The 52,958-nt window shown below is 56.1% G+C and carries 43 protein-coding genes, 1 tRNA gene and 1 riboswitch (1 of these 45 cut by a window edge); of the genes, 26 read left to right on the top strand and 18 right to left on the bottom strand.

Annotated features, from left to right (window positions below; translation table 11 throughout):
• Positions 1–620 precede the first annotated feature (620 nt).
• The 8 genes from Pla52o_RS13950 (at position 621) to hflC (ending at position 9,866) form a co-directional block, all read left to right on the top strand.
• The gene (locus Pla52o_RS13950) at positions 621–1,325 is read left to right on the top strand and encodes a hypothetical protein (protein WP_146595199.1); all 705 of its coding nucleotides are present in this window, start codon (positions 621–623) and stop codon (positions 1,323–1,325) included.
• Between the two features lie 65 nt (positions 1,326–1,390).
• Positions 1,391–2,788, top strand: coding sequence for a TlpA family protein disulfide reductase (locus tag Pla52o_RS13945; RefSeq protein WP_146595198.1), 1,398 nt, complete (start codon positions 1,391–1,393; stop codon positions 2,786–2,788).
• Between the two features lie 547 nt (positions 2,789–3,335).
• A complete protein-coding gene (locus Pla52o_RS13940) occupies positions 3,336–3,926 on the top strand; it encodes a hypothetical protein (protein WP_146595197.1) in 591 nt (196 codons plus the stop codon).
• Positions 3,927–4,031: 105 nt separating this feature from the next.
• Entirely contained in the window at positions 4,032–4,199 is a 168-nt protein-coding gene (locus Pla52o_RS26915; protein ID WP_197169229.1) for a hypothetical protein, read from the top strand.
• 3 nt (positions 4,200–4,202) lie between these two features.
• The gene (locus Pla52o_RS13935; protein ID WP_146595196.1) at positions 4,203–4,469 is read left to right on the top strand and encodes a hypothetical protein; all 267 of its coding nucleotides are present in this window, start codon (positions 4,203–4,205) and stop codon (positions 4,467–4,469) included.
• A gap of 6 nt (positions 4,470–4,475) precedes the next feature.
• The gene (locus tag Pla52o_RS13930) at positions 4,476–7,424 is read left to right on the top strand and encodes a serine/threonine-protein kinase (protein WP_146595195.1); all 2,949 of its coding nucleotides are present in this window, start codon (positions 4,476–4,478) and stop codon (positions 7,422–7,424) included.
• Between the two features lie 490 nt (positions 7,425–7,914).
• Complete coding sequence (gene hflK / locus Pla52o_RS13925; RefSeq protein WP_146595194.1) at positions 7,915–8,904, top strand: FtsH protease activity modulator HflK; 990 nt, start codon at positions 7,915–7,917, stop codon at positions 8,902–8,904.
• Positions 8,901–9,866 (top strand): protease modulator HflC, encoded by a 966-nt coding sequence (hflC, locus tag Pla52o_RS13920; RefSeq protein WP_146595193.1) that lies wholly within the window; start codon positions 8,901–8,903, stop codon positions 9,864–9,866. The genes hflK and hflC overlap by 4 nt, the downstream gene beginning before the upstream one ends.
• A 178-nt stretch (positions 9,867–10,044) precedes the next feature.
• On the opposite strand, the gene Pla52o_RS13915 is transcribed toward hflC, so the two are convergent.
• From Pla52o_RS13915 to Pla52o_RS13890, 6 genes are all read right to left on the bottom strand, one after another.
• Positions 10,045–12,282 carry a protein kinase domain-containing protein gene (locus tag Pla52o_RS13915; protein ID WP_146595192.1) on the bottom strand — a complete coding sequence of 746 codons (2,238 nt, stop codon included), beginning with the start codon at positions 12,280–12,282 and terminating at the stop codon, positions 10,045–10,047.
• A gap of 75 nt (positions 12,283–12,357) precedes the next feature.
• Entirely contained in the window at positions 12,358–12,924 is a 567-nt protein-coding gene (locus Pla52o_RS13910; RefSeq protein WP_146595191.1) for an ECF-type sigma factor, read from the bottom strand.
• Between the two features lie 156 nt (positions 12,925–13,080).
• Positions 13,081–13,407, bottom strand: coding sequence for a DMT family transporter (locus Pla52o_RS13905; RefSeq protein ID WP_146595190.1), 327 nt, complete (start codon positions 13,405–13,407; stop codon positions 13,081–13,083).
• Between the two features lie 30 nt (positions 13,408–13,437).
• A riboswitch (guanidine-III (ykkC-III) riboswitch) is annotated at positions 13,438–13,496 on the bottom strand.
• 207 nt (positions 13,497–13,703) lie between these two features.
• Entirely contained in the window at positions 13,704–14,750 is a 1,047-nt protein-coding gene (locus tag Pla52o_RS13900) for a nucleoside monophosphate kinase (protein WP_146595189.1), read from the bottom strand.
• Positions 14,751–15,048: 298 nt separating this feature from the next.
• A complete protein-coding gene (locus Pla52o_RS13895; protein WP_146595188.1) occupies positions 15,049–15,852 on the bottom strand; it encodes an MBL fold metallo-hydrolase in 804 nt (267 codons plus the stop codon).
• Between the two features lie 160 nt (positions 15,853–16,012).
• The gene (locus Pla52o_RS13890; RefSeq protein ID WP_146595187.1) at positions 16,013–16,882 is read right to left on the bottom strand and encodes an SDR family oxidoreductase; all 870 of its coding nucleotides are present in this window, start codon (positions 16,880–16,882) and stop codon (positions 16,013–16,015) included.
• A 188-nt stretch (positions 16,883–17,070) separates the two neighbouring features.
• Here Pla52o_RS13890 and Pla52o_RS13885 point away from each other — a divergent pair, with 188 nt between their 5' ends.
• A complete protein-coding gene (locus tag Pla52o_RS13885) occupies positions 17,071–18,198 on the top strand; it encodes a S1C family serine protease (protein WP_146595186.1) in 1,128 nt (375 codons plus the stop codon).
• 98 nt (positions 18,199–18,296) lie between these two features.
• Positions 18,297–19,352 carry a S1C family serine protease gene (locus Pla52o_RS13880; protein ID WP_146595185.1) on the top strand — a complete coding sequence of 352 codons (1,056 nt, stop codon included), beginning with the start codon at positions 18,297–18,299 and terminating at the stop codon, positions 19,350–19,352.
• A 118-nt stretch (positions 19,353–19,470) separates the two neighbouring features.
• Here the strand turns inward: Pla52o_RS13880 and Pla52o_RS13875 are convergent, their stop codons facing one another.
• On the bottom strand, positions 19,471–22,005 hold the full coding sequence (locus Pla52o_RS13875) for a ComEC/Rec2 family competence protein (RefSeq protein WP_146595184.1): 2,535 nt from the start codon (positions 22,003–22,005) through the stop codon (positions 19,471–19,473).
• Positions 22,006–22,208: 203 nt separating this feature from the next.
• Between Pla52o_RS13875 and Pla52o_RS13870 the strand changes: the two genes are divergently transcribed.
• On the top strand, positions 22,209–24,338 hold the full coding sequence (locus Pla52o_RS13870) for a prolyl oligopeptidase family serine peptidase (protein WP_390620877.1): 2,130 nt from the start codon (positions 22,209–22,211) through the stop codon (positions 24,336–24,338).
• A 399-nt stretch (positions 24,339–24,737) separates the two neighbouring features.
• On the opposite strand, the gene Pla52o_RS13865 is transcribed toward Pla52o_RS13870, so the two are convergent.
• Both Pla52o_RS13865 and prfB read right to left on the bottom strand, forming a co-directional pair.
• Positions 24,738–25,076 (bottom strand): histidine triad nucleotide-binding protein, encoded by a 339-nt coding sequence (locus Pla52o_RS13865; RefSeq protein ID WP_146595183.1) that lies wholly within the window; start codon positions 25,074–25,076, stop codon positions 24,738–24,740.
• Positions 25,077–25,080: 4 nt separating this feature from the next.
• Positions 25,081–26,191 (bottom strand): peptide chain release factor 2 gene (gene prfB / locus Pla52o_RS13860; protein ID WP_390620872.1). Its coding sequence is split into 2 segments (ribosomal slippage): positions 25,081–26,121 and positions 26,123–26,191, totalling 1,110 coding nucleotides; the frame shifts between segments, so codons are not numbered across the junction.
• An 86-nt stretch (positions 26,192–26,277) separates the two neighbouring features.
• On the opposite strand from prfB, the gene mnmA reads away from it, so the two are divergent.
• The 6 genes from mnmA to Pla52o_RS13830 all read left to right on the top strand — a co-directional run bounded on the left by mnmA (position 26,278) and on the right by Pla52o_RS13830 (position 35,119).
• The gene (gene mnmA, locus Pla52o_RS13855; RefSeq protein WP_146595182.1) at positions 26,278–27,462 is read left to right on the top strand and encodes a tRNA 2-thiouridine(34) synthase MnmA; all 1,185 of its coding nucleotides are present in this window, start codon (positions 26,278–26,280) and stop codon (positions 27,460–27,462) included.
• A gap of 256 nt (positions 27,463–27,718) precedes the next feature.
• Positions 27,719–28,597: a rhomboid family intramembrane serine protease gene (locus Pla52o_RS13850; RefSeq protein WP_146595181.1), complete on the top strand. Its 879-nt coding sequence runs from the start codon at positions 27,719–27,721 to the stop codon at positions 28,595–28,597.
• Between the two features lie 40 nt (positions 28,598–28,637).
• A complete protein-coding gene (locus Pla52o_RS13845; RefSeq protein ID WP_146595180.1) occupies positions 28,638–29,219 on the top strand; it encodes a redoxin family protein in 582 nt (193 codons plus the stop codon).
• 90 nt (positions 29,220–29,309) lie between these two features.
• Positions 29,310–30,551, top strand: coding sequence for a precorrin-6y C5,15-methyltransferase (decarboxylating) subunit CbiE (gene cbiE, locus Pla52o_RS13840; protein ID WP_146595179.1), 1,242 nt, complete (start codon positions 29,310–29,312; stop codon positions 30,549–30,551).
• 381 nt (positions 30,552–30,932) lie between these two features.
• Complete coding sequence (locus Pla52o_RS13835; protein WP_146595178.1) at positions 30,933–31,790, top strand: sugar phosphate nucleotidyltransferase; 858 nt, start codon at positions 30,933–30,935, stop codon at positions 31,788–31,790.
• Entirely contained in the window at positions 31,787–35,119 is a 3,333-nt protein-coding gene (locus tag Pla52o_RS13830) for a UTP--glucose-1-phosphate uridylyltransferase (RefSeq protein ID WP_146595177.1), read from the top strand. The genes Pla52o_RS13835 and Pla52o_RS13830 overlap by 4 nt, the downstream gene beginning before the upstream one ends.
• A 54-nt stretch (positions 35,120–35,173) precedes the next feature.
• Here the strand turns inward: Pla52o_RS13830 and Pla52o_RS13825 are convergent, their stop codons facing one another.
• Positions 35,174–35,863, bottom strand: a complete 690-nt coding sequence (locus Pla52o_RS13825; RefSeq protein ID WP_146595176.1) for a DUF480 domain-containing protein — start codon at positions 35,861–35,863, stop codon at positions 35,174–35,176.
• A gap of 539 nt (positions 35,864–36,402) precedes the next feature.
• Between Pla52o_RS13825 and Pla52o_RS13820 the strand changes: the two genes are divergently transcribed.
• Both Pla52o_RS13820 and lepA read left to right on the top strand, forming a co-directional pair.
• On the top strand, positions 36,403–37,452 hold the full coding sequence (locus Pla52o_RS13820; protein WP_146595175.1) for an ROK family protein: 1,050 nt from the start codon (positions 36,403–36,405) through the stop codon (positions 37,450–37,452).
• Between the two features lie 51 nt (positions 37,453–37,503).
• Positions 37,504–39,303 carry a translation elongation factor 4 gene (gene lepA / locus Pla52o_RS13815; protein ID WP_146595174.1) on the top strand — a complete coding sequence of 600 codons (1,800 nt, stop codon included), beginning with the start codon at positions 37,504–37,506 and terminating at the stop codon, positions 39,301–39,303.
• Positions 39,304–39,423: 120 nt separating this feature from the next.
• Here the strand turns inward: lepA and Pla52o_RS13810 are convergent, their stop codons facing one another.
• On the bottom strand, positions 39,424–41,730 hold the full coding sequence (locus Pla52o_RS13810; RefSeq protein WP_146595173.1) for a transglutaminase family protein: 2,307 nt from the start codon (positions 41,728–41,730) through the stop codon (positions 39,424–39,426).
• A 491-nt stretch (positions 41,731–42,221) separates the two neighbouring features.
• Here Pla52o_RS13810 and Pla52o_RS13805 point away from each other — a divergent pair, with 491 nt between their 5' ends.
• Complete coding sequence (locus tag Pla52o_RS13805; RefSeq protein WP_146595172.1) at positions 42,222–42,527, top strand: hypothetical protein; 306 nt, start codon at positions 42,222–42,224, stop codon at positions 42,525–42,527.
• Positions 42,528–42,542: 15 nt separating this feature from the next.
• Complete coding sequence (locus Pla52o_RS13800; RefSeq protein WP_146595171.1) at positions 42,543–43,187, top strand: thioredoxin family protein; 645 nt, start codon at positions 42,543–42,545, stop codon at positions 43,185–43,187.
• Between the two features lie 105 nt (positions 43,188–43,292).
• Here Pla52o_RS13800 and Pla52o_RS13795 read toward each other — a convergent pair whose 3' ends face one another.
• Positions 43,293–43,724, bottom strand: a complete 432-nt coding sequence (locus tag Pla52o_RS13795; RefSeq protein ID WP_146595170.1) for a hypothetical protein — start codon at positions 43,722–43,724, stop codon at positions 43,293–43,295.
• Between the two features lie 188 nt (positions 43,725–43,912).
• Between Pla52o_RS13795 and Pla52o_RS13790 the strand changes: the two genes are divergently transcribed.
• A tRNA-Arg gene (locus tag Pla52o_RS13790) sits at positions 43,913–43,986 on the top strand.
• 736 nt (positions 43,987–44,722) lie between these two features.
• Here Pla52o_RS13790 and Pla52o_RS13785 read toward each other — a convergent pair.
• The 3 genes from Pla52o_RS13785 to Pla52o_RS13775 form a co-directional block, all read right to left on the bottom strand.
• The gene (locus Pla52o_RS13785; RefSeq protein WP_146595169.1) at positions 44,723–44,980 is read right to left on the bottom strand and encodes a hypothetical protein; all 258 of its coding nucleotides are present in this window, start codon (positions 44,978–44,980) and stop codon (positions 44,723–44,725) included.
• 240 nt (positions 44,981–45,220) lie between these two features.
• The gene (locus Pla52o_RS13780) at positions 45,221–45,661 is read right to left on the bottom strand and encodes a hypothetical protein (RefSeq protein WP_146595168.1); all 441 of its coding nucleotides are present in this window, start codon (positions 45,659–45,661) and stop codon (positions 45,221–45,223) included.
• Between the two features lie 1,439 nt (positions 45,662–47,100).
• The gene (locus tag Pla52o_RS13775) at positions 47,101–47,940 is read right to left on the bottom strand and encodes a TIR domain-containing protein (protein ID WP_197169227.1); all 840 of its coding nucleotides are present in this window, start codon (positions 47,938–47,940) and stop codon (positions 47,101–47,103) included.
• Between the two features lie 232 nt (positions 47,941–48,172).
• On the opposite strand from Pla52o_RS13775, the gene Pla52o_RS13770 reads away from it, so the two are divergent.
• Positions 48,173–48,577 carry a hypothetical protein gene (locus Pla52o_RS13770; RefSeq protein ID WP_146595167.1) on the top strand — a complete coding sequence of 135 codons (405 nt, stop codon included), beginning with the start codon at positions 48,173–48,175 and terminating at the stop codon, positions 48,575–48,577.
• 125 nt (positions 48,578–48,702) lie between these two features.
• On the opposite strand, the gene Pla52o_RS13765 is transcribed toward Pla52o_RS13770, so the two are convergent.
• Positions 48,703–49,452 carry a DUF4282 domain-containing protein gene (locus Pla52o_RS13765; RefSeq protein ID WP_146595166.1) on the bottom strand — a complete coding sequence of 250 codons (750 nt, stop codon included), beginning with the start codon at positions 49,450–49,452 and terminating at the stop codon, positions 48,703–48,705.
• A 29-nt stretch (positions 49,453–49,481) separates the two neighbouring features.
• On the opposite strand from Pla52o_RS13765, the gene Pla52o_RS27700 reads away from it, so the two are divergent.
• Positions 49,482–49,613 (top strand): hypothetical protein, encoded by a 132-nt coding sequence (locus Pla52o_RS27700; RefSeq protein ID WP_261343346.1) that lies wholly within the window; start codon positions 49,482–49,484, stop codon positions 49,611–49,613.
• 522 nt (positions 49,614–50,135) lie between these two features.
• Here the strand turns inward: Pla52o_RS27700 and Pla52o_RS13760 are convergent.
• Positions 50,136–50,582: a DUF1569 domain-containing protein gene (locus tag Pla52o_RS13760; protein ID WP_231612317.1), complete on the bottom strand. Its 447-nt coding sequence runs from the start codon at positions 50,580–50,582 to the stop codon at positions 50,136–50,138.
• A gap of 228 nt (positions 50,583–50,810) precedes the next feature.
• On the opposite strand from Pla52o_RS13760, the gene Pla52o_RS13755 reads away from it, so the two are divergent.
• Both Pla52o_RS13755 and Pla52o_RS13750 read left to right on the top strand, forming a co-directional pair.
• Positions 50,811–51,059 carry a hypothetical protein gene (locus tag Pla52o_RS13755; protein WP_146595164.1) on the top strand — a complete coding sequence of 83 codons (249 nt, stop codon included), beginning with the start codon at positions 50,811–50,813 and terminating at the stop codon, positions 51,057–51,059.
• A gap of 788 nt (positions 51,060–51,847) precedes the next feature.
• Positions 51,848–52,336 (top strand): hypothetical protein, encoded by a 489-nt coding sequence (locus tag Pla52o_RS13750; protein WP_146595163.1) that lies wholly within the window; start codon positions 51,848–51,850, stop codon positions 52,334–52,336.
• 322 nt (positions 52,337–52,658) lie between these two features.
• On the opposite strand, the gene Pla52o_RS13745 is transcribed toward Pla52o_RS13750, so the two are convergent.
• Positions 52,659–52,958, bottom strand: partial view of a hypothetical protein gene (locus Pla52o_RS13745; protein ID WP_146595162.1) — the 3' end only. The gene runs 957 nt beyond the window's last position; 300 of the gene's 1,257 nt are visible here — the last part of the coding sequence; its start codon lies beyond the right edge, outside the window; it ends in the stop codon at positions 52,659–52,661.

Genomic DNA, 52,958 nt, shown 5'->3' with positions numbered 1-52,958 from the left:
TTGCCAGAGCGTGGCGTAAGCACAGACCGGCCCACCTTCTGGCGAAGGTAGCTACGCTCGCCAGAGCGTGGCGTAAACACAGACCGATCCACCTTCGAGCGAAGGTAGCTACGCTTGCCAGAGCGTGGCGTAAGCACAGACCGGCCCACCTTCTGGCGAAGGTAGCTACGCTCGCCAGAGCGTGGCGTAAACACAGACCGATCCACCTTCGAGCGAAGGTAGCTACGCTTGCCAGAGCGTGGCGTAAGCACAGACCGGCCCACCTTCTGGCGGAGGTAGCTACGCTCGTCAGAGCGTGGCGTAAGCACAGACCGGTCCACCTTCTGGCGAAGGTAGCTACGCTCGCCAGAGCGTGGCGTAAACACAGACCGATCCACCTTCTGGCGAAGGTAGCTACGCTCGCCAGAGCGTGGCGTAAACACAGACCGGTCCACCTTCTGGCGGAGGTAGCTACGCTCGCCAGAGCGTGGCGTGAGCACAGACCGGTCCACCTTCTGGCGAAGGTAGCTACGCCTAAAAACCGCTTCCCAAATTTCTTTTCAGAGTTCCTTGTAGATGTTTCTCAGGCGTGGGGTTTAAGGCTGTGAACCCTCCTCATTGAAACTTCCTTGGGACTAGTCATGAAGCGTCTGTCGTTGCTCATTGTTTTCTGTGCTTTGGCTTTGTTGCTAAACGATTCACTTGCCAACGCGCAGCCTCCGGGTGCTCGTTTTGGCCAAGGAGGTGGACCGGGCGGACGCGGACAAGGGATGGGTGGCCCCAACTCGCAAGGCCGCGGTCAGCAAACACCACCACTCCTTCGCATCTTTGATGCCGATGGTGATGGCGAACTGTCGGCGATGGAGATCGACGCGGCAACCGTTGCCTTGCGAAAGCTTGATCAAAACCGCGATGGAAAGCTGACGGCCGAAGAATTGCGTCCAAGCGGGGCGGGCCAGCAACCGAATCGGCAAGGGCAAAGTCGCGGAGGCCCCCGTGGTGCGATGCAGGGTGGCGGGCGACCTGGTGGAGGCGGACCATCTGGGGGCGGGCCATCCGGGGGCGAACGTCCCGGCGGTGGTGGTGGTCGCGGCGGCGATCCTGCGCAAGCTGATGCTGAATTTGCCGAGCAACTCATGGCCTTTGACGAGGACCAGGACGGCTCGCTCGACAAGTCCGAATTGCCCGAGCATATGCAGAAAGCCTTTGCCATCGCCGACGCCAACAAAGATGGCAAGCTTGACCGCGCCGAGCGACTTGTATTGGCGTCGCAGTTTCGACGCAACCAACTGAATCCGACTGGCGACGCTCCGCTGAACAAGCCGACTCAAGGCCGACGCCCGTAGCGACGAGGTTCCATTCCGTATTCCCAGCCAGCAAAAAATCAACCGACTAAAACGAAGAGCCATCCATGAAACGTTCCATCATTCAAGTCCTGTACAGCTTCGCGACTTGTATAGCCATCGTGCTGATTTCGGGTACGTTGCAAGCACAGCCTCCGCAGGACCCAAGGCAAGAAGGCCAAGAGTTTGGCCAAGGTCCACGTGGTAGTGGACAACGTGGTTATGGACCGGGACAACGTCGCCCCGGTCTGGGGCGTAGACAAGGTGGCCAGCGTGGCGGTCAGGCGTCGCGGGGCGGCGGGCCTCGCGATCGCGTTCGTCCGCGTGACATCGAGTTTCAAGAGAAGTTTCCTATCGGAACCGAAATCCCTGCCGACCTGAAGGTCTACAACGTTGATCGGGAGCTAGTGCCCGTTAAAAGCGTCATGCAGTCGAAGTACACCGTGATCGTCGGTGGCTGTTTGACATGTCCCGCGTACCGAAGTTCCTACCCCGAGATTGAAGCGGTCGCTCGCGACTTCAAGGATCGAGGCGTTGACTTCTACTTCCTGTACCAGTCTCTGGCTCACCCAGAGAATTGGGGATTCGTGCAGCCGTCATCGATCGAGGACCGATTCGCTCAAGTCGATCATGCCAAGGAACTCCTGCGAACGCAAATCCCCTGGTTGACTGATCCGATGGACAACCAAATGAAAACTTATTTTATGGGGACTCCGAATTCACAGTTTGTGTTCGACTCGTCGGGCAAAGTGGTTCATCGTGATTCATGGGGCCGCGGCTCAAGCCTTCGTGAGTCGTTGGAGAGTCTGGTCGGCAAGCCGGAAACACTGACCACCGCCGTAGACTTGAACCTTCCTCGCTTCGAGCGTCACCTCACACCCGAAAGCGAAATGCTCTTGGAACGAGTTAGCGTGGAAGGGAAAGCGGTCCCGTTGCGAGTCGAGTCGGGCGGGAAAAGCAATCCCGTCTCTGCCTTGCGATCCATCGAATTCAATCAGTCCAACCGCTATGTGAAACTGCGTCCCGAGGCGGACCAACAATTGATCGAGACCAGATCAGGTAAGCTGTATCTGGGCTTTCGCCAAGACCCGGTGCTGGGAGCAAGTTGGAACAACCTGGCCAGTCCACCGGAGTACAAGATTGTTGCTGAAGGGGCGACCGTTTCTCCGGCGACGGGGCATTCAAAGCGTTTGCAGGTCGAATCCGACAATGAGCCACGCGAGTTTCTGGTCGACGTGAAGGATTGGGACGCGGACAAACCGATCTCGGTAAAGATTCAGTACTTTGCGTGCAACAAAGAAAAGGGTTGGTGTAAGTCGGTACAACAAGAATTCACGGTCTGGCTGGATGAAGACAAATCGGCTGGCATGGTCAATGGACGCAGTCACTTTCCGGGCGGCGGGGGCGGTGCACGTCAGGGCGGTCAAGGCCGCCCCGGTGCAGGACAGAGGCCGGGCGGACGGTGAAAGCGTAGCGGACGTAGCTACGCTCGCCAGAGCGTGGATCACGAACAAAACCGGCCACCGTCGGGCGACGGTAGCTACGTTCGCCAGAGCGTGGATCACGAACAAGACCGGCCACCGTCGGGCGACGGTAGCTACGTTCGCCAGAGCGTGGATCGCGAACAAGACCATCCACCGTCGGGCGACGTAGCTACGCTCGCCAGAGCGTGGATCACGAACAAAACCGGCCACCGTCGGGCGACGGTAGCTACGCTCGCCAGAGCGTGGATCACGAACAAAACCGGCCACCGTCTGGCGACGGTAGCTACGTTCGCCAGAGCGTGGATCACGAACAAAACCGGCCACCGTCGGGCGACGTAGCTACGCTCGCCAGAGCGTGGATCACGAACAAAACCGGCCACCGTCGGGCGACGGTAGCTACGTTCGCCAGAGCGTGGATCGCGAACAAGACCGGCCACCGTCGGGCGACGGTAGCTACGCGACCACGAAACGTGGATAATTCGAATTTCACTCAGACAAACGACCGGACCCCGACCACTGCCATAATCCAATGCCCAGCAACGAAAAAAAGCATCTTCCGCGACTGGGGCCGGAGTACTATCACGGCCATGCCTACGTCCATTGGACGATGACAATTCAAGGCCGCAAGACAGGCTGGCTGCGACCGGTGTTCCTCTATAAGTTTCGGGAATTGCTCACCCATACAGCATTTCGCTACGCGTTCACATGTCCGATTTTCTGTTTGATGCCCGACCATCTGCACACGGTCTGGATTGGCATTGATGAGCGGTCGGATCAATTGAAGGCATCCAAGTACTTTCGCAAACATGTCAATGAAGCACTTAGCAAGATTGGATTCCGCTTCCAACATCAGCCTCATGATCGAGTGCTTCGTGACGACGAACGGAAAGACTCAGCATTCACCGATCTCGTCGATTACATCGCTCGCAATCCTGAACGGGCTGAATTAGTGACACCGAATGGTTTTCGTCAGTACAAGTACACAGGATGCCTCGTGCCGGGGTATCCCGAATTGAGTTTGTGGCAGGAAGACTTTTGGCCGCGATTTTGGAAGACGCATTCATTCCTGCAAAAGAACGGACTGTTTCGGGCAATGAATGAAAAAATGAATGATGGATAAATGGTCGTCCATCCACCGTCTGGCGACGGTAGCTACGTTCGCTAGCACGTGGATCACGAACAAGACCATCCACCGTCGGGCGACGGTAGCTACGCTCTCTAACGCGTGGATCACGAACAAAACCGGCCACCGTCTGGCGACGGTAGCTACGCTCGCCAGAGTGTGGATCACGAACAAAACCGGCCACCGTCGGGCGACGGTAGCTACGTTCGCCAGAGCGTGGATCACGAACAAGACCATCCACCGTCGGGCGACGGTAGCTACGTTTGCTAGCGCGTGGATCACGAACAAAACCGGCCACCGTCGGGCGACGGTAGCTACGCTCGCCAGAGCGTGGATCACGAACAAGACCGGCCACCGTCTGGCGACGGTAGCTACGTTCGCCAGAGCGTGGATCGCGAACAAGACCGGCCACCGTCTGGCGACGGTAGCTACGTTCGCCAGAGCGTGGATCACGAACAAGACCATCCACCGTCGGGCGACGGTAGCTACGATCGCATCAACCGCTCCAACTCAACGCCTCAATACTTCCCTTTACTTTGACACCGTATGCAACTTCCTGATTCAATCGACGACGACACTTATGCAACGGTCGATATCCTCGCCAGCGATTTCGTGGCACGCTATCGCAACGGTGATCGACCGACCGTCGAAGAATACGCGCTTCGCCATCCCGATTTGAGCGAGCCAATCCGACGCGTCTTTCCGTTGGTGCTTTCGGTCGAAAAGGTTAAAGTGGATCAGCAATCCGAAAGCGACGGAAGTGCGACCCTTGCCGGGCGAGTACTGAAAAGACTCGGTGATTTTCAGCTCGTGCGAGAAATCGGGCGCGGCGGTATGGGGATCGTTTACGAAGCGAAACAAGAGTCGCTCGGACGCCGTGTCGCGATCAAGGTTCTGCCAAAGCAGTCTTTACTGGATGACGATGCGTTACAGAGTTTTAGACGCGAAGCCAGCACTGCGGCGGCGATGCACCACTCGAACATCGTGCCGATCTTCGGAACAGGCCAGTGCGATGGAACGCATTATCTGGTGATGCAACTGATTCGAGGCAAGTCGCTTGATCGTCTCATCTTCCCCATCGATGCGCTCGCTAGAGCGGGTGGTCCACCGTCTGGCGACGGTAGCTACGCTCGCCAGAGCGTGGATTGCACACAACCGAAACCACCGTCGGGCGACGGTAGCTACGCTCGCCAGGACGTGGATTGCACACAACCAAAACCACCGTCGGGCGACGGTAGCTACGCTCGCCAGAACGTGGATTGCACACAACCAAAACCACCGTCGGGCGACGGTAGCTACGCTCGCCAGAGCGTGGATTGCGAACAAAACCGGCCACCGTCGGGCGACGGTAGCTACGCTCGCCAGAGCGTGGATTGCACACAACCAAAACCACCGTCGGGCGACGGTAGCTACGCTCGCCAGAGCGTGGATTGCGCACAACCGGATCCACCGTCTGGCGACGGTAGCTACGAAGCGGGGGACGAAACGCAAATCCAAACATTCGATTGTCGCACCGCAGCGGAAATCGCCGTCCAGATCTCTGACGGACTGGCTTACGCTCATGCCAACGGCGTACTCCATCGTGACGTGAAACCCGCCAATATCCTTATCGACGAAGAGGGCGTCGCGCAACTGACCGACTTCGGAATTGCGCGGAACACGCGAGACGATCCAACCATGACGCAAGCACTCAGCGGGAGCCCTCGCTACATGGCACCGGAACGTTTTCAAGGACAATCCGATGAGCGGTCCGACGTGTACGGTGTTGGTTTGACACTCTACGAAATGTTGGCCGGCACCCCCGCTTTCAAAGACCTAACGCCGCATCAACTGCCGGAGGCCGTGAGGCTTCATTTCATCAAGCCGTTGAGGGATGTTCGCGCCGACGTTCCCACGGACTTGCGGACGATTGTCGCCAAAGCGATCAATCCTGAGCCGGCACATCGATATCAATCCGCGGCCGATTTGCGAGATGACCTGAATCGTTTCTTGAAAGACGAGCCTATTCTTGCGCGACGCACCACGGCGCTACAAAGACTTGTTCGTTGGTGTCGTCGCAACCCAAAACTGGCTGGCGTCACCGGCATCGCCATCGTGTCGATGCTGGCCGCAACCGTCGCATCCTCGGTCGGGTTTGCGATGATATCTGCCGCCAACCAGCGGACCAGCGAGGCACTCGCACAATCCGAACAAACCGTCGATCTCGCACTGCAATCGCTCGACGGCGTTGTGGACGCTGTTTCCATTCCGGCATCCGCAATGGGGGATATCGATACGGGAGAAATGGATTCGACACAATTTCTGCTGAACCCATCACCGCATGCCGCAAGCGTGTTGGAAAACATCCAGCCACTGTACAAACGGCTTGCTAACCAAGCACCAACTCGGCCCGACATTGTTCGGCAAATGATTGAAGCGAGCCTTCGGTTGTCCCAGATTCAACAACAACTCGGCCAGACCGACGCTGCGATTTCAACACTCAACCAAAGTATTGAACTTTTGCAGACACGCAGCGACTTGGCTGGTTTACCCACCCATGAGAAACGAAGTCTCATTACGCGTTTGTACAACGAGCTTGGCAAAGTCTACGCATTGAAATTGGACTACACGAAGTCGGACGAAGCCTACGCAATGGCAATCCAGTCCGGCGAAGCTGTCGCCGATCCGGACGATCGGCTGAAACTGCAGCTAGCGCATGCGTTTGTTTCTCTAGGTGATCCGCCTCCCCAGCGTCGCCGCGACCAAACCGGATCGCCGGTGGAATCGCAAATCGCCCGTGAGCGATTGTCGACCGCCAAGTCGCTACTGAGCGATTTGGATCCCTCGGTACATGACGCGAGTGACGTTGCCGTGTTGCGAGCGCGGATTCATCTTGCCGATTCACGTCGAGCAAAGCGGCCCGCGGTTCGACAGTCCGAGCTCTTATCCGCCACCGAAATCCTGCGTGAACGACTGTCTCGAACACCAGACGATTCCCCCGTTCGATTTGCCTTGGTCGAAGTACTCGCCAGCGTAAATCTGCGACGACAGTTCGGTTCGGAACGATTGGCCAACAAAGCGGACGAGCGACTTCACGAAGCGCTCGCCGAATTACAACCGCTCCGGTCCACCAATCCCAAGACACAACTGTTCGCCGTCTCCGAAGTGCACATTCTGCACAAGCTATCGAGCCTCGCTCGTTCGCGCGGCGACTTCGCCCTCGGACTGGAACGCCTCGAAAAGGCCATTGCCATCCAGTCGTCTTTGGTCGATGCATCGCCGGGCAGCATGCCCCATCGATGCTGGCGAGCGTTGCTGTACCGAAGTCACGCCGAAGTTCACCGACGGCAAGGCGACACAGAAGCAGAACGTGTAGCAATCTCCAACGCGGTTGCCGACTTGGACGCGATCGAGCCTGAGACAAAGGAACATCCGTTTGCCGTTCAGACTCAGCAAATCATTCAAAAGCTGGTCACCGAAGGAAAAGGCAACACATCCGAAACGGACACTCGGTAGGGGAAGGAGGATTTTATCGGTTGGGACTCTGCGAACGGTTCCGTTGATAGCAACGCTCAACCGTGAGGCGTTCAAGGACAGACGCACGCGGCCCAGGCGGTGGCGGTCAGGGACCGCGCCAATCCGGCAACGTACCGCTTGGGGGGAGCGGACGATTTTTGACGTAAAGCGGGTCATCGACGATCTCGTGGGAAATCGGCGATCTAATGGAAACGTGTTCGTTGAGCGTGTTGAGCACTTCGCTTAGCTCTCGCCCGCAATCGGTGCGGCAAGTCGTTAGCCGCTGGCATTAGCGCAATGGGAACCGGCGGTTAGCGGCTTTTCACTCATTCGAGCTAGAAACGTCTTTGCCTCCCCCATTCGGTTCGCGATCGACTTTGCCGCCGATGGCTAAGTGCAAGCTATACTTGCGTCAGTATGGGAATCGATGTCGCCAAGCTGGCGTGCACCATCCTCCAAACCCTGATGACTTGAACGAACCAACGGCCCAATGAAATTTGATCCCGACGACTGGCGCGACTTTGACTGGCGTGATATTGATTTTCAGCGCATGCGGGTGCTCTGGGTGATTCCCGCGGTCCTGCTGGTCTTCGCTGCCTTTACGAGCGTTTACACCGTTCAAGCCGAATCGCAGGGAGTGGTTTTGCGGTGGGGTAAATATGTCCGCAACGCCGAACCCGGACTGCGATTTAAATTGCCCTTCAATATCGAACGCGTGGCGATGGTGCCAGTCAAACGCCAACTGAAACAAGAGTTCGGTTTCGGCACCACCGGAGCGACAAACCCGAATCAATTTTCAACGGAACAGACACTCGAACGTGGCATGGTGACGGGTGACCTCAACGCAGCAACGGTCGAGTGGATCATTCAATACCGAGTGCGTGAGCCCGAGCTTTACTTGTTCAAAGTTCGCAACCCCGACCAAACGTTGCGAGCCATCTCGGAATCGGTCATGCGTACCGTCGTGGGTGACCGAACCGTGGACGAAGTGATCACCGTGGGACGCCAAGAGATTGAAGCCGATGCACAGACGCAACTTCAAGAACTGGTGAATAAGTTTGAACTGGGACTTAGCATCGACCAGGTTCAACTGAAGAATGTGAACCCGCCATTGCCGGTCCAACGCTCATTCAACGAAGTCAACCAAGCTCAACAGGAACGTGAGCAGTTAATCAATGTGGCCAACGGCGAATACAACAAAGTCGTTCCACGTGCCAGCGGCGAAGCCGAACAGAAGATCCAAGCCGCCGAGGGATATGCACTCAAACGCGTCAACGAAGCGGAGGGGGATGTCGCTCGGTTTAATGCCGTGATGACCGAGTATTTGAAAGCTCCTGAAGTCACCAAACAACGGATCTATATCGAAACCATGCGTCAGATCATTCCTAACCTTGGCAAGAAGATCATCATTGACGAGAAGGCCAGTCAGATCTTGCCGCTATTGCAATTGTCCGCTGAATCCCCAAAGAACCCCTCATGAAAAATGTCACCCTTCCCGCACTGATCGGATTCGGGCTACTGTCGGTCTTTCTGCTGTTTAATGCATCTTATACGGTGAATGAAACCGAGCAGGTGATCATCACCCAGTTCGGAAAGCCCGTGGGCGATCCGATCAGCGATGCCGGTTTGCACTTTAAGATCCCGTTCATTCAGGAAGTCACTCGCATCGAGAAACGGTTCCTCGAATGGGACGGTCGCCCGAATGAAATGCCAACCAAAGACAAAACCTACATTGTCGTTGACACGTTTGGACGTTGGCGGATCCACGACGCCAAGCAGTTCTTTCTGCGGTTGCGGGATGAACGGGGCGCGTTGTCACGTCTGGACGATATCCTGGGCAGCGAAACGCGTAACGCGATCGCCAAGCATGAATTGATCGAAGTGATTAGGACCACCAAGGACCGTCAACCGGATCGCGACGCCGTGCTGGTCGATGCTCCCGGAAACGTTGGAGTGCTGTATCCGATTTCCAAAGGGCGGGCCAAGATTGAAGAAGAGATCTTTAACAAGGCTTCCGAAAAACTTACCGATTTTGGTATCGAGCTGCTCGACGTTCGATTCAAGCGGATCAATTACAACGAGAGTGTACAGCAGCGAATCTATGACCGCATGATCAGCGAACGTCAGCAGATCGCCGAACGATTCCGTAGCGAGGGCGAAGGCGAAGCGGCGAAGATTCTTGGCAAGAAGGAGCGTGACCTGTTGGAGATCGAATCCGAAGCGTACAAACGCGTCCAGGAGATCCAGGGCACCGCGGACGCCAAGGCCACAGAGATCTATGCCAGCGCGTACAACCGGAGCGAAGACTCCGTCGCGTTCTATGAGTTCATCAAGACGATGGAGACTTACGAAGAGATGCTCGCAGGCGACAGCACATTGATTCTGACCACCGGCAGCGACATCTTTAAATTCCTCAAGCACGTCAATCCGCCCGCCCAGTAGCTGCCCAGTAACCCAGTGAGCAAGGGACCATCACGCTTGACTCGGTCCCGCGCTGATGCGTTTCGAAGTGGCCTTATCCGAAGCCTTGCCGTTCATCTTTGAACGTCAACGCAGAACTTCTAACCCGATGCATCGGGTTGCGGAACATCGAGACTAGCAGTCCTGCGGCTACGGTCGATCACTGGATCGCAGCGACTGCCAACGCTTCCATCTCGGCAAGACGTGGATCGGTGGGCGGTGTTTCACCGGTCACCAGAATCGATGCTTGTTGATGGGAGATCAGGAATTGAACCCAGTCAAACCATGGGATCGGTGGTGCCCCCTGTTGTCTCGTCAACGACTGATCCAACCAATCACTGAGCGACCCTGACGAGCGTTCGAGCGCACGGATTGCCTCTTCATCGCGTCCGGCCTGATGATAGGCAATCGCCAGCAGCGGATCGCCGATACCACGGCCTGGCCAATACGGGTCCTCGCTATTTGACTGCTCTAGACGCTCAATCGCTTGCTCCAAATCCGCTGCTTGCAGGTGCGCCCAACCGGCGAGGTACAGCTTCGCACCCCGCGGCGCACGTGAGAGTCGATTCCGTGCAACGGGAAGGTTCAAACGTCGGTCGACCAGCATTTGCTCCGCTTCGGAAGCGAGCTGTTTCGCGAGACCTTGCTCGAGAGGTTCAACCAGCAGCCCTCCCAGCTTGGTGATCAGATAACCGCCATTGGAATCGGCCAGCGATTTGGAAAGCAGCCGGTACGTTGCCTCATTACGCAGGAAGAAAAACAGCTGCGCGACCCCCATAAACTCGGCACGATCGACGGGACACCCCAATTCGATCGCCTTGCTAAAATCGACTGCGGCTCGATTCCATAAGCCCAACTTTGCATAAAGCAGCCCTCGTTCCATCCAGACATGGAAGTACCTCGGTTGAACCTCGGTCGCTTGAGTGTACGCGTTGTGCGCTGCACCTAGGTTGCCTGCTTCGACAAACGCTCGGCCTGAAGTCAACAGTGCGTTGGCCTGCTGAAGCCGATCGGTAAATTCCTTTAGCTCTTGCCGCGAATCATTCGCTGCTGATTCGGCTTGCTGTGCCTGCTGTAGCGCGTCGTAGGCGATGGTTGCCTGCCACACGCTAATGACGGTTCCAACGATCAACGCGGCTGCGACCAGCGAAACGGTTGCCAACACCACTTTGTTTCGTCGCGCGAACTTGGTGAACCGATACAGGGTCGAGGGGGGACGGGCTTCGACCGGCTTGCCGAGCAAAAAACGTGACACGTCTTCGCCCATTGCATTGGCACTCGGATAACGTCGACCGCGATCTTTGTCGAGCGCCTTCATCACGATCCAATCCAAATCGCCCTGCATCAGCGACACGAGCTTCGCTGGCTCGAGTCGACGATTGGCTGAAATGGTCGTTGCAATTTTGTCGCCCAAGGTGCTAAATCGAGCGCTTGGGCGTGGCGGTTCCTCTTCGCGGATGATCCGGCGAAGCTCGTCGAAGCCGACACTGTTAAGGCGATCACGAGTGAACGGCGTCGAACCGGTCAACAATTCGTAAAGCATCACCCCAAGCGAATAGATGTCGCTGCGAGTGTCGACATCAACGTTGCTCATTTCCGCTTGCTCGGGGCTCATGTAAGCCGGAGTGCCGATCATCGAGGACAGACGCGTGTAGATTGTCTTATCGGTCAAAGTTTGGCCGATGGCTTTTACGATGCCGAAGTCGATCACTTTGGCGATCGGCCGACCGTCTTGTAGCGTCACCAGCACATTGGATGGTTTCAGATCGCGGTGGATGATCCCTTTTTGATGCGCGTGCTGAACCGCATTGCAGATCGACAGAAACAATTCCAGCCGTGCACGCGTGTCGAGTCGATGGTTATCGGAGAACTCGTTTAGCGGAACGCCACGAACCAGTTCCATCACAAAGTAGGGTTGGCCATCGTCGGTCACCCCAGCGTCGAAAACGCGAGCGATGTTTTCGTGGTCCATCATGGCGAGCGCTTGACGTTCGGCTTCGAACCGAGCGATCACCTCGCGAGTTTCCATCCCCGGTTTGATGATCTTGAGCGCGACCCGGCGACGAACCGGTTTCTGTTGGTCGGCGACGAAGACCAGCCCGAACCCTCCTTCGCCAATTTGCTCCATCAACCTGTAGGGGCCGACCATCGTGCCCGGTGCGAACCGGGAATCGCTCACCTCACTTGACTGATCCATCGTCAGCGACGGCAGAAAGGGGGGCGCCAGCGGCCGATCGACCGGATTCTCTGCTCGATCGTTTTCACGGAGCAGTGCACAAACGGCGTTAAAAAGATGCTCATTGCCGCGACAGGCTTGTTCCACATAGGCCGAACGATCGCGCGGGGACTCAATGTCCAGCGCGTTGAAGAAGATCGATTTCTCTGATTCGGTAGCCATGTGTCTGATTCAGTCCCTAAGCGAAGCATTACAACTCGAGATGCGAAATCGGAGCGCCGCCGGGGACATAAAATTTCAGGATTCTGCTTCCGAATTCAGCTCGCGGCCCAACCAGGCCCGGGCAAAGGCCCAATTTCGCTTGACGGTCCGAGACGAAACCCCCAGCACTTCGGCAGACTCTTCGACACTCAAGCCAGCGAAATATCGCAGTTTCACGAGCTTCGCGAGCTCCGGTTCGCTGTCACCGAGCTTTTCGAGTGCCGCATCCAAATCGAGCAACTCGTCGAGATTGATGGTATCGACAATCGCATCGTCCTCGGCGATCTCGAACCGTGCACGATCTCCCCCCCGTTTCAGACTTCGCCGGCGACGCACATTTTCGATCAGAATTCGCCGCATCGCCTCGGCGGCTGCGGCAAAGAAATGGCCGCGGCTGTCCCAGCGTTGCACGTCCTCGTAGCCGACCAACCGCATGTAGGCTTCGTGGACCAGCGCGGTCGGTTGCAGTGTCTGGCCGGCGGCCTCACTCTTTAGTTTGTGCCCCGCCAAGCGGCGTAATTCAGCGTAAACCAGCGGCAACAATTCGCTCGCCGCCGCGTCGCCCTGTTCAATCCGATGGAGTATTTGGGTGACTTCCGACACGAAACGCCTACTGATCGCATGAAGAGGAATGAAGGCAACCGGCACTCCATCATTCTATCGGCTCCCACTCAGGCTGCCACTTGGTTGGCAAAATCGAACGTGGCGATCACCGCGCGATCCTTACCGCTCCATGGTTCACTGTCGTGCGCCGCGCGATTAACTCGTGACGGAGGTCAGCTTCAAACCAACAATGGCGACGAGCAACAAGGCGAGAAAGAAAATGCGAGACGACGAGACAGGCTCGCTCAGAAAGAGCATGCCATAGGCCGCAGCTCCGACGGCCCCGATGCCGACCCAGACGGGATAGGCCGTACCAATGGGAAGTTCGCGCACGGCAATCGCAAGCAGAACCATGCTGGCGACGAGCGCCACGCCGGTCCCCACACTGGGCCAAAACCGTGTGAAGGCGTCGGTATATTTCAAGCCAACAGCCCATCCGGTTTCCAACAACCCAGCGACCAACAAGATAATCCACGGTTTCATGACGATGCTCCTACGGAAAGAAAATTCGTAAGTGCGTCGTCTTGTCTTGACCGGGTACGGCGCGTCTCGTCCGGGCGTTGCTCGATTGATTCTACCGCGTCATGGCCCCGCGTCAACGGTCACTCGCGATGGACTCCGAAACGGGGACAACCACTCAATCGTCAACGAAAACCTTGTGGTTGAGGATGCCAAATCGCAAACGGAAACCCGCTCGGATGCATTGCCCCCGGAGCCGGATAACCACACGAAGGCAGCAGAGATCCACGATTGGATTGACCGGAGTCTTCAATCCCCCGTTACGCCTCCTCTGCGGAGTAAGGCCTGAGACCGAGAAGCATCTCCGCTCTCTCGGTCAGCGGCTTAGTAGCAAGTTGAGTATCGGTGTACTCCGCCAGGTTACGGATGACGAGCGCAAAGACGGCTTGGCGATCTTGGCTGGTGTCGACTTCAACACATTTACCTTTGCTCTTGAAGAGCTCCACGGTGGGCAGCGTCTCCGCCTTGAAGGTGTCGAACCTCAGCTTCACACTCTCCACATTATCGTCACTCCGGCCGGAGTACTTAGCGCGGCTCATGATCCGTTTTTCGAGCACCGCGTAGGGGCACTCGAAGTACAACATCTTAGGCAACTCGGCTTCCCGCCCGAAGATCTCGTACCATGCTTCTAAATTGGATAGGGAGCGAGGGAACCCATCAAGCAGGAAGTTATTCTTGCCTGTCGTTCTGGTAACCGTCTCCATCGCGTTCTTGAGCAACGTTACGATGATCTCGTTGGGTACTAACTTCCCCGCCGTTGTGAATTCTTCGATGATGGCGGCGGTCGGACCTCCCAATTGGCGTTCGGCGCGGAGCAGATCGCCAGTGGACAAATGAGTCCACCCGAGTTGAGACTCGGCAAGCTCACACATGGTTCCTTTTCCAGCACCGGGTCCTCCCAGAACGAAGACGACGTTGGGACTCGGACAGGGCAGCCTGGGGTCATAGTGGTGGAGCACAACCTTCGGAGCCGGGGCAACCCCCTTTTTGTAAACATGCCACTCTCGATCGGTAGGTGGCAACTCATCTTCGCCTGAGATGTCGTAGGCGAGATGACCATCGAGACGACAAATTCGCCAGGATTTATAGGTGTTGGAGTACGACAACGAAGGGCTTCGGGCACTTTGACCGTCGGCACGGTCCCACGCCCTCTTGCCATTCCAGTAGCCGGGACTTGATACAGTTCCCGATTCCGATTTGGTGGGCGGCGCCGTGGAAGGCACGAACAGACCATCCACTTCGGGAAGCCCCGAACCAGAGACTTCAACAAAGAACGTGTTCGGTTGGGGCTCGTTTGTTTGGACCATCTGATTTCAATTAAGCATTGGCGATTGAGGGGACCACGTTCGCAACCTGATGCGAACACGCTCACCAGGATAACGTTTCGATGCCCTTTGCTGCAGCCACACGTCGCTCGCGATCCAACTCGACCGCCTCGTGCTTTGCCAAACCTTACTTTTAGGATTAGCCGTTTTGGCGTTAGCCACGGTTCTGTTGTTAAAACCGTGGCTAACGCCAAAACGGCTAATCGCTTCAACCCTAACTTCCTAGGCTAGACGCAGCACTCGAGCTTTTTGTGAATCCCACGTCATTATTCAAAATGCTCTATGGCTTCGGAGGCACGAGTCCTTCGGGCAAGATCCCTTCGGCCACCTCGTCGTCCCATTGATCCATCAAAGGCCAACTGTCCGCGAGTGTCCCAAAGTCGGCCATTTTCAAGTAGCCACGAAGACGATCAATGGTGCGATTGAGCAGATCTTTGTCGTTGCGGAAGATCGGGCCATGACTCGGCGCCAACCATTTGACGTCACTATCGCGAATCCGCTCGAGCGATTTAACAAACGCCTTGATGTCGCTGCCGTGATGAGCGTCGATTGCTCCGATGCAACCATCGCGATAAATATTATCACCGCTGAGCAAGACATCGCCATGGCGAAAGGCCAATTGGCTGTCGGTGTGCCCGGGCGTATGCCAAACCTCTAGCTCGATGTTGCCGACGTTAATGATGTCGCCATCGTTGACTTGATGTTCGACGTCGACGGGCGGCATCGCAAGCTTCAGATTCTGGGCTTCGATTTCCGCCAACGTGATCAAGGTGTCCCCGTCACGCAGTGGCTTGACCGCATTGGGATGCCCGGTGACCGAGGTTTTGAGCAGTTGCTTTGCCTTGGCGAGCCCTTGGATGTGATCGACGTCGGCATGCGTGGCCACGAGCGTCTTGCAACGCGAGATTGGAAAATCAAGCTGGCGGATGATTTCGATGTAATCATCGACCGTCTCCTCGTAACCAATGTCGATCAAGATCCATTCATCTTGATCGTAGACCAGGTAGACGTTGCAACCAAGCACTTCGCCTGCTTGAAAATTAAGCTCGATCACGCCTGGAAAAATGGGTTTACGAATCAACATAACGAATCGAATCTCAGAGAAGGGAATACGGTTGCGGCATTCTACGCAGGACGGGGGAACCACGAGAACCCGGTTGAAAGCGAAGGTGGATAAACCGCCCCTCATTCCGCCTATGTGTTGAGGCAACCTAAGTGTCGGAGTGCAAAATCGGCTTACGGGCTTAAAATCGCTGATTTTTCAAAATTTGAGCCAAACCTTCACGGTAGGTCGGAAAGGCGAGCTTGGGTAGCAATTTCTCCTTCAATCGGCGATTCCAAATCCGCTTATTGCTTTCACTCCGCATTTGTTTGGCGGATCCCTGCTCCGGAGCCTGGAAAACAGGAGGCGAAACGCCACATTGGCGTGCGATTTGGCAATAAAACTCGCGTCGTTGCATCGGCTCGTCATCGCCAACGACAAACAAGCGGTGCTCAGGATGCTGCCACGCTGCGATCACGGCACGGGCTGCATCGACCACATGGATCAGATTCAAGTAACCCTCTTCGGGTGAGGCGATCGGTTGCCCCTTGAGGAGATTGGCAATCCGTGGCACCCGGTCTGGCCCGTAAATTCCCGCCAAACGAAGGATCGTCCAGGGCGCATTGGGACGATGGCGATGCAACAGATCTTCCGCTTGCAAATGCACCTTCCCCCCTTCGCGATTCGGCTTTGTCGGCGAGCGTTCATCGACCCAACGCCCATCGGTTTGGTGATAAACGCCCGTCGTACTGATGTAACACAGAGGGGCTTGCGGATTGACCACCCCCAATAAATTCCGCAGTCCGCCGACCTGGGATTCGTAGCGAGAGACTCCACTCGACGCGTCATAGCTGACCGCGACCAGCACCCGATCCACCTCCGGCAGCCGCTGCAAACGGGAACGATCGGTCCAATCGGCAACAATGGGCTGAAATCCACGACGCTGCAGCTCAGTGGCCCGCGACGGACGGCGGGTGGTGGTGTAAACCGTATGTCCGGCATCACGGGCAAAATCGGCAACCACGGAGCCGAGATAACCGCATCCGACGATCAAGACACGAGATTTAGGCATAAATGGCGATCCTAGAGTCTTCTTTGAAGCAGCCAATGGGGGGTGATTTCTGAGGTTCCTTTTTTCCTCTGACTTGCTACGCAGGTTACAATAAAGCAACCTTAGCAAGCCCTGGCGGGTGATCCGCCCGAAAGGGAATTGCAAGCCTACACCATCCGCTCGTCCTCTTCTACGAAGCCTTCCGTCTGATGGAGTCCGTATTGAATCCAACCGAAGCGTTAATCTCCCCGGCAATCGCTCCGGCGCTCAAGATCAGGTGCTTGGTAATCTTGGCACTCGGGTTGGTCATAGCCGCGTCCGCCCCGATCGCCCCGCTGGAAGCTCAACAGTTATTCCCGTCTCCTTCGGAATCCTCGTCCGCTTCGGTGTCCCCCAACGGCACGCTCGTCTCGGTTCCCAGTCCGCTGCAGCCATTGCTCCGCAAAGGCGGGATCCCATCGTCGCTGGACCAAATGCAACTTTTGGAAAAACAGCAACAACGGGTCGCCGCGCAAGCAAAAAACTGTACCGTTAGCGTTCAGATTGGTGCCGCTCAGGGTTGCGGCGTGATCATTACCGAATCGGGATACATTTTGACCGCGGCGCACGTCGCGATGCGGCCCAAAAAGAACGCCGTGATTAAGTTGCAAGATGGTCGGACGGTGACCGCGACGACGTATGGGATGAATCGTAGCGTCGATGCCGGTTTGATCAAAATCAACGACGGTCAAAACGAAGGCCGTCCCTGGCAACACGCCACCTTAGGAACGAGCGAGCATTTAGTTCCTGGCATGTGGTGCATCGCCACCGGTCATCCCGGAGGCTACGATCGCGAGCGAGGTCCGGTCACCCGCGTGGGGCGAATCTTAACGGTTCGTCCTGATGCGATCGTCACCGATTGTGCCTTGATTGGGGGCGACAGCGGTGGCCCGCTGTTTGATATCGAAGGACGCTTGATCGCTGTCCACAGCCGGATTGGAAACGATGTTGCCGACAACTTACACATCCCGGTCGACCATTATGATTTCTCTTGGAAACGGCTCGCGGCCAGCGAAGCCTGGGGCGTGTTGCCCGGATTCCGCCCGGTGCTGGGCGTCAGGGGCAACCAAACCGAAGAGGTGGCACGAGTGCTAGAGGTCAACAAAGGATCTCCGGCTGAGGATGCCGGTATCCAAGTCAATGATATCGTCGAGCGATTCGGCGAGATGACGGTGACCGATTTTGCTTCACTGAGCAAGGCCGTCTCCGATACAATGCCAGGAGAACGGGTTGAGATTTGGGTCAACCGCCAAGATCAACGGATTCGCGTCGTCGTTGAGATCGGACGCGCGGATTAACGGTTTCGCTCGACGTAGCGGGCTTCCGACTTACCCCGATTTCCAAGCAGCCTGCTTTTCGACTCCACCTCCCGTGTCGTCTTGTTGGAGACAACGTTTTGAACTCTTTTCCATCTGCCCGGCGAACCGCTACCGGCTTGTTCGCCATCCTCCTTGCTACGCTTGTCGCTACCGATACGCTGCACGCTCAAGAATCACGTACCGCGGAGTGGCTTCGCCAAGGTTTCAGCGTCAAGGTTTCGCACCGCCGCGACAACGGCGAGATGATGCAACTGGTTCGCCCAATCCTCTCTGCGGTTGAGCAATCGGTGGTCCAAGTGATCAGCGGCGGCCGAACCGCGGCATTGGGGACCATCGTCGGTGCCGAAGGATATGTGCTGACGAAGCGTAGTGAGCTGAGCGGGGGAGACCCGATTCGAGTCCGGCTTTACGATGGTCGGTTGTTGCCCGCGCGTGTGGCCGCGGTGCGACGGGCAAATGATCTCGCCTTACTCAAAATCGATGCGGACACTCACGTCAAACCCGCCGAGTTTTATCCGCAGCTACCGCCTGTGGGAAGTTTTCTGATCACCACCGGTCGCACGGGACGTCCGATTGGCATTGGCAGCCTCGGCGTGCTCGAACGCCGCGTCGATCACAAAGGACGACTGGGCGTCGTCCTCGGCAACAGCAGCAATGGGCGGGCACGCGTGCAAGGCGTTTGGCCCGACAGTGGTGCGGACGAGGCAGGCATCGAACCCGAGGACCAAATCATCGCGATCAATGGACGCGAAGTCTTTACCAGCGACAACGTGATCACCACCCTACGTGGGATGTTCCCGGGCGAGAGTGTTCAATTAACGATCGTCCGAGCCGGCAGCACGATGGAAATGAACGCGGGCATTCGCGAGTTTGGGGTGCTGCAAGAATCCGAAAACGACTCACGCGTCAATGGACCACGCAACGCACGACTGAGCGGCTTCGAACGCGTCTTCCAACACGACACCCTGTTGGATCCCGATCAATGTGGCGGTCCCGTTCTCGATTCCTCTGGACGCGTGATCGGATTGAACATTGCCCGAGCCGGTCGCGTGGTCAGCTACGCCTTGCCCTCGTCGTTAGTGCTGCCTGAGCTGAACAGCATGCTACAAGAAGTCCGCGGCAGTGTGGAGTAAGGCAGGTGTTTTGATGTAGCTCGTGTCGCCCTTGCGTTGGTCCGCGTTCTTGCGAACGCAGCTACATTATGAATCCCATGTCATTTTTCATAATGTTCTAGCGAGTCCGAAAGGCACCTTACCACGGCGATCGTTTCCATGATCGCACTTCGACCTCGCCATCCCGGCCGATGCGAACCCGCACGGCGCCTACTTCCGCCGTCACGTAGACCCCAGCCCCGGTGGTGTTTAACATCGCGCGAACCGCTGGCTTTCTCGAGCGTTTGCCGCCGCTGACGATCACCTCGGCCGGGCGTGACCATTGCAAAATCGACTCTGCATCCATCGTCAAACTGCCGTGATGCGGCGCCATCAAAACACTGCCTAGCGGTGGCCGCCGCTTGTTAATCAACACTTCGGTTCCTGGCGGTTCAAGATCGCCGGGCAACAACAACGCCCGTCCCCCCACATCGACTTGCAACACTAAACTGTTCGCATTGTCATTGCCGGCAACCCTTCGTTTCGGCGGATGTAACAACGAAAATTCTGGCGGCAACTCGGGCACGAGCACCGCATCATGGACTTCAATCACGGGCACGTTGGCGGACTCAATTGCCTCACGCGTGGCTCTCAATCCCAGTTCTTGTTTGCCGAGCATCCCAGGGGGCGTGATGATGCGATCGACTTGGAAACGCCGCAACACCCCCGGGATGGCATTGTAGTGATCCGAATCGGCATGAGAGAGAAAGATCGCGTCTAAACGGGTCACTCCGAGCGACCAAAGCGTCGCATCGATATCACGACTACTGCCCATCTCGTTTGCCAAGCGACCGCAATCGTAGAGAAAAACGCGTCCACGATCGTCTCGTAAAACCACGCTCGTGCCATGCCCGACGTCGACGAAGGTCGCTTCAAACGATCCACTTTCGAGCGGCGAATGGGTGGTGGCCATGATCCAAGCGGCCCCCATCCAAAACGCAATCCAGCCGTAACGAAAATGAGAACTCGCTCGACTCTGCGGCCAACACAGTGAGAGCACCATCACCAAATAGAACACAAACACCCAAGCCGCGGGGGGCGAGGGGAGCCAGAAATGGCCATACGGAATCTCCGCCGCAATGCCGATAATCTCTCGCATTCGCTGCAGTCCAAACCCGCATAGAAAACCAGGGATCGCGGCCAACGATTCCAACGCCCATCCCACCACGACCGTGGCAACGCCCGACGCCAACGAGAAAAACAAAAACGGACTCAAGATCACATTGGTCGCCACACTGATCAATGAAACCATATGAAATTGGTGCCACACCAACGGAATGCTGATCGCGGTCACACAGCCGCTGAACCACACCATGCGTCCGAGCCACATCCATCCGATCCGCGCATAGCGAACCGTGGCCGATTGAGAGGATTCGATCAAGGCGTCGATTCGTTGTTCATTTTCGATCGCCAAACCCGCCGCATGCGAATGAGTGACCGCGCGGCCCTGACACAAAAACAAAGTTGCCACGGCTAAGAATGAGAGCTGAACGCCAACGTGAAACAGATTCTCGGGATTGATCGCGAGCAAGATTAGTGCGGCCAACGACAAAGTATTGATCGGTTGCGCCGGTCGCTTGAACCACAGTGAAAACATCACCATTGCCACCAATACCGCCGCACGCATCACCGGCGGGCGACCTCCGGTGATCGCGGTATACAAACAACAAATCGCCAAAACCCAGACGATTTTTGCTCCCAGCGGGAATCGCAACAGGATCGCAATGCCGCTGGCTAAAATGATCACGATCGCAAGATGCAAGCCACTGACACTCAACAAATGCGCCGTGCCGGTGACAAGCAACAAGTCGCGTGTCTCGGGATCGACGAAGTCGCGTTGCCCGATCACCAACGCCACCGCCAACGGCCCCGCCGATGCACCGGTGTGCCGCAAAAGCAGTTCGCGACTACGCGTGGCCATGCCTGCGACCACACGACCGAGAACGAATGATTGCTCACGCAATTGAATCTGGTTCTCTCGATCGACATCCATTCGGGCGTGAATCCCACGACGCCGATACACCGGACGCAAATCGTTTTCACCTGGGTTATTCGGTGCCATGATCGGAGCTAATTCGCCATGAACCCGAACCGTGTCCCCCGGACGAAAGTGATCCAACCGCCCGCCACCGACGACCATCACGCGTCCATCACAGGCGTGAAAACGTTGCCCCATGCGAACACGATGAAGCTGTAATTCAAGCACCGATTGCCACGGCGATTGATCTCGCCCCCGCACGGAATCGGCCAACGGATTGCGGCGAAGCACCACCGGCCGATCCACGGTCCCCTCGACGATCGCGGGCTCCGGATACGCTGCTAACTCGTTCAGAATCGATGCTGTTTGATAGCGAGAGTCGTTGTAGCCATGCCACAGCCCCGCCAACGACATGACAGCCAAAACGACTGCGAATCGCTTTCGTGCGGCAGCCCCCAACACGAACAAAACGCAGGAAACCAGTGCGACCGCCCCCCAAAACGCGACTCGACTTTGAAAGGGCTGTGTGATCCAAGCGTCGATCACGATGCCAACCGCAGCGGCGATCGCCAGCAGTAACAGAGGGTGGCGAGGCCAAAAGGTGGCGAAGTGCCAACCCGCCTCGCGATCAGGTGCCGCAACGGATACCGCAGCCAATGGACGCCCCCCTTTTCATTCCCACTGAAAAATCGAGTACGATACTCCAGCACCCCCTGATCAACCCTCGCCCCCTCGGGCTGAACTCAGTTGCCAGCGGGGGTCACTCATTGCACATTCCCTTCCTTAGCCACAAGCCCTTCACTGCAATGTTACACCTTTTCACACAACCGATGTTTCCGGCGTCAACGCGGGCAGCATCAATGTTCACTTTCACGATCCTAAGTTCCATCTTCCTCTCAGGCGTCACCTTGGCTCAAGAATCAAACACGCTCACTTCATCTCCGCGTCCCCTGCAATACCCTGATAGCAAAACGGTCGACGTTACCGACGACTACCATGGTCACCGCGTCGCCGATCCCTATCGTTGGCTCGAGGACACCGAAAGCGAGGAAACCGCTGAATGGGTTGCCGCGGAAAACAAAGTCACCCAGGCCTATCTGCAATCGTTACCCGAACGAGAGGCGATGCGTGCGCGACTGGAAAAATTGTGGAACTACGAACGGTTCGGCCTGCCCAGCCGCAAGGGCGATCGTTACATCTACACTCACAACAACGGGCTACAGAACCAAAGCATCCTCTACAAAGCCGACTCGCTCGACGCCGAGCGGCAAGTGCTAATCGATCCCAACACGCTCAGCGAAGATGGCACCGTCGCGCTCGCTTCGACCGCGACCACCAAGGATGGAAAGCTGATCGCCTATTCATTGGCCGATGGTGGCAGCGATTGGCGAACTTGGAAAGTGCGTGACGTCGCCACCGGCCAAGATCGAGAGGATGTCATTCGTTGGAGCAAATTTAGTGGCATCGCATGGATGCCCGACGCCAGCGGTTTCTTCTACGCTCGCTATACCGCTCCGGTCGAAGGCCAAGAATTAACCGGCACCAACGAAAACCAACGTTTGTTCTTCCATCGCTTAGGCGACGATCAATCCAAAGATCAACTCGTCCTCGAGCGACCCGACGAACCGAAGTGGGGATTCTCACCGTCGGTCACCGATGACGGACGTTACCTCATCATCCACAACTGGAAGGGCAGCGAGCCCAAGTCACAAATTTTCATCAAAGATTTGACGGATCCTGAAGCCCAAGTTGAACCGTTGATCAGCGGTTTTGATGCCGAATACGAGTGGATCGCGTCGGTCGGTACGACCCATTATTTTGTGACCGACAATGACGCACCGAAACGTCGTTTAATTGCAATCGAGGCCGGCAACGCCGATCGCGATCGATGGAAAGAGGTGATCCCCGAGTCCGACAACGTCCTTGAATCGGCCAGTTTGTTTGGCGAAACGTTTTACCTGAGCTACTTGCAGGACGCTCGTAGTCGAGTGACGCGGCACACGATCCAAGGCACCTTCATCAATGACCTTCCCTTGCCCGGCGTCGGCAGCGCCAATGGTTTCGGGGGCCGACAAGATGCCACCGAAACGTTCTTTGACTTCACCAATTACGTCACGCCGACGGAGATTTATCGGGTCGATCTAAGCAGTGGGGAAATCTCGTTGTGGCAACGTCCTCAAACGCCGATCAACGTCGAGGACTATGTCACCGAACAACTCTTTGCGACCAGCAAGGATGGAACCCAGGTCCCCGTGATCGTCACACGTCACCGCGACACTCAATTGGATGGCTCCAACCGCACCCTGTTGTACGCGTATGGGGGCTTTAACATTTCGTTGACTCCGTCGTTCTCACCCGCCAATGCAGCTTGGATCGAAAATGGCGGCATCTACGCGGTTGCAAACCTGCGCGGCGGAGGTGAGTACGGTCGTCAATGGCATGAAGATGGCATGCGATTGAAAAAACAAAACGTGTTCGATGACTTCATTGCCGCCGCCGAACATTTAATCGACAAGGGCTACACGCAATCGAGCCGATTGGCGATCCGCGGCGGCAGCAACGGAGGCTTGCTTGTCGGTGCCGTGATGACGCAGCGACCGGAGTTGTTCGGAGCCTGTTTGCCCGCCGTCGGCGTGATGGACATGCTGCGATACCACAAGTTTACGATTGGATGGGCCTGGGCCACCGAATATGGCAGCAGCGACGAAGCGGATCAGATTGAAAACCTGCTCGCCTATTCACCGCTGCACAACCTCGCACCCGGGACGTGTTATCCCGCGACGTTGATCTCGACCGCCGACCGCGACGACCGCGTCGTGCCGGGACACAGCTTCAAATTCGCGGCCGCATTGCAAGCCGCCCAAGGATGTGACAACCCGACGCTGATCCGGATTGAGACGCGCGCCGGACACGGTGCGGGCACCCCGGTCAGCAAGCGGATCGACGAGTATGCCGATCTGTGGGCGTTTTTGCTCGAGAATTTGAAGTAAGCGGCGGCCTGTTTGGAGCCTGCGACTTTCAACTTGCGAAAGGGTTTGCCTTGGCATTGTTTCAACAGCATCGGTGGTTACCGATGCTGTTGCGTGCAAAGCAGCAACCATCCAAGGATGGCAGAAAGAATTGAAAAAGGAAAAGCGGGAAGAACAAACGAAGCAGGGAGGCAGGAATGATTGGGTGAAATCCCATAAGCCGCTTGGGCGTTAGCTCCGCTTGAACCGTGGCTAACGCCAAAACGGCTAATCTAGCGAAAGACTCCTGCCTACCTGCTAAGAGACGCGGCGATGCATCGCCGCGTCATTCAGTTTTAAACGTTTCAGTTTACAACTTTACCTTTTCAATCGTTCCCGCTGCGGTCGGGATCGGGCGGCTGAATTAATCGGGCGTCCGTATTAGCCTGGCGGCCAATCCAACTTGCGTCCTCCGAGCAGGTGAAAATGGAGATGAGGAACCTCTTGGCCACCCTCCTCGCCGCAATTGACCACCATGCGGTAGCCGTTGGACAACCCTTCGGCCGCCGCCACTTTGGCCACCACCGCCACACAGCGTCCGACGATATCCTCGTCCTCTTCGGAAAGGTCGTCGAGGGACTCGATCTCCTTTTTGGGGATGATCAGAATGTGGGTCGGCGCCTTCGGTGCGATATCGCGGAACGCCAAACAGGTGTCGTCTTCAAAAACGATGTCCGCTGGGACTTCGCGATCAATGATCCTGGTAAAAATCGATGGCATTGCATTAACCTTTCTCTTGCTTGCCGGCTTTCAGACGCAAAAACGCGTCGAGAAACCCTTGCAATTCACTGCCGTTCATCATGGAATTAAAACTACCAACGTAATGTCCCGTTCTAGCATCCTTGACGCGTTGATCGGGATGCAGGAAGTAGTTGCGAATTTGGCTACCAAAACCGGTACGAGCTTGCGTGGCGTACTTGGTCGCATCGTCGGCTTCCCGTCGTTCTTCTTCGATCCGGGCCATCTTCGCTCGCAGCATTTTCCAAGCGGTGGCCTTGTTTTGATGCTGGCTCCGCTCGTTTTGGCACTGCACGACCGTATTGGTGGGAACGTGGGTCAAGCGAATCGCACTGTCAGTTTTATTGACGTGCTGCCCTCCTGCTCCCCCCGCCCGGTAGGTATCGATGCGAACGTCCTTTTCCTCGATGTCGATGTCGATCGAGTCATCGATTTCGGGCGTCACACTGACGGCGGCGAAACTCGTTTGACGCTTGCCTTCGCTATTGAACGGGCTGATCCGCACGAGTCGGTGAACCCCTTCTTCGCCTTTGAGATAGCCGTACGCCATCGGGCCTCGCACCGCGATCGATGCATGGTTGATGCCTGCTTCCTCGTTCTCTTGGCGATCGAGCAGTTGGATCGAGTAATCTTCGCCGACCGCCCAAGCCGAATACATTCGCAACAGCATGTCAGCCCAATCATTGGCATCGGTTCCTCCGTCGCGTGCATTGATCGTGATGATCGCACCGGCCGAGTCGTTGGGGCCATTGAGAAGGGCCTTGAGCTCGAGATTGTCCAGCACTTCTTCGAGCCGAGCGACCTCCACGGCCACCTCCTCGGCGATCGATTCGTCCTCGTCGGCCATCTCGAATAATGCGTCAAGGTCCTCGACGGCGGTAGACAATTTCCCCATAGGACCGACAATAGCTTTCAGTCCCTTCAGTTGCAAAACAACCTCTTGGGCCGCATCGTTGTCGTCCCAAAATCCGGGCTGGCCCATCCGCGCTTCGATTGACTCGATTTCGCTACGTTTGGCAGCGTAGTCAAAGAGAGTCTCCGAGTTGGAGCAGGCGTTCGCGGATCCTTTTGCTGCGTTGAACGAATTCGGCGTCCATTCGTGGGGTGAGCTCCGGAAAGAATAAAAGGGCTGAAATTGATGACAGTACAGATAAAATAATATCGAGTTCAAGGAAAAAGAGATATGGCACGCGTGGTTCTCGCGATGAGTGGCGGCGTCGATTCGAGCGTCGCTGCACATTTATTGCTCGAGGCGGGGCACGAGTGTATCGGTGTCTTTATGAGGCACGGGGAAGAATCGAGTCGTGTTTGCAGCAGCGAGCCGGGCGATGCGTCCCCGACGGGCGACATGCCCCAGAACGGCACAGCCCAGGGCGGCACAGGCGGCACGTTACCGGTCCTCGGCGGTCTCCACCAAACCCGCGCCGACCACAAACAAGGCTGCTGTACCGCGTCGGATGCCGCCGACGCCCGCCGCGTCGCGTCTAAAATGGGCATTCCCTTCTATGCGCTCGATCTGCAAGAAGATTTTCGCCGCATCGTCGACTACTTCGTGGACGACTATCTCAACGGACGAACCCCCAATCCGTGTGTGAAATGCAATAATTGGATCAAATTTGGTCGCCTGTTCGACTATGCCGACGGTGTCGACGCTGATTTTGTGGCGACCGGCCATTACGCCCGCATGATCCAAAACGGCTCCCAATCCGAACTGCACCGGGGGCTCGATTCCAACAAAGATCAATCCTACGCGCTGTTTGGCATCGGCGCCGAACGTCTCAACCGCATGCTACTTCCGGTGGGTGGGTTTGAAAAACCTCGGATTCGGGAAATGGCAACGGAGCTTGGTCTGGGGGTCGCAGGCAAGCGTGACAGCCAAGAAATTTGCTTCGTGACCCAAGGTCATCACAGCGATTTTGTTAAAGCTCGACGCCCTGAAATGGTCGGTGCCACGGCGGGAGAGATCGTCACGACCGAGGGGAAAGTGGTCGGAAAGCATGCGGGCTACGAGGCCTTCACGATCGGTCAACGCAAAGGATTGGGCGTGGCCATGGGCACCCCTCACTTTGTCGTCCGCATTGAAACGGAGACCAATCGCGTCGTGATTGGACATCAAGATGCACTGGCGCGAGACGGTTTGGTCGCCAACGAGGCGAATTGGTTGGTCGATCCGAGCACGCTTCCGGAGCAAGTGGGAGTGCAAATCCGCTACAACGGATCCCCGCTGCCGGCTCGCGTGCACGTCAATCCAGACCAACCGGATCAATTCGAAGTCAAATTTGACGAGCCTCAGCTAGCAATTGCTCCAGGCCAAGCGGCCGTCGTTTTTGACAAAACCCGAGTCCTTGGAGGCGGCTGGATCCGGTAATTTTACGAAAATTCAATCCCGAGCGGGCTCCCGAGCGATATCGACGGGGCCACCCTCGCATTGCTACGATGCCATCAGCTTAGGATATCAACGGTTTGTTTCGCCCATCGCTACCCTTGGATCGCTATTTTAATTTCGATATAGCGACCGTCGCGTTCACGATGGACCGCGTTCTGCGCGAACCCAGCTACGACCTGAATCCCACGTTTGAATCCCACGTCATTTTCCAAATTGCTCTCGTTAACAGGAATGGTTCATGGGTCTTTATGACCGCGACTACGGACGCTCGCTCGAACGCACCCCGTGGGACCGTGTCGAGAAACCGCGCAGTGTGACGATCATGTTGATCGTGATCAATGTCGTCGTGTTCTTTATCGATTTCTTGTTCGCCAAACAGGGCAGCAGCCAATTGACGCCGTGGTTCGCCGCGCAAGCGAGCACGCTCACTCAGCCATGGATGTGGTGGCAATTCCTGACCTACGGCTTTTTGCACGACATCAACAATCTCAATCATGTGTTGTTCAACATGATCGGGCTGTTTTTCTTCGGCCGCATTGTCGAGCGTCGTCTCGGCCCGCAGGAGTTTCTAAAGTTCTATCTTGGCGCGGTGATCGCCGGCGGCATCGTGGCTTCGATTTCGTACTGGTTCCAAGGAGGCGGTGCGGTGATCGGGGCCAGTGGTGCGGTCGTGGCCACGACGATTTTGTTTGCTTGCTATTATCCGCACGAAGAAGTGTTGTTAATGCTCGTGATCCCAGTCAAAGCTTGGATCTTAGCGGTTGGTTTTGTGGCGATGGATTTCGCCGGAGCGTTAGGTTTGATGGGCCGTGCGACCACCGCCTTTGAAGTCCATTTGACCGGGGCCGTTTTCGCCGCAAGCTATTTCTACCAACGCTGGAATTTCCGCTGGCTTGATCTGAGCACCCTTACCGACTTGCCGAAGTACCTCAGCCAACGCTCTCGCCGCATGAAGCTGAAAATCCATGACCCCGACCGCAAGCTGAGACAAGACGCGGACGAAGCCGATCGCATTTTGGCTAAAATCCACTCTCATGGAGAGTCAAGCTTAACCCGCGCCGAACGCAAAATTCTAGAACGTTACAGTCGACGACAACGCGAAAAACGCGATCGTTAACGGCTTCGCTCCGATTTGCCAAAATCAAAAACGATTTGAAATGATGATTCCTCGAGTCTCCACTGCCGCGTGTTGGATGTTGTTGTGCACCACACTCTGTCTCGATGCACAAGCCAACAATGCCGGATTGGCTCAACCGCTCGCCGTCGGCAGCAAGGCGATCAACTTCGAGCTGCCGATTGTGGGCAGCAACGATTACATCGAATTGAAGGAAGCCTACCAACAGGGGCCCGTGGTGGTCGTGGTCTTGCGAGGCTATCCCGGCTACCAATGTCCACTATGCAGCCATCAAGTCAGCAGCATCATCAATCGCGCCAAAGCGATCTCCGCTGCCGCCGCCCGTGTGATCCTAGTCTATCCCGGCGATGATCCAAAACTATCGCGTCATGCCCAATCATTCCTGGGCTCGCGGCGTTTGCCGGACCCCATCGTATTGGTGCGTGACGACGCAATGGCGATGGTGACTCAGTGGGGACTGCGTTGGCACTCGCCCCGTGAAACCGCTTACCCGGCAACCTATGTGATTGATAAAAATGGCCGCGTCGCTTGGTCGAAAGTCAGTTCATCGCATGCCGATCGATCCACGACCGAAGAGATCATGAAAGCGCTTCGCAAATTGTAAACCGGGGGATCGGCGTTCTGCGTGTCGACCGACATTCTGAAGATTCATCCAGCATAAACGTTCACACCACCACCCATTACGGAATCTAGATTGACTGCTCGCATTCATATTGTTGGGATTGGCGACGATGGACTTGATGGCCTCACCGGTCAAGCGAGACTATTGATTGACCTCGCGTCCGTTTTGATTGGCCCAGCCCCGTTGCTCGATAAGATCCCGGCCTCCGATGCGAGGCGAATCATCGTCGGTAGCAATTTGGAGCAACTCGAGCAATCGATTTACGACCTCGGCGACCGACACGCCGTCGTGCTAGCCGGTGGCGACCCGCTGTTTTATGGCATCGCCCGTTACTTGACCGAAACGTTCGGCAAAGATCGCTTCGACGTCGTGCCGCATGTCAGCAGCATGCAATTAGCGTTCGCTCGAGTCAAAGAGAGCTGGGACGACGCTTATCTAACCAACCTCGCGAACCAATCGCTTGATCGGGTCGTGGACAACATTCGAACCGCCGAACGCGTGGGCATCTTTACGACCGAAGAAATTTCGCCAGCGGTGGTTGCCGAAGCGCTGCTCGATCGACGGATCGACTACTTCACCGCCTACATTTGTGAAAACCTTGGCACCCCGCGTGAAACGGTCACTCAAGGAGAATTGAGTTCGATCCGAAGCCAATCGTTCAGCGGCATGAACGTGATGATCTTGGTGCGCAAAACGGGGGCTGCGGATCGCCCTAGCGGCAGCACCCATCGCCGCTTGTTTGGAAATCCCGACGATTTGTTTTTGCAATCGCGTCCCAAGCGAGGTTTGTTGACGCCAGCCGAAGTTCGCTGTATCGCTTTGTCGGAACTCGATCTGACACCGCAAAGCACCGTCTGGGATGTCGGCGCAGGCAGCGGGTCGCTTGCGATCGAAGCGGCATCGATCGCCAACCGCGGCAAAGTCTTTGCGATTGAGATGGATGCCGAGGACTACGGTTTGATGATCGAGAACGCGAAGATGTTCGACGTGCCTTCGTTGATCCCCGTCCACGGCCAAGCCCCTGATGCCTGGAAAGAGTTGCCCGACCCCGACGCGATCTTCGTCGGTGGCACCGGACGCGTGGTTCCCGAGTTGGTCGCGGCGGCCGTTCCGCGATTGGCCCAAGGAGGCCGAATCGTTGTGAATGTCTCCAGTCCCGATAATCTGGTCTCGGTTCAAAACCTCCTTTCGGCAGCCGATTTGATTCACGATGTGCGGATGATCAACATCTCGCGTGGTCAACACCAAATGGAACGGGTCCGATTTGAATCGCTCAACCCCACCTTCTTGGTTCTCGGCCGGAAATCAAAATAACGCTCGTTCCACTCCGCGCCGTGCATCTCCAGCCATCTCGATTGGCAGCGGGACGGCGTGATTGGATGGCCCAGTTAGCGGATGGCCCGGTGAGTGGATTCCCGTCCAGCCACCCCCTTATCCCAAGCCCGCATGCGCTCGTTTTGAAGGGATCTGTTTTTCGTAACCCAAAGCGTCCGCGACGGGAATATCACGCTGGACCCAATCCCTCGCTAACGCTTCGGGTTATGATTGACTGAGCACAACGGCAATCGCGTCACTTCAAAACGGACGCGTGCGGGTTCCTCAATCAACCGCCCCCGACCCGACCGTCGCGGCAACGCTTGGGACGTCTCGCGGTGTCGCATTCCACCCCCTTCCCTCCCACCATCGCCATCCGCCATGCAGGTCCACAAGGCTGTTATCACCGCTGCGGCTCCCAACCAAAACACCTTGCCGCTCCAGCAATTGGTGGATCGAAACGGAGAGACCAAGACGGCACTGCAATTGATCGTCGAAGAGACGCTCGCCGCTGGCATCGATGAGATTTGTGTTGTCATCCAGCCCGGGGACCAGGAAGCCTACGAACAGGCCGCGGGAGCTCAACTCGCCAATCTACAATTCGTCGAGCAACCCGAACCGCTTGGCTATGCCGACGCGATCTATCGGGCGAAATCCTTCGTCGCGAGCGAACCGTTCCTGCATCTCGTCGGCGATCACTTGTATCTCAGTTCCTCGGAGATCCCGTGCGCGAAACAATTGATCAAAATTGCCAACGAATTTGAATGTTCGGTCTCGGCCGTTCAATCGACGCGTGAAAACAAACTGCCATACTTTGGCATTGTCAGCGGTCCACACTTACCGCGACGCGACGACTTGTACGAAATCGAAGCGGTCGTCGAAAAACCAACGCCCACCTATGCCGAACAAGAACTGGTGACCCCCGGACTCCGCGCCGGGCACTATTTGGGCTTCTTCGGAATGCACGTGTTGACCGCGGATGTCATGGATTTGATCGAACCATTACTGACGGATCGTTGCTGCGAGAAACCCGCGCTCTCGGACGCGTTGGCAATGTTGATGACACGGCAACGTTACCTCGCATTTCAACTGCAAGGATCGCGATACAACCTAGGCGTCACCTACGGACTCTTGATCGCTCAATTGGCGATTGGATTGTCGGGACGTGATCGAGATCGGATCTTGACCGAAATGGTTGAATTGCTGGCCATCCGCCCCGAAGGAAGCGTAGCCCGATGAGTGACGTCCAAACCAAGCGATTAATCGAGATCATCATTTCCGATGATGATTCGATTCGCAACCAATCGCTCGAATCGGTTTGTCGCGGGCAAACCCTCTCGGGATTACTGGAGAGCGTCGGCGCCCTCGACGCCTTTCGCCGTGACGAGCCAAATTTGTATCACCGCGTACGAGCGTTGTTTTTCTTGTCGGCGATCTACCGCTATCACTTACCGCCGCGTTTATCGGTCGAGCAATCCGGCCACATTCCGTACGAAGGTTACGAGCACTTGTTGGCTCGCCGTTTTATGGAAGCGATCGATTGTTTTCTGGCGTATCAAAACGAAGCTGGCCCAAGCGATGCATTGGCGAGTGCATTGGCTCAAGCGTACCATCAACTCGGCTTCCAAACGCTCGCCGATCAAGTTCGCCGCAGTGTCCGCACCGTGCGAGGCAACCAGTGGATGTTCCGCGTCGGGCATCCCGCCGACCACCCTTTGCGGATCCGTCCTGAATTGCTCGCCATCGATCCGGCCACCGGCACGTCGCCATTGATGAAAGAGACAACCGCCGTGCGGATGGATTTTTCGCACAGCGCATGGAGCGACATTTTCTTTCTGGGCATGGATTTTCCCGAGGGGGCTCGGGTCTTGAATGTCTCGGTTGATCTCGGCGTTCGCGGCCGCGATTCCGAAACCAAACCACCCATCGAAACCTACTTGCGGATCATCGACGAACCGGTCATTCGCTTGACCAGCGTCGATCTTGGCGCGACGACAACATTACAATCGATCGCCGAAACGTTTGATTTTGCTCGCGATTATCTGGGGCTGCTCAAAGCCGCCTTGATCGCTGCGGGCATCGTGCCGCCGGGGCTCGAAGGTTGTCGTGAATCGATCGCCGAGCTACTCAGCGTGATGCTCGGACCAGGTCGCGGATTGGAATTGGTCAGCAAAATCAACGATATTCCCAAGGGTTCGCGGCTGGCCGTTTCCACCAACCTGCTCGGTTCCTTGATCTCATTGCTGATGCGAGCGACCGGACAAGTCCAATCGCTAACCGGGCCGCTGAGCGAAGCGGATCGCCGATTAGTCGCCGCACGTGCGATTCTGGGCGAATGGCTAGGCGGCAGCGGCGGCGGATGGCAAGACTCGGGCGGCGTTTGGCCCGGCATCAAGTTGATCTGCGGAACCACCGCGGAGGAGCACGACCCCGAATACGGCATTAGCCGTGGGCGGTTGATGCCGGTGCACCATGTCTTGGGTAACGACGAAATTTCGCATGCCACCCGTCAAAAGATCCAAGAGTCGCTCGTACTCGTGCATGGCGGGATGGCCCAAAACGTCGGCCCAATCCTCGAGATGGTCACCGAGCACTATTTGCTCCGTAGCGAATCGGAATGGCAGGGCAGAAACGAAGCGATCGAAATCCTTGACGAAGTCGTCGCGGCGCTCAAAACAGGCGACATTCGACGAGTCGGCAATGTCACCACGCGCAATTTCGAAGGGCCACTGCAAACCATCATCCCCTGGGCCACCAATCGCTTTACCGACGCCTTGATCGAACAGTGCCGCGAGCGCTACGGTGACGCGTTTTGGGGCTTTTGGATGCTCGGCGGGATGGCCGGAGGCGGCATGGGGTTCATGTTTGATCCTCAAATAAAACCCGCGGCGCAAGACTGGCTGGGCCAAGCGATGGTGAACACCAAACGGGACCTCGAAACGTCACTCCCCTTCGCGATGGATCCCGTCGTCTACGATTTTAAGATCAACGACCACGGCACCCGTGCCGAAATGCTCTGCGGTGATGCCGCGATGCTGCCCGATCGCTACTATGCCCTCGTGTTGCCCACGCTGCTTCGCACTCCCCTGCGTGAACTCTCCTCGCGAACGCGATCCGAACTCGAGCGAATCAGCCAACGGTGTCAGGATCATGAAAGCGGCCGGGCGACCGCAGGCATGTTGCTCGAGAGCATCCTGCCCTCAGCGGCGGTTCCACCGTCGAGCGAATCCTCCCTCGAGCCACTGTTGAATCGGATCGGGTTTGATCGGGTCCAACACGAACAAATCCGCGCGGATCTGATTAGCGGGCGGATTGGATTGTCACAAAACCGTTTGCCGGCCAACACGATGATCCAGGACGTGAAGCCGGAACACGTGATCGATTTGCGTCGCGGCATTGAAACCAAGTACGCAGACCTTGGGGCGGCCGCGATCAAGTCAGGCCGGGTAGCCGTCGTCACGTTGGCCGCCGGCGTCGGCAGTCGTTGGACCGAAGGCGCGGGCGTTTGCAAGGCATTGCATCCGTTCTGTCGTTTTGCCGGTCGCCAGCGCAGTTTCATGGAAGTCCATCTCGCCAAAAACCGAGCCAGCAGCGAAAAACATGACGCCTCGATCCCTCACGTGTTCACGACCAGCCATCTGACCGATCGACCGATCCGCGATTTTTTAGACCGCAACCACCAATTCGGTTTCGGCGACAACGTGCTCGTTTCGACCGGCCGCGGCGTCGGATTGAGAATGATTCCGACAGTCCGTGATTTGCGTTTTCTGTGGGAGGAAACCACGCAACAAATCCTAGATGAACAACAGCAAAAAGTACGCGAGAGTCTGCGAACCGCACTGATCGGCTGGGCCCAATCGGCGGGAGAAGCGAGCGATTACACCGACAATTTGCCCAGCCAGTGCATCCACCCGGTGGGACATTGGTTCGAGATCCCCGGCATGCTTCGCAGCGGCGTGTTGAAACAAATGCTCGATCGCCAACCCCAGCTCGATTACTTGATGCTGCACAACATCGACACGCTCGGTGCAAACATCGACCCAGCAATACTCGGTTGTCACATCGCAGGCGAAGCGACCCTCTCGTTCGAAGTGATCAGCCGCCGTTTGGAAGACCGCGGCGGAGGGCTGGCGATGGTCAATGGACGACCGCGGCTGGTCGAAGGGCTAGCGATGCCGAACGAGCGAATTGAATTCGATCTCACCTTCTATAACTCGATGACCACATGGATCTCGATCGACGGATTGCTGGATTCCTTTGGGCTGACCCGCTCCGATCTAGCGGATCCCCAACGCGTCGACCAAGCCATCCGCACGATGGCGCAGCGGTTGCCGACCTACATCACGCTGAAGGATGTCAAAAAACGTTGGGGCAATGCCCAAGAAGACGTTTTCCCAGTGGCTCAGTTCGAAAAGCTGTGGGGCGACATGACGGCCATCCCCGAGATCCACAGCCAGTTCTTTGTCTCGCCGCTGCGTCGCGGCCAGCAACTCAAAGCCCAAGCCCAACTCGACCCTTGGAAACGAGACGGCAGCGCTGACTACATCGATTCTCTCTGCAAGTGGTAAAGCGATTCGATGCCATCGTCGTGGCTGACTCGCCAGACACGTTTGACCGCTTGGCTACGACTCAAGTTCTTCGATCCGTTTTTCCAACGCATCGATCCGCTCGTTCACCGTTTCGAGTCGGGCGATCAAGGCATCCACCGCGTCAAGACTCGCTTTGGCCGGTGCACTCGCAGTCGACGATTCCGCTGCGGCCGCTTGCTTCTCCAATCGAGCTTCGAGGTACTGACGCTCCTCGGGCGGATACAATTTGTGTGCGAAGGTTTGGCCGCGTCCGGGTGGCGTCAACGGTTCCACCAGGTCTTTTTCGATCAACGAATCGACGACCCCTTGGACTACCTTCAAGTCCTCCAGCGGGTACATCCGCGAGGCGCGGGTGCGAATTTCGCCAAGCGTTTGCGGGCCACGTAGCAACAGTTCCGTCATCACCGAGGCGCCGGGACTGTCGACATCAAACCATTCGTAAGCGGCGTGGCGGTATTTTGTCGCCCGCCCGCTGCCTTGGACCTCACGCGCCGCACCGACTCGTTTCAATTCGTCCAAAGCCTGTAAGACATCGTCCTCATTGAGCTGCAACTGAGGCGATCGATTCGATTTCTGATTGCTACCGCTAATCAGCCCCGACATGGTTAATGGATAATTGTCAGGCGTCGTCTTGGCCTTTTCCACCAACACTCCCAACACGCGACGCGCATCGCGCGATAGGGCTACGGGTTTGGGTTTTTCTTCACTCGTTTCGTCGGACATGGGTAAAGCCGCCTGCACATGCATGATGATAAAAGAGGAGATCGCTCACTATCTTGGCGTGAAGAGGGGCGGTTAAGCAACTACCCCTCCCGGCTCTTGCTAAGCCCGTCGCTTGCGACAAGCCCGGTTGGCCCCAACATTCCCGCATGGGGGCAAGTTGGACGCGCTGCCCACCAAAGGAAACTGCCCACCAAAGGAAAGCCCGATGCGTCATTATTGAAGTAGCGTTATCGCCGTTTTACCTAGCAAATCCTAACCCGACGCGTCAGCGAGGGACCGCGTTAGGAACACAGCAACTTCGAATTGCGAGCCCGCGAGGGCGTCGGCACATGCCTGCGATGACGAAACAGGGGTGGGAAAACCTTGGCGTTTAAGGGGCCGCGGGCGGGATGCCGGCGGCCCCAAATGATGTTGAATGATTCTTGCCGATCGGCTTCAATCGCCCGCTTGCGTGCGCAGGTTGTCCGTTGTGGCAATTTGAGTGCTTTCTTATACTGCAGCGCATCACGAAAGAGCCCCAACCCTCCCTCGATTGTCAAATGCCCAATACACCAATAATCACCGCTACTGCGGCCGCCTCGCCCCCCTTTTTCTGGGGCATTGATATTGGCGGCACCTCGATGAAGATTGGCTTGGTCGACGATGAAGGGGAAACATTAGCCTTTGAACAATTGCCCACCCGCGAATCCGAAGGCCCCACCGCGGCGATGCAGCGGATCGCTGCGGTAATCCAAGATATCGAGGGTCAACTCGGCGTTTCGGACCAAGTCCGTCGCGTCGGTTTAGGGGCTCCGGGACCGATGGATCTCGTCACCGGCTACCTCGTCGCCCCCCCTCAATTGCCGAGCTGGTGGGACTTTCCGATCCGGGACACGATCGGGAAGATGCTCGAACGCCCGGTTTCCTTTCTGAATGATGCCAATGCAGCCGCCTATGGCGAATTTTGGCGTGGCAGTGGCAAAGAACACTCCTCGATGCTGCTGTTGACCCTCGGCACCGGAGTCGGTGGCGGAATCATCATCGACGGGGAAATGGTCAATGGCGCAAACAGTTTCGCGGGCGAATGCGGACACGTCATCATCGATTCGTCGCCCACGGCACGGTTGTGCGTCTGGGGCGGTGGCCGAGGACAACTCGAAGCCTATGCCTCGGCCAGCGCCGTGGTTCAACGCACCCGGCAACGGTTGACCGAAGGCGCCAAAAGTTCGCTGAGCGGATTGCTCGGCGGAGGCGACAGTGAATTGACGGCAAAACGCGTCTATGAAGCGGCCCAAAATGGCGACTCGCTCGCACTCGAAATCATCGACGAAACCGCACGCTGGTTGGGCATCGGAATCACCACCTTCGTCCACACCCTGGACCCCGGTTCGGTGGTGCTCGGGGGGGCGATGAACTTTGGCGGAGCGGATTGCAGTATCGGGCAACGCTTTTTGTCGAAAATATCGGCGGAATTCCGCAGTCGTACCTTCGAGAATGTGTTCGAGGGAACCACAATTACGTTCGCGTCCCTTGCGGGTGACGCGGGATACCTTGGAGTAGCCGGTTACGCCCGACGACAATACAACAAAGAGCTCGGCGTAAAGAAATAGGCTCCTCGAATTAGTTTTAGTCACACGGCCGCTGACGGCCAAAGAAGCAATATGTCCGCTCACATTCGTAACTTTTGCATTATCGCCCACATTGATCACGGCAAGAGCACGCTGGCCGATCGATTGCTTGAACACACCGGCACCGTGACCCTGCGTGCCATGAAATCGCAATTGCTCGATGACTTGGCGCTCGAACGCGAACGTGGCATCACCATCAAAGCCCGCGCCGTGACGATGCGTTTCAATCGGGGCGGCAAAGACTATGAATTGAATTTGATCGACACCCCCGGTCACGTCGACTTTCATTACGAGGTTTCTCGCTCGCTAGCCTGTTGCGAAGGCGTGCTGTTGTTGGTCGATGCATTCCAAGGTGTTGAAGCGCAAACGGTCGCGAATGCCTATGCCGCCATGGAACATAATTTGAAGATCATTCCGGTGATCAACAAAATCGACCTGATGCACGCTCGCCCCGACGAAGTGGCCGAAGAGATGATGAATTCGTTGGGGACCGATCCCGACGAATGTGTTCGTGTCAGCGCTAAAACCGGAGTCGGTGTCGACGAATTGCTCGACGCGATCATCGAACACATTCCGCCCCCGACCGGCGATCCCGACGCTCCGCTTCAAGCCATGGTGTTCGATTCGAACTACGACGATTTCCGTGGCGCGATCACCTACATTCGCGTCATGAATGGAACCGTCCGCAAAGGCCAAAAAATTCGCTTTTTGCGAGCGGGATCGAACCACGATGTGATTGAACTGGGGCGATTCGCCCCGGCACGTGAGTCCTGTGAGGAACTCAAAGCGGGGCAAGTCGGCTATCTGATTTGCAACATCAAAAGTCTCGGCGATGTCCACATCGGCGATACCGTCGGGCTGGCGTCCGCTCAAGGGACCACGCCGTTGCCGGGATACTCGCGTCCCAAACGCATGGTCTATTGCGGCTTATTCCCCAGCGACGGTCAAGACTTTACCGAACTGCGCGATGCGTTGGAGCGGTTGGCCATCAATGACCCCAGCTTCGAATTCGAACCGGAAACAAGCGAAGCGCTTGGCTTCGGCTTCCGATGTGGGTTCCTCGGACTGTTGCACATGGAAATCGTGCAACAGCGTTTAGAGAACGAATCGGACGTCGACTTGGTGCAAACCGCGCCCAACGTGACCTACGAAATCATCAACAAACGGGGTGAGACGGTCTCGATTCGCAAGCCGCAAGACGTACCGGATCCGGGCGACATCGAAGAATTCCGTCAACCGATCGTGCGCTGCAGTGTCATCGTCCCGAACGATTACATCGGCGCGATCATGAAATTGTGCCAAGAGCGTCGCGGCATCCAAAAGTCTCAAGAGTACCTCGGTGCCCAGCGTGCAATGCTGACTTACGACATTCCGCTAGCCGAAGTCGTTTACGATTTGCACGACAAAATCAAAAGCTGTACCAAAGGCTACGGAACCCTCGACTACGAGATGGTTGGCTATGAACCAGCCGACCTCGTTCGTATGGACATCATGGTCAATGGCAACCGAGTCGACGCGCTGAGCGTGGTGTGTCATCGCGCCGACGCTGATCGACGTGGCCGCGCGGTGGCCAAGAAATTGAAAGCCGAAATCGAACGCCATATGTTCGAAGTGGCGGTGCAAGCGGCGATCGGAAGCCGTGTGATCGCGCGAGAAACCGTACCGGCGATGCGAAAGAACGTGACTGCGAAATGTTACGGCGGTGACATCACGCGAAAACGCAAACTGCTGCAAAAGCAAAAAGAAGGTAAAAAGCGGATGAAGGCGATTGGCAACGTCGAAATTAGCCAAAAAGCGTTCATGGCCGTCTTGAGTGACTCCGAAGGAGGCTAAGTCGAGACGCCGGCGTGTTTGCCCAGTAAATCATAACCCGACGCGTAAGCGAGGGACCGAGTCCAGCGTGATCGTCCCTCGCTGACGCTTCGGGTTATGAAAACTCGCAACTTCAAAAACTTAGTTTTCGCGGCGCAGGGCTGCTTCTAATTCCCGCACCGGCAGCCCTTCGAGGCCGGCGGGTTCGCGACGGATCAATTCGTCGAGATCTTCTTGAGCTCTGGCACTGCGGCCCGAGATCGCCCGAAGCTGGGCGCGCATCAGACGATAACGATGCTCCGCGGGATGCAGCGCCACAAACATTTCTGTACGCCGCAACATCGCGTCGATGTCCTGGTCCTTGGTCGCGATGCCAATCAAATTATTGAGCACGCGGGTCAAAACATCGAGGTCACTTTGTGACTGCAAATCCGCATCCCCCATGGGCCGCCCCGCAAACCGTTGAACCAATTCGCCAGCCGCTTCTTGACTCAATTCGTTTCCACGATCAAACACATCAATCAGTTGCTCGTCGCCCGATTTGAGGACCTGTTTGACGACAAAGTGGCCCGGCAATCCCACCCCTTCGACTTGCAATCCGAGCCGTCGAGCCAAATCGATGTACAGAATCGCCAACGTAATGGGTAATCCCTCGCGGTCGTCGATCACGCGATCCAACATACTGTTGGCCGGATGGTAATACTCCGACCGACCTCCGTGAAATCCGTTCTCTTGAAACAGATACTCATCGAGCAACCGGCGTTTGGATTGCTCGTCATCTTCGGCATCAAAACGTGCCACGACCTCTTCGGCCATCTGAACCAGTTTTGCTTCGTAGGCGGCGATATCAACTTCCGGATTCTCAATCGCCGCGATCAGCAGCGCCCCTTTGACGAGCCGATCGTGCGGTCCCGTCTCGACATCCGCTTCGCTGGATTTTTGGGTATCCGCTTCGCTGGCAAAGAGTTCACTCAGTTGTGCAAGCAACGGAGCCCGCAGCACGTCGCCGGCCAGATTTCGAATCCGCTTGGCTTCCGCATCCAATTCCGCTGCCCGCCGCATCAATTCTCGCGCCGCAACGTCACCCGCTTGAGCCAAGCGATTGATTTGCAATTGATCGACGTCCGAGAGAGGGGAATCCCCGTTTCCGAGCCCCGCTAACCAATCCGCCAGTTCGGGTTTCATCGGTGGCACCGCTAAATCAGGGCCGACGTTAAAGCGTCGAAACTCTGGCGACGTATCACGAAACTTAACGATCCCCACCCGCCCTTGCGTCAATTGTGCGTCGGTGGATTCGACGACCAAATGCTCGTTGACATAACATTTCATTCGCCCCTCTTCGATGCGGACCCGCAAATGGTTCCATTGACCGGGCAAGTAATGCTTGGTCTTCACATCGCTAAGCACCTGCCAAGAATAGACCGAGGCGCCTAAGAAACAGGTCAGCCGCATCTTTCCGTTACTGGGGTAGAAACCGTAATGGCGATCGTTGCCATCGCTGTGAAATGCGATGCCAGCCGCTCCTGATTCATCATCCAACCGCACCATGACCGAAATATCGTATGCCGGTTTGTCGACCACCGTTTTCGACAAACACAAGGAACGACCTCCGAAACCTGTGCCGGTTCCGCTTGCCGAAATCACGCCACCGCGCTGCCGCCATGCGGCGCCGAACAATACCTCCCATTGATTCTCATCGAGCCCACCAAGCCGTACCCAACGATCCATGGCGATGGGATTTGCTTGCTCTCGTAGCGGTTTCAAGTGATCGATCGGAATCGCAAACCCAAGGTTATCATCCACCGCCGATTTCATATTGACGATCCCGAGCACCTCGCCCTGCTGATCCACCACCGGGCCACCACTGTTGCCCGGTTGCACCGGCATCGCCAATTGGATCATTTCGCGGCCATCCATTTCACGAACTGCCGAAATCATCCCTTCCACCACACTGTCCTGAAGCCCAAGCGGATTACCAAACGCTAAGACCCGCTTCCCCTGCGCAGCCGACTCTCCCTCGGCCAACGTCAATGCGGATAGCTTGGCGTCGCCCACCGCCACCCGAACGATTGCCAAATCATTCGTTGCATCGGACGCTTCGATCGCAACCACAGGCAATTTCCGGCCTTCAAACGTTTCCACGGTAAAGGGACGTCCCTCCCCAATCACGTGCATGTTGGTCGCGATCAACCCATCGCTATCGATGACAAAACCGGTCCCCATGCCAATCAGATCCCCATCACGACCTTCGACACGAATCGTCACCAACGAGGGGCGGACTTCCGCGATCAACTGCTCCGTCATCTGATCAACCGATTGCTCGACGCCATCGCCCGTTTCATCCGCGCAAACCGATTGCCTAGCTCCCGTGATGCTCCCCAGGACCACCATCATCAACGCGGCGCCCAGACGACTCCAACCCGCGGAACGATTTTGCCAATATGTCATCGATTGCCTTCGCTTTGCGTTACTCGGATCCCAATGAATTCGGACGACAGCTCACGTCTTGAGCATGGATTGTAAACATCAATCCCTCTCGGCACGAATGATCCAACGACATTTCTGACAATCGTTTTCGTGATCTTACGTGCGCGTTTCAAAGTTGCGTTATTGCCGTTTTACCTAGCAAATCACCCCCCGAAGCGTTCGCAAGAGACCGAATCAAGGGTGATATTCCCTCGCTGACGCGTCGGGTTATGAAAAACACGCAACTTCAAAACGTGCGTTCAGGGCACGCCAAACGGGCGGAGCATGTTAGACTATCGGACTTAGCTGGGCGGCACATCACTGGGCGGCACATCACTGGCCGGCACATCACTGGGCGGACACCGCGCATCGTTGTGCCTCAGAGCGAGGTAAAGTGCCTATTCGACATCCCCCGCGCACCTCCCTAAGTGGCCCACCAGCGAAACCGCAGCAACCCAATCGACTCGGACACAATGAATTCGGATTCCCCCCAATCACCGCCCTCCCTGCCCACCGCCGCTCCGGCCGACGTGCCTAGCTTTGGTTGTGTCGTCTATCTCTCAACATTACCCGAGGGTCGCAAGCGAGGACGCGTCGCCAATCTTGCGGACATGGAGCTCATCGCGAGCACGGAACGCGAAGTGCTACAGCGAATTGTACCGCTGTTCAAAAAGCGGGTCAGCGACTGTCTCGCCGCTGGCGAGCCGATCCCATGGCTCGACCCTATCCTGGAGATCGATCCTGAGGAACAAAAACGTTTTCTACCCGTCCATCTTTAGACAGCGGCACCTAAAATGTCACACAAACCCTGTCCCGCGACCATCACCGTGTGGACCTTGATCCTGGCGGCATTGACTTGCTTTGCAGCACAAACGCACGCGGGCGAGTTCAACACCACGCTCAACATCGGCGATGACGCCCCGGTCTGGAAGAACCTGCCAGGGACAGATGATCAACTTCATTCACTCTCCGATCTGAAGGCATACGACGCGATCGTTGTCGCCTTCACTTGCAACAGTTGTCCTTACGCCGTCGACGTGGAAGATCGACTGATCGCGTTGCAACAACAATTCGCAGCTCAGAACGTGGCCGTCGTTGCCATCAATGTGAACAAGGTCGAAGCTGACTTGATGCCCGCAATGAAACAGAAAGCGGCCGAGAAGAAGTTCAAGTTTTTGTATCTGTTTGACAAATCCCAACAGACCGCCAAGGACTTTGGCGCCAAATACACCCCCGAATTTTTTGTCCTCGGCAACGATCGCAAGATCGCTTACATGGGATCGTTCGATGACAGCCCCGATGGAAAAAACGTCACCAAACCCTATGTGGCTGGCGCCCTCGAAGCGGTGTTAGCGGGTAACACACCGTCACTCCGCGAGACCGTTCCGATCGGTTGCCGTATTCGTTTTGAACGAAACCTTCGCAAACGCTCACGTTGAGGGGCGGTCGGCGATCGCGGTGAGCAGCGGGCCAGCAATTTGTGTTGCTGTTCGCTTCACGGAGCTACGTCTTCATCGCGGAGATGCGTTTTGATCGCGGAGCGATCAACGACGTTTGCAATGCTGTCGAGCGCCGACCAACGCCGGCGTGGAACTCGCGTAGCTATTGGCCGGATCGCAATCGTGGGGCGATTCATTTTCGATCACGACGCGATCGTACAGCACCGTGCCGCTCAACCGGTCCACGCAAACCACGGACAATTGTTTTCCATCCGCGGTCGCCGCGGTCAACCAGATCGGGTCTCCCCAAACGACCGGCGAGGACCACGCTTTGCCATGCATCGGCGTCTGCCACTGGACGACCGACGAATCGATCGCCACGGGCAAATCCGCAGCGTCGGCGCGACCATCCCCCCAGTCCCCCGCGGAACTCAGGCCAAGCGGCCCCTGCGTTATCCCCCGTGACGTGTTGCCCAAGCCCGATTGGCAAAATGCCAAAATCAGCACCGCGATCGCAGGAAACAGACGAATCGTCATTCCGTTCGCTGGCTTATTTCTTGTCACCGCTGATGAACACCATCAAAACGGGTCTTGAACTAATCGAAATGATGTGAAAGTGAACCATCAAGCGAGTGGCAGGGTCATGGTAAGATAGGCAACCCGAAAAAAACCTGCCGGAGGATACTTGGACGAAGAGGCCAGGGAAGCTACACTCTGAGCATCACGCACCCGTAGCTCAACTGGATAGAGCATCGGTCTTCGGAACCGAGGGTTGGGGGTTCGAATCCCTCCGGGTGTACTTTGACCCGCGTTGGACGCCATTAGCAAGCGTCCGGTGCGGGTTTTTTCGTGCCTTTTCGGCAACTACTGACGGTTCGAGGTGATTTCTCGGGCCTTGGACTCCCCCCCTCTGTTGGCTATTCTAAGGAGTCAACGGTCTGTCAAAAATCGGCCCCATTCGTTTACGGTCCGTGCATCTCCGCATGTAGTCCTTATCGCGTCGTGCCCCTTGAGATCCGTAGCAGACACGACTATGAGCCAGCGTCGCGACAAGGCCTAGCTCAACGAAGCCTCCTGCACGCCATCTCGACCGAGCGAAAGTCAACCGCGTTCCAAAAATGCTCAGGCCCTGCGGGCCGATTGGAACGCGACTAACGGCGATCAGGTTGAAACGCGGAGAAACGGAGCAACGGAGGAGCGGAGAATCACGGAGTCAAAGACCGACGCAACCCTCCGCGATTCTCCGCTCCTCTGCGTACCCCGCGTTTAATTCGACCGCACGTCGACATAACCGTGGCCTGGCATGCATACGCGGGGAGGGAAAGCATCTAGACGGGCGCAGCCCTGTGACTGCAAATCCATTTGTGCTGGCAGAACGCTGGCAATCACCCCGCGGCGACGAGGAATTGACCATTTCAAAAAAACCCACTTCGCCGCTGCGGTGCACTATTTAGGTCCGCACACGAGCAGAGCCATAATATTGGAACACAACACGATTACAGTTGGTCGCGACTGCTTGCGATGCGGAGTTGCGGTTACCGATGCCCCGCTTCCATGGCGATCAGGAAGCTGTAAACCCGAGTATCCGTCGGTTTGGGCGGCACCCATCCATAGTTTATTGACACACCCACTTCACGTGAGATGGGGAAATCAAAAAGCGGCTGATTGGCAATTTCCACGCATCGATCGAATAGTGGCGACACATTAGGCTGCGTTGTCGTTCGACTGACTGATTCACCCGCATTGGCCAACGCGGAGAGTCCAAGTAACGAGCAAAGTACAGTCAGTTTCATGTGTTCTCTCCGTGAACGATTCTTGTAACCACAATACTCAATAGGGTTCCATGTAACTGGCGTCAAGTTCGATCGCGATTGAGTTGACGAACGCTCGGCATCACCAGGCGGGGGTGGCGTAGCGGAGGTGGTAAAATGCCGAAGGCAACCACCGGAGCGGAGACACACTCGCTCCGGTGCATACACTTATTTCCCGCAAAAATGGCTTGCAAGGTAGGCCGCAACGTACGCGGAGATCAGTCACGACGGACGCACGTCACTTTCAATAGTGGCAACGCCTGGAGTTGGGTTTGTTCTGTCCGATCGCGACACTTTCGACAAGAGCTTGTCGATACGCTGCTTGGCATCCGGATGCACTAAGACAGACTCTCCGTCGATGACAAAGATTTGCCCCCTAGCCGAGATAAAAAGAGCGTCCCATTTTAGACGTTCACGCCCGAGTAAACGCACAGGCATTGGCAGCATTTCCCAAGCCGGATCTATGACTTTCAGTCGGTAGCTTTCATCGTTCGATATGATCGCCCCGCCCTGCGTTGCAACTTGCGATGCGTGCGAGTGAATCATTTCGCAAACTTTGTCGCCATGTGTTGTCCACAAACCGTCAAAGGTATTTGACGCGAGTGATGTAGACTTGTCGGCAGCTCTTTGAGCAGCAGCCTTTGCTCTGTCCAGCAGTCCCATGTTGAAGCTCCTTGCTTGCGAGTAAGAGCGAAGCGAAGTTGGATGCACTTAAGCCGGATAACACCCGGCATCACCGGGCAGGGGTGGCGGAGCGGAGGTGGCAAAATGCCGAAGGCAACCACCGGAGCGGGGGCACACCTGCTCCGGTGCACTCCACCGCTCTCCGCTGCTAGCTCTTGGCCCTGCACTCACAAACCCCACATTTTATTGATCTCCCACCACCGTACCGAGGCGCTAAGATTAAGCCAACGAGTTTACGCTCGTAGTCCCAGCAAGTAAGGCAAAATGGATGCTGACGATCCGTGTCGTCTTTTCGGTAGTAGCAGTTTCCTTGACGTTCAATTTCTGCGCTCACGGCCACTGAGTCCGTGAGCTTCCTTACCGCTTCTCGCAACTCAAGATTCTCCTCTCGAATGGCAAGAATCTCTTCCCTCAACTCGACGATACGTGCATACAGGTCCTGATCATTGTACTTTTTGACGAGGTCTGCAATGTCGCGTGCATTCTCGATGATGCCCATGTTCGAATGCCAGTTCCTGTTGTTAGGGGAAGTGTGAAGTGTGGCGAATACGATTCGATGCCATGCTTGAGTTGGATAACTATTCTTCTTACCCCTGCTCAGTCGAGTGGTATAGCCAGATTTGAGTTGTTATCACCGGGTGAGTCAAGTTGTTTGCCTTAGATCACTCGAGAGCATGTGGGAGGAGGAGGCGATCTCCGTGTTGAGATTGGAGTAAAGGATGACGCCCAACCGTGGGACTCTCGGAGCATGATCGAGAACGCGAGCGACTTGTCGCGACCCGCTCACCGACATTGGACCGTGGTGTCTGCGTTGACTCCGCTGAGATCGATACCGACGATGATGGCTTCGGCGGCGCAGTAATCGACTGTGGCGGTTCACATCCTCTGGTCAAGATGAACCGACCGGCGCCGACGAATGCTTTTGTTTTCATGGTTATAGCGGTGCCGGAATTGGTGCCAGCCACCAATTTTTTTATCAAAATTTTATCATCAGGTGCGTCAGGCGGTTGCATTTCGATATCGAGTCTTAACACCTTTGTTTCATGCCATCTCGACCGAGCGATAGCCAACCGCGTTCAAGAAAAGCTCTGTCCCTGCGGGCCGATTGGAACGCGACTAACGGCGATCAGGTTGAAACGCGGAGAAACGGAGGAGCGGAGAATCGCGGAGTTAAAGACCGGCGCAACCCTCCGCGATACTCCGCAACTCTGCGTACTCCGCGTTTAATTCGACCGCGCGTCGACATAACCGTGGCCTGGCATGCATATGCGGGAAGGGAAAGCATCTAGACGGGCGCAGCCCTGTGACTGCAAATCCATTTGTGCTGGCAGAACGGTCGCCATCACCGAGGACGGTGGTTCGATTTTCCATTCGTAAACGCGCGATGCCGTCCTTCGGTGGATGGCATGGTTACCCACCTACATGGCTTCGTTGAGATCTACGTCAAGCCCTGCTTCCTTGAGCTCTTTCGCCAGGAGTAACTTCCAGCCATCGTTGAAGTCGTAAGCGATGTAAACGATCCCGTCATAGTCCGATGGTCGTTCAATGTCACCACGAAGGATCGCCGCAACATGTTTGCGTCCAAGTTTACCCATGAAATAGCCCAATTCAAACACGACGTTCTGCCGTGCGCGAGCGTTTAGTTTGTCTACCTTGGCCTTTGCGGCCCCCAAATCATCGGGCGTCATCAGCACAACCGCATATGCAACATCCGAGTGTTCCTCGAATTTCTCGATCAGGGTCATCCCTCCGCTACTGCGTTCATGCAGGATTACGGCCTCTAACCCGAGATTCTCGAGGAATCGTGCAACGGTTTGCTTCGTCTCGTTGTCATGCCCGTGAACGACAAACACCTTTCGATTGGATTTGGGTGATGCCAGCGTTGCGTTCGATTTTGGTTTTGGTTTTGGTTCCGGCCGGAGTTCGCCGGCTTGGATTACGCCGACGGTTTCGTCAATCATGTCACAAAGCACTGACGTCATGTTCATTCCGTACGGGCCCTCAAAAATGCAGCCGAATGGGTCGACGTTGCGCATGATTAGGCCTCCAACCATTGCCGGTGGGCCCACCGTTATGGTTTTCCCACAGCCAGCACGCCAAACGAGCTTGCGGACAGAGGGCGTATTACGATTGATATAGGTCCTAATTGAGGTGCCACCGTCGAGTTTATCGTGACCCAAGCTATACGCCATAAGCGCGGTCTTGTAGTCTTCAAGCTGCTCTATGTAGGTGGCGTCGTCCGTCGAAGTTTTGTTCAACTGATGTCAATCCTTTGGTGGGTAACGATTCTTTTTACCCTTGCTCAGTCGGGTGGTATCGCAAGAGTTGACTTAATACCACCGGGTGAGTCAAGCTGTTTGCCTTAGATCACTCGAGAGCATGTGGGAGGAGGCGGCGATCTTCGTGTTGAGATTGGAGCAAAGGATGACGCCCAGCGTGGGACTCTCGGAGAATGATCGAAAACGCGAGCGACTTGTAGCGACTTGCTCATTGACATTGGATCGTGGTGCCTGTGTTGACTCCGCTGAGATCGATACCGACGATGATGGCTTCGGCGGCGCAGTGATCGACTGTGGCGGTTCGCATCCTGTGGTGAAGATGAATCGACCGGCGCCGACGAATGGTTTTGTTTTCCTGGCCATAGCAGTGCCGGGATTGGTGCCAGCCACCAAAATTTTGTTATCAGGTGCGTCAGATGGTTGCTTTTCGATATCGAGTCTTAACACCTTTGTTTCACGCCATCTCGACCGAGCGATAGCCAACCGCGCTCAAGAAAGGCTCTGTCCCTGCGGGCCTCTCATTGGCGGCCGCTTGGATGCTGTCCAGTCCTATCAGGAGGAAATGATTCAACTGGTTTGGTTTAAAACGATGGAAAAAAACATGAGTCACGGATAGGGTTTGCTTCCATCTCCTTCTGCCTTCGCGATTCTTGAGTTCGATCGATTTCGGTCCGGAAGACGCCACGGAGTTCAAAAACTCCGAACACAGGAACGCTTGGTTCAAACACAAATAAGATTCGTTTAGACAGTTTGATCGCGGATCGATCGAATGTCTTCCGCGATGTTGAACACCACGATTCCAAACTCAAGCATGAGCCGGATCGTAATCAAGAACATGATCGCTAACACGACTTTAACGAAGTAGCCGAGAATCAATGCAGCAAATTTGCCAACCTTCTTGGGTATCTGAAATCCTTTGCTCGAATCGGAGCTTCGATATCCTGGTGCTGAAAAGGATGGCGAACCACTGGAGAATTCAGGCATCACGGACCGAACCGGGTAGGTGACCACCGTCGCAGCACCAAAAATCAGTGATAGCACCGTGACCACGACCGCGAACCCCCAGTAAATGCGGATGATCCACGGGGTTACGAAAGTCCGAAACCGGAAGTCAATCAAGCCCCAGCAAGCGTTCAAGAGAGTGGTCGGTACGTTGGATCGAAAGTCTGTCCGTCGACGGCGCGGATGCTCCTCCGTTTGGACAGCGACTCCTGGTGGGTCGTTCTCGCCTCGGTCTATCGGGTCTGGTTCACGATTCGAATCGTTTATTGGGTGCGAGATTGTCTTACGTGTTTGCATTGCCGCTGCGATCGGGCGAACGCGATTGGCTGCGACCCATTGTCCACGTGTGTGTGTGCTGTGGTTTACCTGAGAGTCTTCAGCAATGTTTCCGGCATGGGCAGCATCGACCAACGCTTGCAACGAATACGGCCCATGAACCTGTCCGTCGTGATGCCGAATCATCCAAGCGGCATCGTCAGTTGTCGTCATCAAGTCACCTTTTCAGAAACGGATTGCACATGAGCAGCACAGAAACAACCGACAGTAACTCAAGGCCGAACATTCTGCCAATGCCGATTCACGATCCACCCCATCGCGCCGACGATGATCCTCAGTCGATGGCAGTCGAGGAAACATTGTTCTTCGTCTGAGTTCACGACTGGACCGGGACATAATTGGCGTAATTGGTGCCCGCCATCAAAACCTTGTCCTCAGGTGCGTCAGATGGTTGTTTTTCGACATGGAGCCTAACACCTTTGTTTCACGCATCTCGACCGATCGATAGCCAACCGCGCTTAAGAAAGGCTCTGTCCCTGCGGGCCGATTGGAACGCGACTAACGGCGATCAGGTTGAAACGCGGAGCAACGGAGGAGCGGAGAATCACGGAGTCAAAGACCGACGCAACCCTCCGCGATTCTCCGCTCCTCTGCGTACTCCACGTTTAATTCGACCGCGCATCGACATAACCGTGGCCTGGCATGCATACGCGGGGAGGGAAAGCATCTAGACCGGCGCAGCCCTGTGACTGCAAATCCATTGGTGCCGGCAGAACGTCACCGATCATGGGGCGACGACACGAGATTCTCAATTGCTAAAAAAAAAGCGACTTCGCCGCTCGTATGCATCGGAATGGCTATCCGCCGTGTTGGACAAGAATGAAAGGCGAGCAAGGTCAGGCATTGGGCACGACGAAGCTTAGGTGATGGGCGGCGTGCCATTGTTGCATCAAGAGCCATTGTTCACGATTGAGTCGACCCAGCATCGGATAGTGTGTAACAAATGGAGTGGAGGGATCCATTAAGGTTTCCGCAAGTGCGTAAAATCGGTTTGCACAGGCCTCTTCATCGAGATCGAGGGGGGGCTGAAGTTGTTTCGGGGCTTTGCCACGAAGTTTGGATGGCTTGCCCTTCCGCATCGTAGGCATGAACATCAGTTTCATCACGGGTCGCAACAGGGCGGGAAACGTGAATTCCGCACCGTCGATTGTCATCTGCATGGACATGTTCAGGTGATCGAGAATTTGGGCGAAGCTCCAAGTGCCAACCAGTTCGTAGCCGCCTTCACGCAATCGAACAATGTCGGCGCAAGCAGCGCCCAAATCAGGGTAGCGCAAATCCATTCGTCGTTCTGCGATTGTCGTTTTGCGTTCGGGTTTCTGGAGCATGCTTATTGAGTGCGCTTGTAGCTGGTGTGAGTAATTCAGTCGGATAAAGAATCCATGTAAGTCCGCAGTTTGATGGGTGGGAGTCATTCGTTCAAAATAACTGGCGACTCGGACCCGTGATCTCGGCAGCGTGCGGCTGCCGGTCACATTCACTCCACCCACCAAAACCACGAACATTCAACAATGAAGATTCTCGCATTGGACCTCGGCAAATTCAACTCCGTTGCCTGCTTCTTCAACTCCAAAACCAGAAAATCCAAGTTCCTCACCACGCCCACCAACCGGGAAACCATCGCCAGTATTTTTAAAGATGCGAAGGCTGACCTCATCGTCATGGAAGCTTGTGGCCCTTCGGGCTGGAACAATGACTTGGCTCAAAGCCAGGGACTAAAAACTCTCGTCTGTAGCACCAACGAGGAAGCTTGGCGGTGAACCAACGTCAAACGCAAAACCGACCGTGACGACGCCTTCAAACTCGCTCGCATGGCTGCCATGGGAGAACTCAAAGCTGTCCACACTCCGCACGACGTAATTGGTGCCAGCCATCAAAAGTTTGTTCTCAGGTGCGTCAGATGGTTATTTTTCGACATGCAGCACTAAGCAGGGAGGCAGGAATGATTGGGTGAAATCCCATTAGCCGCTTGGGCGTTAGCCCCGGTTGTTGCGCTAACAGAACCGGGGCTAACGCCAAAACGGCTAATCTACCGAAAGACTCCTGCCTACCTGCTTAATTTACCCTAATCGAAAGCCGATGTGGCCGAGTCTCAAGATTGCTTGGTCGCTCAACAAACGTTTGGCCCGCGCAACCGGACGCCCCCGCGCCGCGAGCGCTACCAAAACAGGTCGCAATGGCGTCCCGCCCCAAGGAATACTCTGTCCCTGCAGCCCATCCCACTAAGGAATGTGCTGTGTCCCCAAGCGTTCAGTTGCTTGAAGACATCCGCTCGGCGGCAATTGCGGCATCGCCATCCCGTTGCAATAAAATCCAGATGTCGTGGTGGCCTAAGCATGCGAGACATCACCATGACGGGTGAATTATAATGATCGAGCGAGAACGCCAACGAATCGAGGGCGAATTAGGAGCCAAATCCTGATCTCAAATTAGCCGTACGGCGTTAGCCGCGGTTCCCGTTGAGGATTGGGACGAGGCTGAAGAAACCGGAGACGACGGAACCGGGGCTAACGCCCAAGCGGCTGATTTTTGCACGGAGTATGTTCGCATGAATGATGATGGACCACTGGGTTATTTCATTACGTTCACTGTCTATGGAACCTTCTTGCAGGGTGATGTGCGTTGGTGGCGTTCGCGTGGAAAAGGGACGCAAGCCCCTCAGCCACGTTTGGAACGCTGGCATCGCGATCGCTTGAAACATGCCGTCGTTTTGATCGACGAAAACAAGCGTTCCGCGGTGAAAGCCGAAATCGAACGGTTTTGCAACGTTCGTGACTGGAAGCTCTGGAAAGCGAACCCTCGAACGACCCACGTCCATATCGTTGTCACAGCATTGGGATACAACGGAGCGAAGGTGAGAGATCAGATCAAAGCAAATTGCACGCGGGTGATTCGCGAAGGATGGCCGATTTTCATCGATCGTCCGGTTTGGACTGTCGGTGGCGATTGGCAATGCGTCAACACGGAAGACGAATTAGAACGTGTCATCTTTTATGCTGGTGAGGCACAAGACCGTAAGGAACGCGATGTTGATTGATCAGGTGAACGCACAGCGATTTCATCGGCCCAATGGCGTTAGCTGCGGTTTCCGTCACGCACGATTAGCCGCAAGGTGTTAGCCCCGGTTGTTGCGCTAACGGAACCGGGGCTAACGCCCATCGGCTGATTGGGGTGGCACCGGCGTGATGCGTGTTGTTGCGCTAACAGAACCGGGGCTAACGCCCATCGGTTGATTGGGTTGGCACCGGCGTGACGCGTGTTGTTGCGCAAGCGATTCTGGATGAGTTGGAATGCATCGAGTAAGCAAAAAGTGCCTGTCCCTGCAACCACACCTCCGTGCAGCCAGGTGATCGCTGTGATTAAGGGATCAGGGCGATTAGGCCTAAGATCGCGACGGCCTCGGCGAGGCTGGCGTCGCGGTCCCAGGGTAAGCTCGTCGACTCGCGGCGGCAAAACCGCCCCGCTTCGAAGGCATGAGGATAACGATGCTTCATCCTCGGCGGCTGCAACGTCATTTGATAAGGCAGAGACGCGGCATCAAAACAAAAACGTGCACCCGATATTATCGGTTGGCAATGCTTGTTTCTCGACGTACCGTAGCGCTCCAAATTGACGTCTTCAAAGTACAGGGGTTGGTGGGCACTAACGGAACTCATCGG

The sequence above is a fragment of the Novipirellula galeiformis genome, assembly GCF_007860095.1.
In the GTDB taxonomy this organism is placed as follows: Bacteria; Planctomycetota; Planctomycetia; order Pirellulales; family Pirellulaceae; genus Novipirellula; species Novipirellula galeiformis.
This window is presented reverse-complemented; position numbering and strand designations above follow the sequence as displayed.

Excerpts from the sequence above, each read along its gene's own strand:
- Pla52o_RS13800 (WP_146595171.1), top strand. The coding sequence starts at position 42,543 with ATGTCACACAAACCCTGTCCCGCGACCATCACCGTGTGGACCTTGATC.
- Pla52o_RS13780 (WP_146595168.1), bottom strand. The coding sequence starts at position 45,661 with ATGGGACTGCTGGACAGAGCAAAGGCTGCTGCTCAAAGAGCTGCCGAC.
- Pla52o_RS13765 (WP_146595166.1), bottom strand. The coding sequence starts at position 49,452 with ATGACGACAACTGACGATGCCGCTTGGATGATTCGGCATCACGACGGA.
- lepA (WP_146595174.1), top strand. The coding sequence starts at position 37,504 with ATGTCCGCTCACATTCGTAACTTTTGCATTATCGCCCACATTGATCAC.
- Pla52o_RS13805 (WP_146595172.1), top strand. The coding sequence starts at position 42,222 with ATGAATTCGGATTCCCCCCAATCACCGCCCTCCCTGCCCACCGCCGCT.
- Pla52o_RS13825 (WP_146595176.1), bottom strand. The coding sequence starts at position 35,863 with ATGTCCGACGAAACGAGTGAAGAAAAACCCAAACCCGTAGCCCTATCG.
- Pla52o_RS13900 (WP_146595189.1), bottom strand. The coding sequence starts at position 14,750 with ATGGTCCAAACAAACGAGCCCCAACCGAACACGTTCTTTGTTGAAGTC.
- Pla52o_RS13950 (WP_146595199.1), top strand. The coding sequence starts at position 621 with ATGAAGCGTCTGTCGTTGCTCATTGTTTTCTGTGCTTTGGCTTTGTTG.
- Pla52o_RS13940 (WP_146595197.1), top strand. The coding sequence starts at position 3,336 with ATGCCCAGCAACGAAAAAAAGCATCTTCCGCGACTGGGGCCGGAGTAC.
- Pla52o_RS13865 (WP_146595183.1), bottom strand. The coding sequence starts at position 25,076 with ATGCCATCGATTTTTACCAGGATCATTGATCGCGAAGTCCCAGCGGAC.
- Pla52o_RS13850 (WP_146595181.1), top strand. The coding sequence starts at position 27,719 with ATGGGTCTTTATGACCGCGACTACGGACGCTCGCTCGAACGCACCCCG.
- Pla52o_RS13750 (WP_146595163.1), top strand. The coding sequence starts at position 51,848 with ATGAATGATGATGGACCACTGGGTTATTTCATTACGTTCACTGTCTAT.
- Pla52o_RS13810 (WP_146595173.1), bottom strand. The coding sequence starts at position 41,730 with ATGACATATTGGCAAAATCGTTCCGCGGGTTGGAGTCGTCTGGGCGCC.
- Pla52o_RS13915 (WP_146595192.1), bottom strand. The coding sequence starts at position 12,282 with ATGGCTACCGAATCAGAGAAATCGATCTTCTTCAACGCGCTGGACATT.
- Pla52o_RS13895 (WP_146595188.1), bottom strand. The coding sequence starts at position 15,852 with ATGTTGATTCGTAAACCCATTTTTCCAGGCGTGATCGAGCTTAATTTT.
- hflC (WP_146595193.1), top strand. The coding sequence starts at position 8,901 with ATGAAAAATGTCACCCTTCCCGCACTGATCGGATTCGGGCTACTGTCG.
- hflK (WP_146595194.1), top strand. The coding sequence starts at position 7,915 with ATGAAATTTGATCCCGACGACTGGCGCGACTTTGACTGGCGTGATATT.
- Pla52o_RS13835 (WP_146595178.1), top strand. The coding sequence starts at position 30,933 with ATGCAGGTCCACAAGGCTGTTATCACCGCTGCGGCTCCCAACCAAAAC.
- Pla52o_RS13890 (WP_146595187.1), bottom strand. The coding sequence starts at position 16,882 with ATGCCTAAATCTCGTGTCTTGATCGTCGGATGCGGTTATCTCGGCTCC.
- Pla52o_RS13755 (WP_146595164.1), top strand. The coding sequence starts at position 50,811 with ATGAAGATTCTCGCATTGGACCTCGGCAAATTCAACTCCGTTGCCTGC.
- Pla52o_RS13885 (WP_146595186.1), top strand. The coding sequence starts at position 17,071 with ATGGAGTCCGTATTGAATCCAACCGAAGCGTTAATCTCCCCGGCAATC.
- Pla52o_RS13905 (WP_146595190.1), bottom strand. The coding sequence starts at position 13,407 with ATGAAACCGTGGATTATCTTGTTGGTCGCTGGGTTGTTGGAAACCGGA.
- Pla52o_RS13760 (WP_231612317.1), bottom strand. The coding sequence starts at position 50,582 with ATGGATTTGCGCTACCCTGATTTGGGCGCTGCTTGCGCCGACATTGTT.
- Pla52o_RS13795 (WP_146595170.1), bottom strand. The coding sequence starts at position 43,724 with ATGACGATTCGTCTGTTTCCTGCGATCGCGGTGCTGATTTTGGCATTT.
- Pla52o_RS13870 (WP_390620877.1), top strand. The coding sequence starts at position 22,209 with ATGTTCACTTTCACGATCCTAAGTTCCATCTTCCTCTCAGGCGTCACC.
- Pla52o_RS13930 (WP_146595195.1), top strand. The coding sequence starts at position 4,476 with ATGCAACTTCCTGATTCAATCGACGACGACACTTATGCAACGGTCGAT.
- Pla52o_RS27700 (WP_261343346.1), top strand. The coding sequence starts at position 49,482 with ATGAGCAGCACAGAAACAACCGACAGTAACTCAAGGCCGAACATTCTG.
- Pla52o_RS13820 (WP_146595175.1), top strand. The coding sequence starts at position 36,403 with ATGCCCAATACACCAATAATCACCGCTACTGCGGCCGCCTCGCCCCCC.
- Pla52o_RS13830 (WP_146595177.1), top strand. The coding sequence starts at position 31,787 with ATGAGTGACGTCCAAACCAAGCGATTAATCGAGATCATCATTTCCGAT.
- Pla52o_RS13945 (WP_146595198.1), top strand. The coding sequence starts at position 1,391 with ATGAAACGTTCCATCATTCAAGTCCTGTACAGCTTCGCGACTTGTATA.
- Pla52o_RS13845 (WP_146595180.1), top strand. The coding sequence starts at position 28,638 with ATGATGATTCCTCGAGTCTCCACTGCCGCGTGTTGGATGTTGTTGTGC.
- mnmA (WP_146595182.1), top strand. The coding sequence starts at position 26,278 with ATGGCACGCGTGGTTCTCGCGATGAGTGGCGGCGTCGATTCGAGCGTC.
- Pla52o_RS13785 (WP_146595169.1), bottom strand. The coding sequence starts at position 44,980 with ATGAAACTGACTGTACTTTGCTCGTTACTTGGACTCTCCGCGTTGGCC.